Origin of the sequence: Uliginosibacterium flavum (genome assembly GCF_040566545.1) — a bacterium.
GTDB classification, from domain to species: domain Bacteria; phylum Pseudomonadota; class Gammaproteobacteria; order Burkholderiales; family Rhodocyclaceae; genus Uliginosibacterium; species Uliginosibacterium flavum.
In genome coordinates this window covers 1-46,957 of sequence record NZ_JBEWZI010000027.1, presented here as the reverse complement: position 1 = coordinate 46,957, position 46,957 = coordinate 1, and the positions used below count along the sequence as shown (strand labels likewise).

Genomic DNA, 46,957 nt, shown 5'->3' with positions numbered 1-46,957 from the left:
TATGGCTGCAATCGACTCCGTGAGTCGTCATCAATGAAAAGATTGGCTTTGCAAACGGGGGCGTCCATGTATGCGCATCGCGCACGCGGATGCCACGTTCGTATCCGCTGGCCTTATTCAATCGGCCCCGTCGTGGGATGGGGTGTTGGGAATGGTGCGCAATGCGCACCCTACATATTGCATGCCTGAAGAGCCGCCCTCCGCTTGTCTGTGCGCGATGCCTGCCTGAAGAGATCCGCTGCATGCGGCTTTCAGCGGCTCCCGTTCGCAAGCTTGATGCCCGGAGGGTGCTGCGTGATACTCGGCCTTCAAGCCTTGAACGGATTTTCTGCATGAAAACCTATCGTCTGTGCGCGCTGCTGCTGGGCTTGCTCATTCCGGCTGCGCAGGCCGCTCCGCTGGATGAAATTGCCCTGCGGCAGCAAGCTCGTCTGGGTGGGCGCATCGGTCTTGCCGTACTGGATACCGCGAGCGGCGAGGTGCTGGCGGTGAATGGGGCGCAGCAGTTTCTGATGATGAGCACCTTCAAGACGCTGGCCTGCGCGACGCTGCTGGCGGAGGCCGATGCGGGCCGGCTGCGGCTGGACGCGCCGGTGGTGATTCGTCAGGCTGAGCTGGTGACGTATTCGCCGGTGACGGAGAAGTTTGTCGGCAAGCCTTTCACGCTGCAGCAGGCGTGCGAGGCAACGATGCTGACGAGCGACAATTCGGCGGCCAATCTGGTGTTGCAGGGTATCGGCGGGCCGGCGGCTGTGACGCGGTTTGTGCGGGGTCTGGGTGATGAGGTGACGCGGCTGGATCGCCTCGAACCGGATCTCAATTCGGCGTTGATGGATGATCCGCGTGACACGAGTAGTCCGGTGGCGATGGTGCGCACGCTGCAGACACTGATCTTTGGCGATGCGCTCAAGCCGGATTCGCGTGCGCAGCTGAAGCAGTGGATGCAGGCTAACCAGGTGGCGGGCAGCCTGTTCCGCTCGGTGTTGCCAGCGGGGTGGTCCATTGCGGATCGCACGGGAGCCGGGGGCAATGGCTCGCGGGGGATCACTGCGATCCTGTGGCCGAAAGACCGTGCGCCGCTGGTGGTGAGTGTCTACCTCACGCAGACCGGGGCGGATCTGAACGCGCTGAATCGGAGCATCGCGGAGATCGGTCGAGAGATTTTTGCGCTGTACCCGTAGCTGGGGCTTCACAAGGCGCTTCTGCCAAAGTTTTGATCATCTCCGGTGGCCCCGTGATCCACTGAAAACCCGCATCTGGCGGACTTCTTTAGCCTCGCAACGGGCACATCGCGCACGCGCAAGCCACGCTCATATCTGCCGGCCTCGTTCAATCAGCCCCGGCCGTGGGATGGGTGTGTTGGGAATGGTGCGCAATGCGCACCCTACATATGCCTGCCTGAAGACGCGCGTCCTGCCTTGTTCTGCGGCATGCCTGCCTGAAGATGTCCGCTGCGAGCGGCTCTTGAGGCGGCTCATCTTTCGGCCACAAAATTCATTTCGCGCGGCTCAAGCCCAGAAGCGCTTGAAGCTCCCGACCACCACGCCCCAGATCGTCAGCTCGCTGCCGTCTTCGAGTTGAAGTTCGGCGATGTCGGGATGCTCGGCAAACAGGGAGGTCTTGCGGCCGCGATGATGGAGGCGGCGGATCAGGCGTTCGCCGTTGACGAGGGCTAGCACGATGTGGCCGTGGGCGGGCTGGATGCGCTTGTCGACGATCAGCATGTCGCCTTCGAGGATGCCGGCGCCGCTCATGCTGTCGTCGCGCGCCTGGAAGCAGAAGCTGTGTTCGTCGTGGCGCACGAGGTAGTCATGCACGTCGAGGCGGCTGCTTTCGTCGTCGGTGATCGCAGGCGGCACTTCTGCCGAGCGGCCTGCCACCAGCAGTGGCCGGCTGCGCGTGGATTGGCGCCGGGTGCGTCGGATCTCCGGGAAAGACTCCGGCGGCGCGGAGGGCGAGGCGCCGACGATGCTGACGAAGGGAAGCGGGATCTGGTCGGACATGGCGCGCTTGTGCTGTAAATATATACAGTATCTGGGCGCTGATCTTTGCTGTCAAGCGTACTGCGGCAAGGAGCGATGTGCACTTGAGTGGCGCTTGTCTGGCACGGGGTTCTGAGGCCTGAGGAAGGGCATGTTGTGGCAACACGCAGAGTCTTTTTGACGAGTCTGATAATAAAAACGCCCGGTCTCCTCGCGGAGCCGGGCGTTTTTTTACAGACGAATCAATCAGGCGCTGAGCAACAGTTTCATCTTCTGCATGGCCTTGGCTTCGATCTGACGGATGCGTTCGGCGGAGACGCCGTATTCGGCAGCCAGTTCGTGCAGGGTGGCGGCATTGTCTTCGACCAGCCAGCGGCGCTGGACGATGGCGCGGCTGCGCTCATCCAGACTGGCCAGGGCGCCTTTGAGGCCTTCGTCGGCGAGACGCTCGTTCTGCGCGGTGGCCAGCACTTCGACCGGTTCGGCGGACTCATCTGCCAACCAGTCAATCGGCGACATGCGTTCGTCGTCGTCATCCGAGCCGCGGTCAATCGCCACATCGCCGCCGGAGAAGCGGGTTTCCATTTCGATGACTTCTTCAGGCTTCACATTGAGCTTGGCGGCGATGCCACGCACGTCTTCGGGCGACAACGTGGCGGTGCTCGGGCGCAGGCTGCGCAGGTTGAAGAAGAGCTTGCGTTGGGCCTTGGTGGTGGCGATCTTCACCAGACGCCAGTTCTTGAGGATGTATTCGTGGATCTCGGCCTTGATCCAGTGCATGGCAAAAGACACCAGACGCACGCCACGATCCGGGTCGAAACGTTTCACCGCCTTCATCAGGCCGATGTTGCCTTCCTGGATCAGGTCGGCATGCGGCAGGCCGTAGCCGAGGTAGTTGCGGGCAATTGACACGACCAGACGCAGGTGCGAGAGCACCAGCTGGCGGGCGGCATCCAGATCGTTTTCGTCGCTCAGCCGGTGGGCGAGCGCCTGCTCCTGCTCCTCGGTGAGAAGCGGATAACGATTGACGGCCTGCACGTACTGGTCGATGTTGCCCAGTGCGTTGGGGACGGGGAAAGCCAAGGCTTGTGTCATTGATTGAACTCCATGCAAGGGCGGAAATCTCTCCGCTCGCCCCGATTTTAGCACTCGTTGTGCGAGAGTGCTAACAGCCAGAAAATAGCGAAATTTTTGGTATTTGTTCCAGACAATTAAAGTCGAAAACGCGTCATTAAAGTCGAAAACTCAAGTCAGCCCCGCAAAGGCCCCTCAAAGGATTGCGGGGCCTTACTTTTTGGAGATCCGAAGAGAGGGTTTGTATTTGCACCAGACTGGCGCATTAAAGTCGAAAACCAAGCTTGAAAGCCTTGTGCAGAGCCGAATTAAGGGCAACCGCGTCTTGTTGAAATGTGCGTCACTTCGGCTAGTAATCGGCCTAAGCGGACGGTGATGACCTCGGTCTAGAACAGCCGTTCCCAGTCAGTAGCCGACAATCGGGACCGTCGGCTCTTCGGAATGAGTACCGTAGCTGCGGGTCACTACTTGATTGGCTGCGCAGCAGAGCCTGGGACTAGAAGTTGGGGGGGCACGGTGACGACGTCGCCAGGTAGTCACGCAACTGAAAGGCCAAGGACGATCCGGCATCTACGAGCCCGTCCAGCACGTCAAGGGTGGCTTGCCTGAGGGTTACGTCGCGAAGAAGCGCCCGGCGATGCTCGTGCACCGCCGCTTGGCATACAGTCTCAGCATCCCAAAGGCTGCTTCCGTCATTGAACAAGTCAGCCGGCGCCTTGGCTATCGCTTCCCTCAGTTGCCCCATCGCGGAAGGCACCGCCGTTGCCCTGCCAACCCCAGCCATCAGGGCTAAAAGATGTTCAAGGGCATGCCAGCCGCCTCCTACTGCAACCAGGCAGTCGGCCACGAAGCGTGGGCGGCTTCGTAGTAGTGGCAAGTCGTGGCAGGTCTCCGGTTGCGCCTTCGCTTCGATGAGGAGCCTTTCCTCCAGCGACATGAGTGCACAGTTCAACAAGTAGCAGGATGCGGAGTGACCGCGATAGGCTGTCCAAAGCCACCTGTCGTGAATGTGGGCCCTACCGTTCGGGCTTTGCTCCGGAGGAAGTAATGTGACCTCCTCCGGATGCGACTTCGCAAAGCACGTAGCTGCATGGTTGCATAGCTCGACGACGTAGCGCACGCTCTTTGCGAAGGAATAGAGCAAGAGCAATCGGAAGGGCCCTTGCAACACAGACGGAGGGAAGAACGCATGCGTCACCCTCTGGCTGAGGCCCATGGCTGCCTCCCAGCCATCCATGCCGAAGTGATGTTCTGTTTGGGGCCCGGGTTCGGTATAAAGGGCCCAGAACGCCGCGCGCACCAAATCTGCGTTGAAGTAGACGGGCTCTCTGCAATGCTTGACGTTGGTGAGGAACTCCAAGCGCTCTTCTGCGTAGACGTCGCGGTCTTCTCGGTCCTCGGAGACCCGCTTCACAAGTGCGTCGATGAACACCTTGAACTTGGTGGGGTCAGCTCCGGAGCAGCGGCACAGGAGTTCGTAGAATCGCTTGCCAACTGACTTCTCTCGGTACCACGTGTCGTTGTCTCGCCAGCAATAGTGCTCAGCCATGCTGAAGACGTCAGCAACGCGCGGGCTGGGCTTATACCAGGCGTCATCGTGCGCAACAGCATCCTCAGCGAGCTGGACAACCCATGAATGAGCTTGCGGCGACAGGAATGGGAATGCCCTCGCGACCAGTCCGATCATCACGTCCCATGCCTTGCCTACCGGTGCGGCCATCCCGAATCGGGCTACAAGTTCCTTCTTGGCCGGGTCGGCTGCCAGGTGCGAATAGTCGATGGAAGTCGGACCCTTGCAAGCAACCCTCAGCAGGTGGCTCAGGCGCTGAAGCAAAGCGACGCTGCTGAAGGCGCCATTGCTCCCAAGTCTTGTGACCAGCTCCTCGACACGCTCTGAGCGCAGCAGACCGATGGCTATCTCGTCGCGCCACAGCTGCGCGATCGTCGAGTCGGGCCGCAGAGCTGCCTCCAAGAGCGCGTAGGCGTCATCGTCGCCTTCGGCCGACCTCTGTGCTGTCCATGAGCGCAGTGCTCGTCGCATGCCCGCATGCGAACCTAGCTTTGTGAACAACGCTGGCCAGTTGCGCTCCGCGGAGCGCACCTCGCGCTCCACTCTGAAGAAGAGTGACCAATCTTCCAGCACGTCATGTGCCGGGGACACTCGGGCGGCATCGTCTGAGGCGAGCACTCCGTCCTGTAAAAGCGCCGCAACCGCTTCAGCGTCTACAGGTGCCTCAACGAACTGGGCGAAGCGCTCGGTGCGCAGGTAGCAGACTTCATCGAAGGCGGTTTGCCTCCTTGTACGCAAGGCGGCCGAGAGGCACTTGTTGGGTGCAACGCGCTCTGTCCACAGCGCGCGCCTGAGGTCGTTGCCTGAAGCGCTGGGGAGCGCTACTCCCCCAGAGGCGTACTTAAAAGCAAGCTGCAGGTAGTACGGTGTTCGAAGAACCTCTTTGACCCCAGCGTCTTTGGCAACAATTTCCTCGAGTGCGCTGCCGGCGACGGCGGCGGCGATCTCCGCATCCGTCAGGACGGGTACGTCAACGACCTGACTGGAGAAGCTGTAGAGGAAGTTTGTGCACAGGCCGTTGAGCGCATAGGACCGAGTCGTGATGCAGAGCCTCGAGGACTTGTTTTTGAAGACAAGTGCGAGCAACTCTTCAATCGCACCCGGGTTCTGCGCTTCGAGAGCCTTCTCCAGCGAGTCGATGACGACGGTGGGTGCTCCTGTGCGCAGCAGGGTGTCAATGCCCAGCACCGGGTCTTGGAGCCCGTTGAGGGACTGAACTGCTGCCAGACTCGGCACGTCGAGTTCATCACCCCGAAAAAAGAACAGCGGGCCTGACTCCCGCAGCAAAAGGGCAAGCTCCGAGACAACAGCGGACTTGCCTGCGCCAGGGCCGCCAGTGATGATGACAAGCTGGCGTTCGTCGAGAGCTGCCAATACACGGTCGACATATTCCCCTCGGGGGATATGGGCGCCGTTGGGCAGAGCTGTCGCGAAAAGGGATAGCTGAAGCAAGGCACGCTGAGTCAAGCGTTCGGCGATGCTGCCCAGCCCGCGCGATGCCGTCAATCGACTGACGGCCTCTTGCAATCCCTTCTTGGCTGTCTGTGCCCACGTTGAGTGAGTCACGGTAGCTACGGCAATGCCTTGCTCCTGAACATAGGAGAACAGACCGTCCCATACCAGCTGTCCAGAGTCGCCTGGCTGGCCTGAAGACAGGAGTGCTTGGACGAGACTGAGCTCCTGCGAGGAGTCGGTGCCTAGGTCGTGAATGTCGACACGAAGACGCTGGAGCAGTTGGAAGACGAGCTCCTCCGTGTACTTTTCGGCCAAGGTGTCCTTCGAGATCGTCTTGAATGCTTCCCAGGTGGCCTTGTGCTTCTTGTCGAAGAGCCTGGAGTCAACCTTCTGCAGGTAGTCCGCAAGGTCTACCGACGCACGAGCAAGCTCACACAGCCGCTTTGCAGCTTGATTGGTAGCCGACGTGGACGCGATGGTTGCAAGCACCAGCACGTCGCAAGCGCGGTCAAAGGGGCTGTTCCCGATTCCGAGGAAGTCACGCCAAGCGCCCTGCAGACCGTCGATGAAGTCCGCGTCTCCCGCTGTGGCGTTCAGACCTCGCTTGCACTGGATGAGCTGCAACCACGTGCCCTCCGCGTCCGTGAGTCGACAGTAAATATCGTCGGCGTGGGCGTTCTTGTAGCGCGCCTCAAAGCGCAGCTCCTCGACTCGAGCGCCGTGCAAGCAAAAGGCCGTCGGCAACCCAGTTAGCATATTGGACAGATAGAGAGTCCCAACTCGAGCCTGAAAGATGCCGCCACCGCCGCCCGTGGCAACAGTGCTCATCACTTGGGTGCCCTGGAGCGGGTCGCGTGAAGTGGCTTCAGTCTCGTTCATCTGCTTAGGATCTCACCGCTGACTGGCGGCAGTTAAAGAAAGCATAAAGGATTAGCAGGCAGCTTCGCGGAGTCTGGACCGATGCAGGCCGCGCCGCGACGACGATACCGGTCCAGTCTATCTGGTGAAGGCGATCAAGGGTGCTTAGCCGCACAAAACTTGCTCTGCATCCCCCCCTCTTCGGGAGTCATTTCGGATGGTGGTCGTGTGCCCCCTGATCCGCGATGCCGTATTTGCTTGTATGTATATATGTAAAAAACTATACTTTATACATGCAATCAGCCTCCCTGCATTCCCGCGCCCAACGCGCCGCATCGATTTTTCAGACGCTGGGCATCACCCAGACCGAGATCGCAACCAGCCTTGGCGCAAGCCAGGGACAGGTCAGCCGCATTTTGCGCGGCCACAACCTGCGGGCCTCGAGGCTGTTCGAGGAAGTATGTTTGCTTGCCGAACGCCATAGTCAGGGCGTGACCGCCGAAGCTGTCTGTCAGAACAGTGAATTGATCGAAGCCTTGCGCGAGACCTGGGATGGCACCTCCATCCATGCGCGAGCGCTGGCTACTGTTATCCGCTCTTTGTCATCGTTGTCATCGCCCGTGCCGTCCACTCTGGATCGAAAGGAATAAGCTCATGCTCAGTCGCCTTGCTGTGTTGCCTGACGAGATGGATCGTGGGTTTCTGGGGAGGGTGATGCGTTTCAATGGACTACCGGACAAGCAAGGAACGCTGCAAGCGTTGCGGGTCTGGGCTGGTTTGCCTGCGGATGGAGGCGAGGGGCTGAGAACGGGCACTGTGGCCTTGCTGAGCCAGCTGACTGAAATGCCGCTAGATGAGTTCGTTGCCCAGCACACCACGCTGCCTTGGCGTCGCGCAATCACTCCGCACAAAACGCATATCGATCATGGCGGCGACCAAAGCGAATCGATCGTGTCGATCAGTGGACTTCGGCTGGCGCGCGATGCGGCGTATTTCTGCTTGGACTGTGTGGCCGAGGATCAAGCCAAGCATGGCTTTAGCTACTGGCGCCGATCACATCAACTGCCTGGTTGCCAAGTGTGTGCCCAACATCACACGGCCCTTGTCAGGGTGGAGGATCCGTGGGGCTTTCTGAAGTCGCCCGCGTCGTTCATCCGTGCGGAGAGTGCTGAATCAGAGGCCACGGAGAATTGGGGGTCGCACTTACTGGTTCTGCGCTTCAATGCCATTGCGCAGGCTTTGATGGCTAGAGCTCTGCCCGTCAGCACCTCTGTCTTGCGCCAGCTTCTGCACCAGAAGGGGCAGGAAAAGAACCTGCAGGTTTGCGGGGGTGAAGTGAAGCGTCCTTTGCTGAGCGATCTTGTCCTTCGCTCATTTCCGCACGAATGGCTGAAAGAGGTTTTCCCGGTTGTGCTCGCCAAGCGCAAGGGTGAATTGCTGAGTAAGCTGGATGGGGTGTTTTATTTTGCAAATGGCGCGTCGACGGTTGAGGCGTCATTTCTGGCGATGGCCGTGCTCTTCGACTCGGCAGACGAGGCGCTGCAAGCCCTTGAGCGCTACAAGGCACGCCCTGTAATACGAAGCTCACGCAGTGCCAGCGAAGCGCCGGCAGCAGAAGAGCTTATCTCCGCCTATATCGAAACGTCAGGCCGATACTCGGCAGTAGCGACTCGATGCGGAACAAGCATATTTATGGTCTCGAAACGGTTGGCAGCATTGGGCTTGCCCAATTTTTCTAGAGGCAGGCAAGCGTCAGGGCTGCTCGCGGCGGCCAATGCATTTTATGTAAATCAGCGCGGCCTCATAGAATCCGCTGCAATCGGGGCCGTCGGTGTGGTTGAGTTGGAAGCGTTGGTGCGAAGTGCCGGTCCGGCATTTGTCCACGCACTGCGGGCAATCGCGGCAAAGGAAGAAAACGCTTCGCTGGCTGCGTGAGGACAGCCAGCGAATCTGTAAGGCAGTGGTCAGGCCGGCTGAGCGACCGCTTCCCATACGTCGAAATTGTCAGGCCAAAGGTCTTCAAATCGTTCTATCAGGCGAGGATCTCCTGAATTTAGCGCTGCGATCGCTGGCATGGCGGGTGCCAGAAAAGAGGACGCTGCCTGATCAAAATCCTGAAGGCGCAACGTGTCATCGTTCCGTTCAAAAGCAGTGCGATGAGCTGCGATCCAAAGTGCAATGAGCATCCGGGGTATTCCGGCGGTAAGGCGCATCAGCGTTCGCACGAGTTCGTCATTCGCCTCGATTGGATTTGCGACGTACTGGAAGCGGATGAGGTGCGGGAAAAAGACCTCAGTGAACTCCTTGTCCGTCGCCGAAAAACACTTGAAGGCGTGGTGCCCGATCGTCGAGATACGTTGCCCCGTCGAACTGCGACTTTGTAGTGCCCGGATGCCGTCGGGTGTGCCCGAGAGACAAAGCGCCATCCCCCACTCATTGGCCACGGACAGAATCCACTTCAGCGCATGGTCTTCGACGATGGGCAATCCCGCCCACGGATTCGATACACCACGTTTTCCGGAGGTGGAAGTCTGCCGCTTTCGGCGCTGCTCAAGGGTTAGCAGTTTGAACAAATTCTGGATCTCATCCAGGTGCAGAAGACCCAAAAAGTGGCTGCATGCAACTTGCCTCCATTCATCCAGCATTTTGTGGCCTGATTGACGCTCTCGAGCCAGCGTCGCATCAAAGCGATTTTCCAATCCGCCCCCTGCTGCGCGCACGGCATTCTGCCAGCCTTCCATCAGCGCTCGTGCGAGATCTATTGTTCGCCCACTGGGCGGAACACAGATCGAGAGCCATGCGACCTGCCAGTGCTCAGTCTTCATCTTGGGGAAGGTTTCATGCCGGATAAGTTGCTGAGGGTAACTTCTAAGAATCCGTGTAACCGCTTCGGTTTTGCCCGTGCCGGAATTACCGACCAAGGACACCGCGCCTGCAGGTAGGCTAAAGGCCGGCTGAACCAAAGGCTCGCGGCAGAGTTTTGACCATGTGCCGGGCTCAGTTGGATTGCGCTGGTGATAGCTTTGCCGAATTGCGACATCCAGGCTTTCTGCCACCCGTAATTCTTCCCTGCGAGGCAGGTGTAAATGGCGCAGCATCATGAGCCAGTGAAGGCGCACGGAGTAGGGAACGCTAGCGATGTTGGGCGGACAAGAAGGCAGATGGCATAGCCGCCTTCCCATGTCTTGCCGATTTGGGATGGGACCCAAGCCATCGATGAGCAGGTTGTCGCCATAAGGGCTGAGATCACTCATTCCAATGCTCCTTGTTCATTTCTGCCGAGAGCTGTGCCATGAAGGCAAGGTGATCATCCAGACCGTTATCGGGCAGATTTTCTTTGGGCGGGATTTCGACAGAGGAAAGCGCAACCCCTTGGGACGGGAAAAGCTCCACGTCACGCGCGACCGTAATCGAAGGGCGAGAGCCTCGCGCGGCGGCGTCGGCTTCACGCGTTAGGTCGATGGCATTGTCGCGCAGCTGTTTGCGCTGATTTTCAGACTGGACTCTGAGCAAATTCCTGAGGTGTTCGTTCTCACCCCGGCGCTGATCCTGGTAGCGAAGCACGTCCAGATGATCGAAAAGCGTTGCATCCCGTGGCGCGATGGCAGTGTCCTGAAGACTCAGCTCCAGCATTCCGACTGGCGTGGCGTTCGGCGTCCAAATTTTAGACACCCCAGAGGGGTGGTAGTTGGTCTGAATATTCCAGCCGCCCGACGGCGAGCGCGCGATTGTGCTCCATTGCTCTTCAAGCCCGCTTGGCCATCCATAATCGAGGCCGGCGCGGTAGATACCATTGCGTGTAACGCGGGCCCTGTCGTGAGGGAGTAAGTCTGCTGTGAGCGATGCCTGGGTGAATGCCCGTTGTGTTCCGATTCCCATGGAATGGCCAAAGCGCCAGAGACCGGCTGGACTACCAAATACGCCACAAGCCTTCATGGTGGCGTCAAGCCGATGCTCTCTGTTTGCGGTCAGGTTGTAATTAGAAAACACGACATAGAGATACTCGACAAATTCGGGCAAGGTCATGACAGACCGACCGGGTCGGTACTGACGCAACTCTAGCTCCTTGCGCCGTTTGTCGATCGCGCCGGGAATGGCCTGAATGTTGTCCTTGCCGATGCGGTGCAGAACCTCCACGACACCGTGCCAGTCAGGACGGTATGGTGGTGTAAAGGATTCATCCGGCACATGCATACCGAAGACTCGTCCGGCCTTGGATCGGTATTCCCCGTTATCCATCCACAGGGAGGCCGGCAAGGTTGGAAGGGGATCGAGCGCCAGCGATACCGTGAACCCGAAGAGATCTCCCAAAAGCGCCGGAGGCGCGACGCAGTTGAAGAGCGCAACCTTTGCGACATTCCATGAAGGATTCTGAAGACAGACATGAAAACCAACCACCGCTGTCGACCACGCATCTACAACTGCGTAAACAACAGGCCTGCCGACAATCCACGAGCGTTCGATGGTTGAACGTAGATAGATGTCTCCGACAGTGCTGTCGATACACCAAGTGTGGCCAGGGCCTGGGATTTGCTTCCACATTTTCCCGCGCAAGCCCCGCAGATTGCGGTTGAAGTGTCCCTTGGTTGTTTTCTGCTGAAGCTCGGTCAACCGAGGGATTTCATTTTTAATTACGCGCTGGATTTGCCGGCGATTGGGGTAGCTTCCCATCGGCATTTCGATTGCAGCGGGCTTTCCATCGACAAATTTGAACTGCGTCACAAATGACGACGCGAGGATTCTGTCGACTCGCTCAGGCATTTTCATTTTGAGCTTGGATAGCTTCGCATCAGCCGCCATGATCTTGTTGCGCCAATCCTCTGTCATGCCAGGCTGTTCGCAGGGCGGATCTTCTCCGTGTTGTCTAGCCATGCGTTCCAACGCCGTTTTTCTGCCTGACTTTTTGCGGATGCCAGGAACACACGGCCGCTTTACGCCGCGCGCTCCGCAATTGAAGCGACGGTCACGAAGGCTGCGCTCGGAAAATCCAAAGCGGCACAGTAAAGAAGGAATCTTGTAGGCAAGCGCCTTGCTGCACCCCGCTGCTATTGCGCCAGTAATCAGGGAAGCAAAGCTTCCACTCACCAAAAGTTCTTCCCTAAGGGTGCCGTAGCTTAGGAACGGGGCCGCTATTTGGCATCGCCGTTCGTATTCAGTTTTTCGTTTTGGGGTGAAAGGCAGCACGAAATATCCAGCTTCGAGTTCAGCATCGACCCTCAGCAGTAGATGCTGCGCATCGAGCTTCTCCAGTTCGGCTCGATCGAACCAAGTCGGCGTCGTCATGGTGGGAAGTGGTGATTTTTTACGGCGTAGCTGATTGCCTTGGTTATGCACCTTGCGCCGGCGCCCACCCCGAGGTGAAGGCGACGGGGAGTCTTCTGTTCGGTCGATGATTTCGATCAGAACGGTTTTTCCTTTGGCAGGCTCATCAAGGAGAACGCGGTAGAGAGTGTCGCGCGGCTCACCAATGATTTTGATGAGCGCGTTATGGGCTAGTTGGTCCATGCGCACCTCCCTGCGACGACTGGGTTCTGGAGCCAGAAATCTCGTGGCCCCATCAGCCTCAAACGATCGCTCGGCCGCCAGCCCGTGAGGAGTTGCATCGGAAGTCTGCCAGTCCATACCGCGCGCCAGAACGCGTCCTGAGCCAGGCCAAGACTGCCTAGCTTGTCGGCCAGCCGATGCAGGGTGGTGTGAATTGGGTGCCCTTCAAGTGCGCGCCCCTGCTCCATTGCGTAGTGAAGGTGCTGTTGCGTCGGTGATGAGATGAGCCCCCAGTGCCAGGTTCGGACTAGGTTGTCGATGACGTATGGGTTTGCGAGTGTTTCGGTGATGAGCAGCCATTGAACGCCCCGTGCCATCCAGTAAGCACGCTCGATTGCCAAGAGTTGCCGCTTTCGTTTCGACAAAATGTCATTGTTGTATTTGCAACACAGAGCAATAGCTATGAGGCGGCCATCAGTTGCTCGGATCGCCAGGAGCTGATCCGTGCTCATGATCCAAGGCGTCTTTCTGCCATCACCCGTGATGGAGGGATGGCGGATCGACAGATCCTTTGCGATTTGCAGCGTGCCCGGATAGATTTTCCAGTGCGAAGCCGCGCCATAGGCGGCAAGTTCATGCACAGAGGGCTCGAGCGACAACGGAAACTGTTCACGTAAATCGACAAGCCGGAGGTTCATCCACGCGAAGAGCGCAGTATTGCGCTCAAGATCGCTCAGGAAGTCATGGGGGCGGCCGCATACAGTCATGATGTGGGAGCGGCCATCGCTGGTCGGATCTCCGCGCGTGATTTTGTGCCAGCCCGAGTAGTCCTCGAAAATTCCCAGCCCGCGCCCTTCTCGGGAAAAGCGTTCCAGTACCGCCGGCGTGAACCGTTTCGTGGTGCGCATAGCGTCAATCTCCTTTTTGCCAGGGTGAGCGAAGTCCTCGCTCGCCACGTGGCGTTCGAAAAAGCGAAAAAAGGGGATTGACGGGCTGCGAATGCAGCCCTAGACTGAACCTGTGTAGTAGTTCAAGTCCGGGTCAATCCCCGGCAAAATGAAGAGCGCACGGTCTGCCAACCGTGCGTTTTTTTTCGTCAAAATTTTGGCTGTGTATTGGCTCCTTGTGAGAATTTGTTCTTGGTGGTGATTCTGTGCACTGCAGACGCCGCGTCGAGCAATGTGCGAGCAACAACTTTCGCGCGAAGTGGCTAAGCAGTCGTAGGCGGCGGAACGTCAGCTTCAGCTTTCGGTCGTCTGGCTCGCGGCCTAAATTCATAGCGACCAGGCCAAAGCGTTTGCACTGACTCCTTAAGGATTTGGGCGATCTCTACCGCAACGCCGTAACAGGTCACTCGGTTATGAATGACGTTGTTCACAACGCCTTGGCTGACGCCTAATTCTCGTGCCAGAGCCGCCTGGGTCTTGCCTGCGCGGCGAAGCCGGTAGTTGATTTCTACTGCGTCCATTCAAGCCTTCTTTCAACACATGTTGCAATCTGCAATGCAGTGAATATACTCATCACTAAGCGATATGCGCTCTCTTTTGAGATGCAATGTATCCTATAGCGACTTTAATGGTAGCCCCATGAAAACTTCTGAACAAGATTTCTCTGTCAATTCCAATGAGGTGCCCCACGAAACTGAAGCATCCGCACTGGATGCGTTGGGGGAGCGTCTTGGACTCATGCTGATGGGCCTGCAGGTATCTCAAGCCGAGATTGCTCATCGACTTGGGATGTCATCGGGATTTGTGAGCGATGTGGTGCGGGGACAAAAGAAGCCTGGCAGTGAATTTCTTTTTGGTTTGCGCACTCATTTCGGTGTGTCGATCGATTGGTTACTGACCGGCGAGGGGGCAATGCTGGGAAGCAGCGGCATTGATCTCGACTTGCTCCGGACGATTGAGCTGTATCTCGCACTAGCGCGCACAGCTATCGTGGGTCGGGATGTAACTGCCAAGGCTTTGCTGATCCTTATCCGAGACGACAGGTTTGAAAGCGCAAAAGCGGACGCTGACATCGTCGCGTTCCTGGAAGGCTTATCCCCTTCGGTGGATGACATGCGAACAGCTACTGTGCTCTATAACAGCCAAACCGAAACCAATGCGCCTCATGCTGCCCGAAGTAACCTGATTGCAGCTGCTATCGCCCATTACGAATCGCAAAAGCAGGTTGACGCCATGTCGGTATTTTCGAATAAGCGCACAACCCACGTCCAAATCAATATCGGACAGACCATTCATGCCCCGATGAATGTGCGCAAACAAGCGAAAAAATTACTCAGGAAATTTTGACTTTAAAAAAGGAGAACTGCGATGCAGAAAAATGATGATCAGCGCGTTAAACAAAAGAACCGTGCCAAGAAAGTACTCGCTCCAATGGGGAATTTGAAGTACGTGGAGTCTTCACCACGTTCAGTAGACTTGTTACTACTGAATATGGAAGACGACGAGCTCAATGACGAGGCCGTCCGAAAGGAGCGATTATTTGCCGCGAGGTTCTGGCCTGGTGCAACGTTGCCTGTCAGGCAGCAGGTGATTGAGCTGATAGCCAAGACAGAAGGAAAACTTACTGACCATGGCATACGAATTCTACGTAAATCAAGCTGTCTGATAGATCGCGACAATGTAGTAAAAATCACGCTTGGCAAAAAGACATTGTTTGCAACACAGGCACTGATGTGTGTAGTTACTTTAATTTGTGCGATGATGATGTTTGCGTTCGCAATTTTTTCGCCGAACCTAATCAAACAAGGGGCCGGACAAGTTGCGATGCTTGTTCTTTGGCTCGGAGTAGCAATACCTGCTTATTTATATGTGCATCGCCCTTGGCGAATTTTGAAGGATGCAGGTTTGGTTTAACCAAGTCTTTCTGCACGGAATACAAGCAACCGGATTCATCTCTGAAAAGCATTGCAGGCTCAGGTTGGCGGCCAATTGGCAAGGAGGCGTATGCATAGACAGGCTCATATTCTTCACCCGGATGGGCGTTCGATGCCTTTTTCAGAAAATCTTGTGACATATCTTGTGAATCGCACAAATCCTGCAAGACAGTTTTGTACCGGCGAATGGATTGCGACTTTAGATAACGATGCCCTTACCCGACTGTCGGTGCTCACTGACGAGTTTACCTTGCAGAGCGCAGCTCCACATCACGACGACATCATTTTATGTGCAATCCAAGCGCACATAGCCGAGAGTGGATCCACATTCCCTGTGGATGATGCAGAGATGGCTTTTGAGCTTGTCGCTAAACTTGCCATTCTGATTGCTCTCGAGTCCTTGGTCCGCCATAAGTGGATTGAGCTCGACGGACGAACAAGTTTAGAGGGGATGAACAAATTGTGCGTAAGAATCACTGAACTGGGAAAGGCGCATGAGCGCGACTTGAAATTTCCGCTTCATTGACTCTTAAATCATGCGTAGCCCTCATGTTTCTTCAAAAAGTAGAGCCTTGTTGAGCATAAAACTATATGCGCCCAAGATAGTCCCGGGCGGCCTATTATTGCGTCACGGAGGTCATTGAGCTCATGTGGCGCCAATGTCAGCAATGGTCGACGATGATTCGGTCAAAGTAGTAGAGCCTGTCGTTCCCTCTACCTGTTCGAACCTTAGCGCCCGGAAAGCGGCCTTTGCTGACGTTCGACGGACGTCTCGGCGCCATCCGCTCTAGGGAGAAAGCGGCCCTTGGATGCGTCCACGAAAGCCGGGGCGATTCAGCCTGATCAATAATTGTCAGCGACTCAACCGATGGTAGCTCGACGGTCGGACAAGGGCGGGTGAGTGAGTTCACCAGATGAGGATATGGTCGTTAGACCGAGATACAGCTAAGCTGCGCATGCAAGCTGAGGCATCAAGAGGAGATTAGAATGACCGATCACATGCCTGACGATCTGTCTGCCGCTGGCAGAGACATTAGGGCTTTCACCGAAGAATTGCGCCCCCTGCACGGCGTGGTGCGTAACGACCATGGCGAATGGGTACTACTGCGGCACGAACTGGTCGTGCAGGCAGCGCTAAGCGATGATCGGTTTTCGAGCGCGGTGTCGAGTCATCTCCAGATTCCAAACGGCATGGACTCGACCGAGCACACGGCTTACCGAGCAGCCCTGGATTGCTTCCTCACCCCGGAGGCGCTCGCCCCCTTCCGTGAGAGATTTCGTCAGGTGGCTGCCGATTTGATCGCGTCGCTGCCGAGGGGCGTTGCCGTCGATGCGGTGTCCCAATTGGGAACAAGGTTTGCCGTCCGAGCGCAAAGCGCGTGGCTGGGCTGGCCGACTGATCTCGAAGATCGCCTCGTGGACTGGGTTGCCGAGAACCATGCCGCAACGCGCTCGGGCGACAGCGCCTGGACGCGGCGAGTGGCTGAGTTATTCGATGACCTAATCCTGTCCGTGCTTAATCCACGACGCGAGAAGCGCGAAGATGACGCTGACGATGTCACCGCTCAGCTCATGCGGACCAAAGTGAACGGCCGGCTCCTGACCGAGGCGGAGATCGTTTCGGTCCTGCGGAATTGGACGGGCGGAGACCTCGGCTCGGTCGCGCAATGTGTCGGCGTGCTGGTTCATTACTTGGCGAAGCATTCCACAGTGCAAGATCACCTGCGTTCCGGCGTACCTGACGCCGAGCTCGATGCCATCATTAACGAGATCCTTCGCATCGACGACCCGTTCGTATCCAATCGCCGCGTAACGACCTGCCCTGTCACGATCGGAGGCGTGGCACTGCCCGCAGGGGCACGCGTGAAACTGAACTGGACGTCCGCAAACCGAGACGAAGCAGTCTTCTGTGAACCAGACGCCATGGATCCGGAGCGCAACGCCGATCAAAACCTAGTGTACGGCATCGGAAGGCACGCGTGCCCCGGACGGACGCTGGCGACGCTAGAAATGCGGATCGTGGTACAAGAACTCCTCGCCGCAACTTCGTCAGTTGCTCTTGATCCACAGCAACCGGCGGAACGGGCCACGTCTCCAATCGGAGGATGGGCCAAGGTGGCCGTCTTGGTATCCTAACCCCACTTTTTTCGGCGAGGGCGCCCGCACAAACGTAAGTGCAGAAAGACCGAACAGCACAATTGCTATTCGGTCTTTTTCATCCTTGAACTTTTGTTGATATACGAATGGCAAAAACACGTTGCTGTTGAACCAAACATTCATTGGAAGTCCCCCGGCAAAGCCGGGGGGGGGTATTTAAAATTCTATTGGCATAAACTGCCGAGCATTCCTCGCCTGTTCATCCCCTTGGCACGTAGGACGTGAAGGATCCTTGATCCACTCAGACCACGATCCAGCATAGAGGGCCGCTTCGACTCCCAAAGAATGCAGTGCCGCTACATTGTAAGCAGCACCACCTCCGGAGCCACAATAGGTCGCAATCGGACGATTCAAATTAATACCCAATTCATCGAGTTGATGTCGCAACGATTCTGCCGATTTAAGCCTCCCCTCAGGCGTTTGCAAACTTGCGACCGGAAGACTGGAAGCCCCTGGAATGTGTCCAGTTGTCGTCTGTCCAGCCTGTCCCGTATAAGCCTCATACGTGCGTGCATCTAAAAGTTGTCCCGCTTGAGGCCATGTCACCACCTGAGTAGCATCAATCTCGACAAGCCCTCCAGCAATCAGTCTCACACTTCCACGTTTAGATAGCCCTGCTTCCCGGGTAGTTGGTAGCCCGGCAGCGCGCCATGCTTTGTAACCTCCGTCAAGAATGTGGACGCAACGTACGCCAGCCCAGCGTAAGACCCACCACAGACGTGCAGCTTGAGCCCCGTGGCCTTCATCATAGACAACGACAACACTGTCGGTATTGATGCCCCAGCGACTCACGTCGATTTGCAATTGCTTGATGCTTGGAAGCGGAAGACGGCCCGTTTTGGGGCCTGCCTTGCTGGCAGCCTCTAGATTAATGTCTACATGCACCGCACCGGGTAATCGATCAGCCAACTTCAACGCATTTGCGTCCCCATTTGTAGTATCAAAACGCGTGTCGAGCACAACGATAGAGCGTGACGCCAGAAGCCAAGCGTCCAAAGTAAATGCATCAATGAAAGGGTTGTAAAATTTTTCTTGGTAAGATTCCAACACTTTAAGACTCCATTTTAATTTATCAACGAGATAAAGTCTCTGCACGATAAATCAATAATTAAACTATACAGACGACTACTTTTAAACCTGGAGGCATAAGTTTGTCATTCCGATAAATCAGAAAAAAGAGCCGTACTCAGATAACGCTCCCCAGACGATGGGATAATTACGACAATCAATTTATCGGCATTTTCGGGGCGTTTGGCCACTTCTATAGCAGACCACATCGCTGCGCCAGATGAAATTCCAACCAATATACCCTCCTCACGAGCCATACGGCGAGCAAAGGCAAAAGCATCTTGGTCTTTTACGCGAATGACTTCATCGTAAATTTTTGTATTGAGAACCTCTGGAACAAACCCGGTACCAATACCTTGAATCTGATGCGGCCCCTTGATGCCGCCAGATAATACTGGGGATGCGTCTGGTTCGACTGCAATGACCTGAAATGACGGTCGGCGTGCCTTAATTACCTCGCCGATGCCAGTAATTGTGCCGCCGGTGCCGACGCCAGAGATTAGAATGTCAATTTTTCCGTCAGTGTCGTGCCAAATTTCTTGGGCCGTTGTTTGGCGGTGTATTTCAGGGTTGGCAGGATTGCTGAATTGTTGAAGCAGCAGATAGCGAGAGTCCGAAGCAGCAATCTCCTCTGCTTTTTTGATTGAGCCACTGATGCCATCCGGGCCAGGAGTAAGAATTAGATCTGCACCAAATGCGCGCAGCAATATGCGACGTTCTTTACTCATCGTATCCGGCATGACCAACACGATTTTGTGGCCCCGAACAGCAGCAGCCATTGCCAGCGCAATTCCCGTATTGCCACTGGTTGGCTCAATAAATATGGTTTCAGAATTAACCAGACCAGCCTTTTCTGCAGCCGCAATCATCGACTCGCCGATCCGATCCTTCACACTGTGCGCAGGGTTAAAGAACTCAAGCTTTGCTACAACCGTGGCACTTAATCCTAAGGTCAGTCTATTGATACGGACCAGCGGAGTGTGACCTATCAGTTCAATAACACTATTGGCAATTTTCATTATGAATTTCCTATCGAGTCGGCAAGGAACAACGGCGTTCTAACTATTGGTTGATATCTATCATCTGCGCATGCTCTCGCAATTTTTAGGCGCTGAAGGATCCCAGTTCTCAGCATAATTTAATGCAAACCCCTCTGAATGCATAGAAATCAGATATTCGCCAAGGCCTGATTCAGATCCGCAATCAGGTCTTCGGGGTCTTCGAGTCCAACGGAAAGACGAAGCATGGAATCCGAAATACCTCGTCGCGAACGTTCTTTTTTTGTTAAATCATGATGGGATGTTGTGGAGGGCTGAGTAACAAGGCTCTCCACCCCCCCCAAACTCGGCGCCAACGTAAAAATATTCAAATTGTCGGCAACGATACTGGCAGCATTGCCATCTCCCTTTATTTCGATAGTTAGCATTCCGCCAAAACCATGCATTTGGCTTCTGGCAAGTTCAAACGAAGGGAAGGTGAGAAGCCCAGGATAAAAAACGCGTGAAACACGCGGATGTCGTTCCATTGCTTCAGCGATAAGTTGTGCTGTGGCGTTATGCTGCCGCATTCGCACAACCAGAGTGCGCAAACTTCTAGACAGTAAAGTTGCGGTTTCTGGATCAATCGTCGAACCCAAGTTTTTGCGCCAATTCCAAACTGGCTCCAATAAATCTTTTGCCCCTAGAAGTACGCCCGCAGTAAGATCGCTATGTCCTCCCAAGTACTTGGTCGCACTATGCACAACAAAATCCGCTCCAAGCTCCAAAGGTCGTTGATTAACAGGCGAAGAAAAAGTGCTGTCGACAGCAACCATCGCACCGTAAGAATGTGCCTTTGCAACAATAGCTCTGATATCAAAAATATCTAACGTTGGGTTTGTCGGAGTTTCAAAGAACACAAGCTTTACGCCGCCGTTTAGGATTTCATCAAGCTTGTCGATTTCTGTACCTAAAATAAGATTTGTCTGAATCCCCAGCAGAGGTAGTTGGGATGACAAGAGCTCTAGCGTTCCACCATACGCGTCGCCAAGACAGACGATTCCATTACGTCCATGGCTAAGAAACAACGCGGCTTCCGCCGCCATACCTGAACAGAACGCAAAAGCGGTTTCAGCACTTTCTAAACTGGCTAATTTCTCTTCTAAAGATGTGATGCTGGGGTTGGAACCATAGCGCGTATAGAGACTCCCAACTTTCTTGCCATCAACAACCTCGAGCAAATTTGCCGTTGAATCAAACGCAAAGGTGGTGGTGTTATATATGGGAACATGAGGGCTACCATGTGCATCTCTGCATGCTGGCGTGTGAATAGCACGCGTAGCGAAGGCTTTAGAAAAATCATCGTTAAATTTTGACATGCTCACCCCCTTAGCCTGTAATGGTCATGAATCCACTTTCAAATGGCTGTACGGAAACAAATTGGGGTGATTCATATTTTATAATCAATGCGGCGCACTGCCGACGGATCTCTGGCAAAAGGCGTGTTAAATCCTCTGGCCTGAATTCCTGACCAACCCCTTTGGATACACTCATCTCTGCGAGAAAAATTTTGGCGTCTGGTCCCACGCCAGCCTCCCGCAAACTTTGCTCAGTACAGCGCATTGCACAACCATCAACTGCAATTATTTTTCGGCCAGAACGAGCCAACGCAAGCAATGCGGGCACTTTTCCACCTACTCCGCTAATACAACTCATTTGCGCGTTTTCTTCGCGATCCATTTGGACTGCTAGCGCATTTGCTAACTGACCCGCAGCAGAGCAGCCGGAACACGCGTAAATCAACGGCAAAGCCTTCTTCATGTTTATCTCCTCGCATCGTCACTCCAGCGTGATCCTGGTGTTGATCGCAGTCAACCGTCCGAACTATCTAGTCGGACTAGTACTTATTACCTACAAGTGCAGATAGCAGACTATCGGAATGCATCTGTATCACCGCAAGAAGACCGACAACACGAACGGAATGACCATAGAGCTTAGCGACGAATGCCTAAAACCTTACTCGCGTGTAAGCCGTGGTGAATGCTCAGTGGAGGTGGAACTTCTCAAAATATACCTATATTTTGGGTTGAAGCACGTGATGCAGAGGAAATTCTGTGTCTATAACGCAATCAGACTCAAATAAAGCGTCGTTAGTTTCCGCAGTAGAGAAAATTCGCGTGCTTCCTAGATATTTAAACAGCCGACCAATCAAGAGATCGTTCTATGGAACTAGTCCGGTCTGCCAATTGGCAATACAAGAACTGTTTGATATATGTAAACATTGAGACAATAAAAGAAAGGAGCCGTTGGTGTTCAAAACTGCGGGAGTATCAAGCTTCAGAACAGAACACTTGGATGCGTTACAACTACTCTCCCTGACCGAGGGAGTAAAAAACGAAAGCCTTCAGAATCTGGCGATTTATAGTCAGTTTCAGCGATTTCGTGCTGGCGTTTTTGTGTTCGATTGTGGGCAAACACCTGACGGGGTATATCTTGTTATGGAAGGCATGGTTTCGCTATTGGCCCCAGATTTAGAGGGGAAAATGCATGTCGCTGAGGTGTTTGGGCCTGGTAACTTGCTAGGGGATTTAGGCTTGATCTGGGGAAGCGCGTATGGTGTTTGCGCAAAAACAATTCGGCCTAGCTTGCTGATGAAAATTCCATCTGCAGCTATGTTGAAAGCAATACAGAATGACGGTGAATTCGGTATGCGCATCATGGGTGAGCACTCCCGCCGAATTCGAAGCTTGCTGCAACGAGTCGGCTACTACGCGACAGACTCATCTATAGCCCGGGTCGCAAGCTATCTTCTAAATTTGCCGATCAAAGAGGTTGACGGCAATGAGTGCGTGAAATTGCCTATCCCAAAACACCTAGCTGCATCCCTACTAAACTTAAGTAGCGAGGCATTTTCAAGATCATTGCGTAGCCTAAAAGATAAAGATTTGATCTCTGTTTCAAAAGAAGATATTGTTTTTATATCGCGACAAAAACTAGAAGATCTCTTATCTAATGCAAGTACATTATGAGAAGAAATTCTATTCGGCGCCCAGCCCATGGCCAATGGCATAAATAGCAATTTGTACCCGGCTGTTCAAGCCTAGCTTTCTTAGAATATTCTGCATGTGAATTTTTATGGTGCTTTCTGATAAGTCAAGATGCCGAGCAATCATTTTATTGCTCTCTCCTCGCGCAACAAACTGCACAACTTCTTTTTCACGTAGAGTCAGCCCCCCGAAATCACGAGAAGTCCCAGCAACATTTCCACCCTCTCGCAATTGTTCTACTAGTTTTCGTGTGAGTTCTGGTGAGACGACGGACTCCCCGAGCATAACCTTTCGTATGGCGGCAACAAGAAAGCTTGCTTCTGCATTCTTTAATACATAGCCATCAGCGCCTGAACGTAGTGCTGCAGCAAGCTGTGTGGCATCCTCAGAAACCGTCAGCATCAAGACCGAACATTCAGGAAAATCCTCTTTAATAATTCGTAGCGCCTCCAGTCCAGACAAATTTGGAAGGTTCAGATCGAGCAAAACCATATCCGGCTTCATCTGATGCGCGCATTTTACGGCTTCTAAACCATCTGACGCCTCGCCAACAATGCAAAAATCGTCCTCTCCTTGGAGAAGTAGGCGAATACCAGAGCGAAATAAGGAGTGGTCGTCCACTAAAAGAATATTAATTTTTTCGTTCATTTATATTCCTCTCTAACAAATTAGGCTGCTTGACGTGACGAAGATCTGAGTAACAAAGCTACTCTCGTGCCTTCGCCATACGTTGAAGCGATAGTTAACTGTGCGGATATCTGATTTGCCCGCTCCTGCATGATGTGCAACCCGATTCGCCTAACTGCTTCACCCGACGCTGGCGTTGGGTTGATATCAAATCCGCGCCCACAGTCCATGATTTCCATATAGAAATCGTCATCATTACGTACCATTACATGTGCGCTGTCAGTTTTTGCGTGTTTACGTACATTCGACAAAGCTTCTTGTAAAATAAATAATATTTGAAGTTTTTGATCTTCTGGCAAAGCCGGGCCATTTCCTGTGTATTCAAAACTTATTTGAATCCCCGTTTGCTCGTGAAGGCGCTTAACGGCATTTTTAAGGACCTGCCTGATATCCAAGTTTTCGAAACGCGTGCGAAAATTTGCCAATAGTTCTCGCACATCGTTGTAACTTTCCTGCACTCCTGCCCGCAATAAAGGAATTATTTTTTCCACCTCGTCATGTGGCGTACGAACAAGTGTCTTTTCGAGCATTTGAATCTGTAAGTTCAGAAAATTAAGGCTTTGCGCCAAGCTGTCGTGTAATCCTTGCGCAACCAGATTACGTTCCTCAGAAACCGCTAGCAGACGTTCGTGTGTCATCAGTCGCGTATTCTCGAGTGCAGTGCCCAATTGCTGGCCAAGGGTTTCAAGCAACTTCATTTCGGCAGCAGCGCAGATATGTTCGTCTCTAAAATGCAATGCGAACGACCCTAGCGCGGCTTGCGGCGAGGAGATTTTAAACGATGCAATACACATAAATCCAGCTTCGTTGCAAGGCAGAAGTTTGTGACGTGGCGTATTACGCAAATCACGCAAAACAGCAATTCCCGTCACAGTAGTTTCACCGCACAGACAGTCATGTGCTTGACGACATTGCGCGCTCTGCAAAACGCTTTGAGGAAGACCTTCTGAAACGACTAAATGCAACTGCTGATTCTCTGGATTAAGTACCCGCAAGCTCCCACCGTCGGCGTTGAAACGCACCATGATCCGTTGGAGGAATCCCTTGCATTGAGCCTCTACGGAGTTCGGCAGAGATAGAAACCCCGCCATTTCATATAGCACTGATAGCTCACTATTTTGCACGGCCAACTGTTTCGTTTTGTCGAGTACGCGCTGTTCCAGGTCGCGGTACACGGTCTGTAACTCTTCCGCCATTGTGTTGAAGCCATGCGCCAATGCGCCAAATTCATCTGCTGTTTCAACAGGAAGGCGTACATCAAAGCGTTGCGAAGCCAGATCTACAATACCGGCCTGCAAACTCAATACGGGTCGAATAATCCATAAATACAGCAAATAAATCATAGCCACTGTGCCCACAATGGCTATCGCAATCAGCACTCCTTGCGACAACCTAAGCCAGTCCGTTTTGCGGGCGTTGTCATGCTCGATCGCGGACACCAAGGTACTAATTTCGCTTACGTATTGATCAACGCGCCCCCGAAACGCGACTCCTGAAATGCTATTGCCTTTTGCCGCCGAGGTCGCCAATTCCCGTAGAGACTCACTCCACTGGTTGCTCACTAAGGCGTACTGTTTCCGGATATTCAGTTCGCTCGGGAGTACGAGTGGTCGCGCAGGATCTCCCTTTTGCAAAGAGGTTAGCGTTTTTTCAAGCAACTGAATTTCGTGGAAAGCACTTATTTGATCCACGGGCTGTGTTTGTAATATTAGTGCAAGACGGTAGGCACGCATGCGTAAGCTACCCGCATCATTGATCGCTGCCGCGCCACCTTCCAATTGCCAAGAGAGCCACAAAGTCCCGCCAATCATCATCAGCGCGATCAGCAACGCTAGTAAGGAGACGGTGACGATGCGGACAGATATGCTGTGGCGACGAGGCGTGTCCACAAGAGAGGGTCTCATGGCAAAGTTTATGTTGATTGGTGAAAAGATATTATGCGCGCTCAGCCGCCGGTCTGCGCCATGAAGCGCACGATCTTCGCGGGCTGTTCTCCAAAGTGATGGCGCTCGGGTTTTGCGGAAATCCCCGTGCGAATGCTGCGTTTAATTTCGTCATCGTCAGCTCCCGCGCGCAGCAAACTCCGTAAATCAACACGGTCTTCTTGGCCGAGACAGAGCAGCAATACGCCCTCTGCGGTTAGACGAACGCGATTGCAGTCTGCACAAAAGTGCTGTGACATTGGCGTAATGACGCCAATACTGCTACCACTCTTTGTGCAATGCCAATACCGAGCCGGACCACCATGCACACTCACCTGTGGCACAAGCGCCTGCCGGCTCGAAAACTGCCTGACCCATTGATGAAGATCGACGACAGACATGCTTTGTGCAGTAAAACCAACGGGCATTCCCTCAATGACGCGCAACACAAAACCATTTTCACGAGCAAAAAGCCACATCGCTTCAATCTCGGAAACGCTTTCTGCATTCAACACCACCATATTTAGCTTGATTGGAGAAAACCCCGCCCTGCGAGCCTCTGCGAGTCCAGCAAGTACGCATTCCAGACGATCAGATCCGGTGATATGCCTGAAGCGGTCACGGTCGAGCGAATCCAGGCTGACGTTCAAGCGACTCACTCCAGCATCACGCAAAGAAAACGCAAAATGCGCTAGTTGAGTTGCATTCGTCGAGAGTGAAAGATCCTGAATGCCTGGTTTCGCAGAAATCAGCCTGGCAATTTCGACAATGTCAGCGCGCACCAGCGGCTCGCCCCCGGTTAAACGCACACGTGAAACGCCCATGCTGGAAAAAATGCCAACCAGACGCGCTATTTCATCAGGGGATAAAATGCTCGAGCGTGTCGCAAAGTCTCGAAACCCTTCTGGCAAGCAATAATTGCAGCGCAAATCGCAGCGATCTGTCACGGAAACCCGCAAATAGTCGATACGTCGTCCAAAAGAATCCACTAAAGACTCGGCAGCGTTCGTGCTAGCAACAACGGTAGGCGACTTCTGGACATTCATCAGGACGCTTCCATCAGATAATCCAGCACGCTGCGCATTACACGATTGGCTGATTCGTAGAAATGATCTGGAGATGCCTTGATGAGTTTTGCACTTTGGACGTGACGCTCATCCGTCTCCAATTCGCTGCTACAGTGCTTCAACATTTCTGCAACGGAAGCGCGGGTAGCTTCCAAGTGAAACTGCATTCCGATCACTCGCCGTCCAAACTGAAAAATCTGGTTCTCGCACACCAGACTGCGTGCGAGGCATTTGCTTCCAATTGGCAAGTCGAACGTTTCTCCATGCCATTGAAATACATCCAATCTTGCAGGAAACTTAAAATCTGGTGTCGTCTTGACTGCACACACAGGCAGCCAACCTATCTCACGTTCAACAGCCGCGTAAACATCTGCGCCAAGTGAATTGGCAATCAACTGAGCACCAAGGCAGATGCCTAGAACTGCTCGACCCTCATTGCACAAAGCGCTCAGGTAGGCTTTTTCTTCGCGTAACCAAGGATGATTCTCTTCATCATTGGCACTCATCGGGCCGCCCAGCACGATCACCAGATCATAGCGCCCCTCTGCAACAAGATGATCCCCCGCAAAAAAACGGATGAACTCGATTTTTGCGTTGCGGGCCTCCAGCCAATCGCTAATGCATCCCAAGGTTTCAAATGGCACATGCTGCAGCACCAGTACCCGCAAACGTCCTTCTTCTGGTGAGATAGTCATCAGCCCACCGGATCGATCTCAAAAACAGGCCGGATCTCGAAGACCTCATGATCATCTCCGTAATCAAGCAATAAGCTTCGAACTCTCGCCTGCCAAAGCTCGCGAAATCTTTGTCGCTCGTGCTCGTCAGCGACGTCTGCAAGACAACGCTGCAATAGCAGTGAGCACTCAGACGAAATCGACACGACATCCATTCTCGCTTGGGCATAGACGGCGTCGCCGGTATCGAGGCGCTCGAAACGAAATGGCGCAGGAATTTTGGCGTCAAACATCAGCAAATTGGCTCGCTGATGTTTTCCACCGATCCCGCGAAATCCAGTAACGGGCGCGGCACCGGTAATCAAGCTGATTACACTCGCCTGAACACCCGACACCCCCTCATACGCAGGCCCACGCACCATTACGCGAATACCCCCTCGCTGCGGCATCTCGGTCTGATAGAGGGCGCGTAAGGCACATACTGTCAGCCAGTACGCGGCGGCAACCGTCGGGCACGAGTGCCCGGTCATCGCAACAGCATCCGCATAGCCGTATTCGATAACGCCACCTTTTACCGAGCCCAGTAGATCAGCGAGCGGGTCGCGCAATTGGATGCGCGGGACCTGCGTAAAAAAGTCCGGCCATTCGTTGGTTTTTGTCACAACCATCCGTTGCTCAACGCGGACGCACAAGTTGCCAGGCACGCGTCAGATACGCAAGGCTGCCAAAACCACTCCACACGTGCACCAAGCGGCTAAACGGAAAGATAACGAAAAGCGTCATACCCATGAACATGTGCACCTTGTAAATCCATGGCACGTAAGTAATGATCTCGGCCGCACCACTACGGAAGGTAACGATATGCTGCGCCCAACTTCCCAGTAGCATCATGACGTGCCCATCAAGGTGATCAACCGACACAAAAATGCTGCCTAGGCCTAGCGACAAGGTCAGCAGCAACCACAGCAGTAAGACCTTGTCGCCAAAGCTGGTCACGGCGCGGATGCGTGGCTCCGTAAAGCGCCGATGCAGCAAAATGAGCAAGCCGACCAAGCACAACACTCCCAGCGCGGCACCACCGACGATAGCCATCATTTGTTTGACTTCTGCGGTGAGGCCAAAGGCGTGGTAAACCGCCACCGGAGTGAGCAAGCCGACCAAATGCGTGGCAAATAGGCTGAGGATGCCGATGTGGAAACAGATACTGCCCATGCGAAGATTGCCGCGTTTGAGCATTTGTGAGGAATCGCTTTTCCACGTGTATTGCTCGCGGTCAAAACGGATCAAGCTGCCTAGCAAAAAGATGGACAGGGCGATATAGGGATAGAGAGTGAAGATGAAATGATCGAGGTAACTCATGCAATATCTCCTTCATTCATACGCGCGCAGCAAGTGGCGGACGCTGTGTGTGGAACTGAATGGTGTGAGTGTCCTGAGGCTTGAGCAGCGGCTCGACACCATCGGCGCCGGGACCAAAAGTCTCCATCGCTTCGTCCATGTCCCGAACCGGCGGCTCTTTCAGATCTTGCGGCTCGACACTGGCAAAGCTCACTAGGACATCAAATACACCTGCATATGGACTGAGGTTCTTCGCCAGGCGCTTACCGACGGCCGCCAGCACATGCACGGCGTCGTTGAGCAAGGGCTCAGCCTGCTCGTGATCCAGCACGCTGAGAAACTCGATGAACACAGGGACGTAGTCTGGCAGCTCACTTTCACAAGGTTCAAAGCCTGCGCTGCGATATTCTTGCAGCAGGTCGACCATGGCCTGGCCGCGATCACGTGACTCACCGTGAATGTGCTCAAACAGATGCAGCGAGTGCGAGGGATTGCGGTCGAAGGTCTCTACGTAGCGCTCCTGAGTACGAACCAGGGGCTCCGCCTCCAGTTGCGCAAACAGCGGTGACAAATCCTGCCACTGGCTCGGACTGAGCATGGGTTTAAGTTCCTCGAGCGCATCCAGCAATTCTTGCTCTGGGTAGGACAGCAATGCGGCAAAGATGCGGTAGATATTGGCGTGATCCATGATTTTTAATCCACCTTGTTCTTGCGACGCGATTTGGGCATGTCTACAAAAATATTGCTGCCTCGTTTGCGATTACCGAACAAAGAAGGCTCGGACGTGCCATCCGAGCAGCCATTGCCGAAAGTAAACCCACAACTACCCTTCTCGTTAAAACTATCCTCCACCAGTTCTTTGTGCGAACTGGGGATGACGAAACGATCTTCGTAGTTGGCAATCGCCAGTACTTGATACATTTCTTCAACCTGTGCCGCGCTCAAGCCGACTTGCTCGAGCACGGCGGCATTGGGCTTCTTGTCGACCACTTCGCTGCGCTTGTAGGCACGCATGGCCAACATGCGATCTAGCGCCGACAGGATTGGCTCCTCCTTACCGGCGGTGAGCAGATTGGCAAGGTACTTGACCGGTATACGCAAATCCTTTGTCTCTGGAATGATGCCGTTCATACCCAATTGACCCGCTTCGGCTCGCGACTGAATTGGCGAGAGCGGTGGGATGTACCAAACCATGGGTAGGGTGCGATATTCAGGGTGCAGCGGGAAGGCAATTTTCCACTCCATCGCCATTTTCCATACCGGCGATTTTTTGGCGGACTCCAGCCAGTTATCAGGGATGCCCTGACGGCGAGCTTCCTCGATGATCTTCGGATCATTCGGATCCAGGAAAACCTTGAGCTGAGCCTCGTACAAATCTTTTTCGTCCTCAACCGAAGCGGCCTCACTGATCTTATCTGCGTCATACAGAATGACGCCAAGATAGCGAATACGCCCAACACAGGTTTCGGAACACACGGTCGGCTGGCCGGCCTCCAGGCGCGGATAGCAAAAGGTGCACTTCTCCGCCTTTCCAGATTTCCAGTTGTAGTAAATCTTTTTATATGGGCAGCCAGAGACGCACATGCGCCAGCCACGGCACTTGTCCTGATCGACCAAAACGATGCCATCGTCCTCGCGTTTGTACACAGAGCCCGAGGGGCAACTCGCCACGCAACTGGGGTTCAGGCAGTGTTCGCACAGACGCGGCAGATACATCAAGAACGTGTTCTCGAAAGTCGAGTACATCTCTTTCTGGATATCCTTGAATAACTGGTCGCGCGAACGCGAGGCGAACTCACCGCCCAGATCATCCTCCCAGTTGGGACCCCACTCGATCTTCTCCATTTTCTTGCCAGTGATGGCAGAGATCGGTCGCGCAGTCGGCGGCGTTTGCGACAGTGGCGCGTTTTGCAAATGCTCGTAATCGAAGGTGAAAGGCTCGTAGTAATCGTCGATTTCAGGCATGTTCGGGTTGGCGAAAATGTTGGCAAGAATCTTTTTCTTGCCACCCTGACGCGGCTCCAGCTTGCCATTGTCGCGGCGAACCCATCCGCCCTTCCATTTCTCCTGGTTTTCCCACTCCTTGGGAAAGCCGATACCGGGCTTGCTTTCAACATTATTGAACCAGGCGTATTCGACGCCGTCGCGGCTGGTCCACACGTTTTTGCATGTAACGGAACAAGTGTGGCAACCGATGCACTTATCGAGGTTCAGCACCATGGCTACCTGGGCGCGGATCTTCATGCCTGTTCTCCTTCTTGCGTTTCTTTGAGCGGACCTTCCAGCCAATCCACCTTATTCATTTTGCGCACGATCACGTACTCATCGCGGTTGCTGCCAACGGTGCCGTAGTAATTGAAGCCATAAGCCAACTGGGCATACCCCCCGATCATGTGGGTCGGCTTGGTCACCGTACGCGTCACCGAGTTGTGCATGCCGCCACGCATGCCGGACACTTCCGCCCCCGGCACATTCACGATTTTTTCCTGGGCGTGATACATCAAACACATCCCCACCGGTACGCGTTGGCTCACCACCACGCGTGCAGTTAGCGTGCCATTAACGTTAAAGACCTCGACCCAATCGTTGTCGACCAGCCCGGCCTGCTTGGCTTCAATCTCCGACACCCAGACGTGCGGCCCGCCACGCGACAGCGTGAGCATGCGCAGGTTGTCGGTGTAGGTTGAGTGGATGCCCCATTTTTGATGCGGAGTGATCCAGTTCAGCACCAGCTCTGTATTGCCATTGCTGTGCTTGCCCAGCATCGGTTCGATGGTGCGAGTATTGATGGCCGGCTTGTAGATACACAGGCCTTCGCCGAAATCGAGCATCCAGCGGTGATCCTGATAGAACTGCTGACGCCCAGTGAGCGTGCGCCATGGGATCAGCTCATGCACATTGGTATAGCCGGCGCTGTAGCTCACTTCTTCAGACTCCAAACCCGACCAGGTCGGCGAAGAGATGATCTTGCGTGGCTGAGCCTGCACGTCGCGAAAGCGAATTTTGTCGTGGTCGCGCCCCGCGGCCAGATGCTTATGATCAATGCCGGTAATCGCGCCTAAGGCTTCCCAAGCCTTTACCGCCACATGTCCATTGGTTTCTGGCGCCAGCATCAAAATCATTTCAGCGGCATCGATGGCGGTATCCAGCTTTGGCCGCCCTTGACTGACACCAGGTTCAGTCACCAGCTTGTTCAACTCACCCAGCTCGTGCATCTCTTTCTCAGTGTTCCAACCAATTCCCTTGCCGCCATTGCCTGATGTTTCAAGCAGTGGGCCAATGGACGTGAATTTTTTGTAAACGTCGCCAAAGTTGCGCTCCACCACGGTCATCTGCGGCATTGTCTTGCCCGGAATGGGCTCGCACTCACCGTGCTTCCAGTCCTTCGGCTCGAATGGCTGGCCCAACTCTCCCGGGGTGTCGTGCATTAGCGGCGTGAGCACCAGATCCTTACGCGTCCCAAGGTAGTCTTTCGCGATTTCAGAGAATTTCTCGGCGATAGTCTTGTAGATCTCCCAATCACTCTTCGATTGCCACAGCGGTTGCACGGCCTCAGACAGTGGGTGAATGAAGGGGTGCATGTCTGAGGTATTGAGGTCATCTTTCTCGTACCACGTGGCCGATGGCAGCACGATGTCGCCATACAGACAGGTGGTAGACATGCGAAAGTCCAACACGACGAGTAGATCCAGCTTGCCTTCGGCAGCTTCCCCCACCTTCACTTCGCTCGGTTTGATAGTCGTTCCATCGTCGCTAAACACGGCGTTCTGAGTGCCCAGTAAGTATTTAAGAAAGTACTCGTGGCCCTTGCCTGAGCTGCCCAAAATGTTGGAGCGCCACACGAACAGATTGCGTGGGAAATTTTTCGGGTTTTCCGGGTCATCGCAGGAAAAGTTTAGGCGCCCAGCCTTCAGCTCTGCCACCGTATGCTTGATCGGATCAAGGCCCTTGGCTTCAGCCTGGTCGACCAGATCCATGGGATTGATTTCCAATTGCGGAGCGGAGGGCAGCCAGCCCATGCGCTCGGCCTTGGCATTCATATCCAGTAGCGCAAGATGGCTGTATTTCCCTGCGTCTGCCGTGGGCGACAGGATGTCGTCCAGTGCCAATTTTTCATGACGCCACTGGCTAGTATGGTTATAGAAAAAGGAGGTGCCATTCATCTGCCGGGGTGGGCGTACCCAGTCACCAGCAAACGCCAGTGGAGTCCAACCGGTTTGTGGGCGCAGCTTTTCCTGACCCACGTAATGTGCCCATCCGCCACCACTCTGGCCGATACAGCCGCACATCATCAGCATATTTATAATGCCGCGATAGATCATGTCATTGTGGTACCAGTGATTCAGCGCGGCCCCCACAATCACCATGCTCTTGCCCTGCGTGTCGTGCGCGTTCTGAGCGAACTCGCGAGCCACCTGAATGACCAGATGCGGCTTCACCCCAGTGTGCCTCTCTTGCCAAGCGGGGGTATAGGGCACATCCTGATCGTAACTGGACGCTACGTTTTTACCACCCAAACCGCGATCCACGCCGTAGTTGGCCATGGTCAGGTCAAACACAGTGGTCACCAATGCATCAGAGCCATCTGCCAGACGAATGCGTTTAACCGGCACCTTTCGCACCAAGACGTCATCAGCATCAGTACCGCCGTAGTAGCTGAAGCCGACATCGACCAGATCATCGCGGCTATCAATCAAGGACAGCCGTGGGTTGATCTCGGCCTTGCTGCCGCCATTTTTCTGCTGCAGGTTCCAACGACCAATCATGTCGCCTTGCTCCCCCCAGCGAAAGCCGATACTGCCATTTGGCACAACGAGCTCGCCCGACGCATCGTCGATCAAGAGCGTCTTCCATTCGGCATTATTAGCTTGCTCGGTCAGAGACAGATGCGAGGCGCGCAGGAAGTAGTCCGGCACCTGATGCTCGCCGTTGGGTTTAAGCATCACCAGCATCGGCAAATCTGTGTATTGCTTGGCGTAACCAGTGAAATAATCCGACTGATTTGCTGTATGGAATTCCGTCAGAATCACATGGCCCATGGCCATGGCCAGTGCTGCATCGGTACCCTGCTTGGGCGCCAACCAGATGTCGCCAAATTTGACCATCTCGCCATAGTCACTCGACACCGCTACGGTCTTGGTGCCCTTGTAGCGTACCTCGGTGTAGAAGTGGGCATCCGGCGTGCGCGTTTGCGGCACATTGGAACCCCACACCATCAAGTAGGTGGAGTTGTACCAGTCTGCCGACTCTGGCACGTCGGTCTGTTCGCCCCATACCTGTGGACTTGAGGGCGGCAGATCGCAATACCAGTCATAAAAAGACAGGCAGGCGCCTCCAATCAGCGACAGGTAGCGTGCCCCGGCCGCATAAGAAACCATAGACATGGCCGGGATTGGAGAGAAACCGAGCACTCGATCAGGGCCGAATTTTTTGATAGTGAAAGCATTGGCTGCAGCAATGACTTCACTGACTTCATCCCATGTCGCGCGCACGAAACCACCTTGGCCACGCACGCTCTTGTAACGTTTTGCCTTGACTGGATCCTGACTGATCGACTCCCAAGCTTCGGTCGGGCTCTGGGTTTTGCGCGCCTCCCGCCACATCTCCATCAGCCGGCCGCGAATCAAGGGGTATTTCACACGCTGTGCTGAATAGACATACCAGCTGTAGGAAGCGCCACGCGGGCAACCGCGCGGTTCATGATTTGGCAGGTCTGGGCGGGTGCGTGGATAGTCAGTCTGCTGGGTTTCCCACGTAATTAGCCCGTTTTTGACATAAACCTTCCACGAACACGAGCCCGTGCAGTTAACGCCATGCGTGGAGCGCACCACCTTGTCATGCTGCCAACGGCTACGATAGGTGTTCTCCCACGTACGATCCTCATCCACCACCGCGCCATGGCCGTCGGAAAAAGTCTCCTTGGTGCGTGAGAGGAACTTCAGTCGATCAAGAAAGTGACTCATGTTTTGTCTCCGTTGAAATCAGCAAGGCATAGCGGCGTTACGGCGGCTGTAACACCACCACGTAATCACCACACAGCTCAGGTAAAAAGCGATAAAGCACCACAACGCAGCATCGACCGAACCAGTCGTCGCAATCGAAGTGCCGAAACTTTTGGGAATGAAGAAGCCGCCATAGGCCCCGATTGCGGCGGCAAACCCCAGTGCAGCAGCACTTTCCTTGGCTGCTTCACGAGCCGCCAGGGCATGTCCAGCAGGTCCACGCTGAGCAACAAGGGCTTGCGTGCGCTCGGTAAGAAAAATCACCGGAATCATGCGAAAGGTTGACCCGTTGCCAATCCCCGAAAGCGCGAACAACACAACAAACATCGCAAGGAAGCCAGAAAATTCACCGCCCACACCTGCGTGCGGCAGAAACTGGATAACGCCCCACACCGCAGCGGCCATCAGGATGAAGATCCAAAAGGTCACGCGCGCGCCACCAACCTTGTCAGCAAACCAACCGCCCGCCGGCCGTGTTAGCGCCCCCACTAGCGGCCCCAAAAAGGCCAATGCCGTCGGATCTACCGCAGGAAACTCCGTCTTGGTCAGCATCGCGAATGCTGCCGAGAAGCCAATAAAAGAACCAAAAGTGCCTGTGTAAAGCCAACACATGATCCAGTTGTGTGGGCGCTTGAAAATCACCGCTTGCTCAGCAAACGAGGCCTTGGCGTCCGCTATGTCGTTCATGCCAAACCAAGAAAAAACAGCCGAGACCACAATAAATGGCACCCAAACAAAAGCTGCATTCTGCAACCACACCGTCTTCGTAATATCGCCCTTGATCCAAGTCTGCGCCTCACCGCCCAGAGCGCCAAAGAGCCCGAAACCAATCACCACGGGCACCACGAATTGCATGATGGAAACCCCCAGATTGCCCAGTCCGGCATTCAGTCCCAGCGCAGTTCCCTTCTCGGATTTTGGGTAGAAAAAACTGATGTTTGCCATGCTTGAACTAAAGTTACCTCCGCCAAAACCACAGAGAAGGGCCAGCATCAACATCACCGGATAGCTGGTATTGATATCCTGTACTGCAATGCCAATCCCCAGAGCCGGAATGAGCAGTGAGACGGTTGAAATCGTCGTCCAGCGCCGACCACCGACGATAGGGACAAGAAAGGAATAGAAAATACGCAAGGTCGCGCCCGACAAGGCGGGAAGCGCCGCCAACCAAAACAATTGATCTGTCGTGAATTTAAAGCCCACGTTCGGCAGATTCACGACCACCATGCTCCACACCATCCAAACTGAAAATGCCAGCGTGAGTGCGGGAATCGAAAGCCACAGATTGCGCCGAGCAACCTGCTTGCCGCTGGCGTGCCAGAATTCCTGACTCTCCGGCTCCCAACGAGTCAATACGTGTGTGGACATGCGCCTCTCCTTATTGAACAGAATGTGTTCTATGTTTTCGCTGTCGTGGACGCAGTTGCCGAGACCTTCGACCTGAATCCGTAATGCATGCAAACGAGTGATACGCAGACGGTGCCGTAGAGCAACATGAAGGCGCTGGAACGAATACCGGTCAGATCGACCGCCGCGCCAAACATGATGGGTAGGATGAATCCACCCATGCCGCCAGCCAACCCCACCACGCCAGAGACGGCGCCAATGTTGTCGGGAAACTCATCTGCGATGAACTTGAAGACCGAGGCCTTTCCGACCGCCATTGCCACGCCAACCACTAACAAAATTAAGGTAAACAAGACTGGAGTGAGGCCAATAAAGAAGCTGCGTGGCCCACTCACCGTATGCACGGTAAATTCGGTCTGCGGGTAGGAGAGCAAGAAGAACGCAACCCAGCAAATCCACATCACCCACCAAGTCACCTTGTATGCCCCGAGACGATCAGACACCCAGCCGCCGAGTGCGCGCAGCACTCCGCCCGGCAAAGAAAAACACGCCGCCAGTAAAGCCGCGCTCTGGATACTGAAGCCGTATTCCTGCGTGTAGTACTTGGTCATCCACAAGGCCAAAGCCACATAGCCGCCAAAGACAACCGAGTAATACTGGCAATAGCGCAGCACTCTGGGGTCGGCAAGCAGGCGCAACTGATCCCGTAAAGTTGTTCGATGCGAACTGACGTGAGTCGGATCGCTGGCGGAAAAAACCAGAACAGCGCGGCCGTCAACAACATCACCGTCGCATACACTTTTGGCAACGCCTGCCAGCCCCAAGCGGCAATAATTCCTGGCGCTACAAATTTTGTTAGCGCAGAGCCGGAGTTTCCCGCCCCGAAAATTCCCATCGCCAGCCCCTGCCGATCGCGTGAAAACCACCGTGCGACATAGGGGGTACCCACCGAAAAAGCCCCTCCAGCCAAGCCCACAAACAACCCCAGCACAAGAAAGTGCCAGTAATGCGTGGCGTAGGCTATTAACCAAATCGGCAATACCGTTGCAAGCATCAGACAAAACAGTACGACGCGGCCACCGAATCGATCCGTCCACACGCCCAGCAAAATTCTCACCAAAGATCCCGTCAGTACCGGCGTCGCCGCCAGCAGCCCGAACTCGGTTTCGTTCAGCCCAAGCTGTGCCGCTAGTGGGATGCCCAGTACCGCAAACATCATCCACACCGCGAAACAGACCGTAAAGGCTACGGTGCTTGAAGCGAGAACCCTCAGAGCGTTGCGTTTGGGCATGGCAGCAATTGTTAAATATCCAATTTAGCAAGGATATTCGTTACTGGCCTTTCTAGATATTCGCCACAAGTAGGGGAGAGGTAGCTCGAAAGATCTAGGCACACAAAAGATCGACAGCAATTGAATCTTTAATAAGATTCATATAAAGTAGATCTTATGGCGTAGTGCCAGATAAACCCTCTTGGAGGAGAAAAGATGAAATCGTCACGCAGACTTTGGCAGTGGCTGGCAGCGATTTTCTTGCTGTCATTTGCCGCATTAGGCTGGATGGGCCGTGAAATTTACCTGTCTGCGCCCCCCATTCCGGCGCACGTCGTCAGCACGGATGGCTCCCCCGTGTTTTCAGAAGGCCAGGTACAGCAAGGACAGGAAGCCTGGCTGTCGGCTGGCGGGCAACAACTGGGTTCGGTATGGGGACACGGCAGTTACGTAGCGCCAGACTGGTCGGCAGACTGGTTGCACCGCGAGGCCATCGCCTTGCGCGAGACCATCGCACAGAAACAATACAAGGCCGCTTTCCCGGATCTGAACAGCGACGAGCAGGCTGTCGTCAATGCGCGTGTCAAGAAAGAGCTGCGCACCAATACTTACGACGCCGCGACCCACACCATCACGATCAGCGCCGAACGTGCCCTCGCGGTGCGTCAGCTGGTGCAGCACTACACAGGCCTGTTCGGCACCGACCCCGCGCTGGATACGCTGCGCGAGCAGTACGCCATGGTTAAGGCTTCGCTCAAAAATCCGCAAGATTTGCAGGCGCTGCCCGCATTTTTCTTCTGGTCCGCGTGGGCTGCTGCGACGGATCGTCCGGGCGAAACGCATTTGTCCTACACCAGCAACTGGCCGCACGAGCCCTTGGTCGATAACGTTCCAACCACCGGCAATGGCGTGTGGTCCATCATCAGCGTGGTACTGCTGATTGCGGGCGTGGCGGTCATGGTTGCCTATCACTCTTCACACAAGGAAGAGGGTGATCCGGAGCCACCGCATAACGATCCGTTATTCGAACTTAAACCGACGCCCTCAATGCGCGCGACGATCAAATATTTCTACGTCGTCATCGCACTCCTGCTGGTTCAGGTGGGCATGGGCGCCATTACGGCCCACTATGCAGTGGAGGGCCAGAGCTTCTTCGGTATTCCACTGGCTGAATTCCTGCCCTACACCGTGAGCCGAACCATCCACACGCAATTGGGTGTGCTATGGATTGCCACGGCTTGGCTGGCAACCGGTCTGTATATCTCACCGGCCTTGTCGGGCCATGAGCCGAAGTACCAGAAGCTTGGGGTGGACGTCCTCTTCTATGCCTTGATACTGGTCGTCGTCGGCTCGATCGCCTGCGGTTGGGTTGGCACCCTGCAACGCCTGGGCACCAACTTCAGTTTCTGGCTTGGCAATCAGGGGCTGGAATACACCAGCATGGGACGCATCTGGCAGTACGGCTTGTTCGCTGGCCTGATGATCTGGCTGACCCTGATGGGACGTGGTCTGTGGCCTGCCTTGAAACGTCCGAGCGAAAGCCGGGGCCTAATCGCCATGGTATTCCTGTCGGCCATGTGTATCGGCGGCTTCTACGCCAGTTCCCTGATGTGGGGTCAGCACAGCCATTACTCGATGATCGAATACTGGCGCTGGTGGCTGGTGCACCTGTGGGTTGAGGGCTTCTTTGAAGTGTTCGCCACTGCCGTTATTGCACTGATCTTTACCCGCCTCGGTTTGATCCGTGCAGCCACGGCCAATACGGCTATCGTGATGGAAACCATCGTTTTCCTGTTCGGAGGCATCTTGGGCACCCTGCATCATCTGTACTTCACCGGCACACCGACTTCAGTTATCGCTGTCGGTTCCATGTTCTCCGCACTGGAGGTCGTACCGCTGGCGCTGGTGGGTATAGAGGGCTATCGCAACTACGTGCGCATGCGGTCTGCGCCTTGGGTCGCTAACTACCGCTGGATCATCCTGTACTTCATCGCCGTTGGTTTCTGGAATACGGTTGGCGCTGGTCTGCTGGGTTTCTCAATCAACCCGCCAATCTCGCTGTACTACGTACAGGGCCTGAACCTGACGGCAGCGCACGGTCACGCGGCCTTGTTCGGCGTGTATGGCATGCTGGGCATTGGTTTGATGCTGTTCTGTTTGCGCGGACTGATGCCACGTGCAGCCTGGCAAGACAAGTTGCTTGCCCCTGGCTTCTGGATGCTCAATATTGGTCTGGCCATGATGGTTTTCATCTCCCTCGTGCCAGCGGGTATTTATCAGGCTTGGGCCAGCGTGAGCGAGGGTCTGTGGTATGCACGTTCGCCGGAAATCATCCATTCCAAGGTGATGACCACGCTGGTCTGGCTGCGCGTACCGGGTGACATTGTGTTCGCGCTGGGCGTCGTGTTTCTGGGGGTGTTTGCTCTGTGTCTGTTACTCCGCAAGCACCAGCCAGACGTGATCGCGGCCAAGTTGCAGGCAAAAAAAGACTGAACCTCAATGGTTGTGCCATGCGCGGCGCGCATGGCACAACAAACCATGAGCGGAAATCGCCCGCGCCGATCAGCGCGGGCACTATTCAGGTTTGCCGATGACTTACTGGACCATCAAATACCTGCACGTCAGCTGCGTCATGCTAAGTATCAGCCTGTTCGTACTGCGTGGCTGCCTGCAACTGGCGGGAGTGGACTGGCGACGCTGGAAACTCCTGCGCATTGCGCCGCATGTGGTCGATACGGCATTGCTGGGTGCTGCCATCTGGCTCACCCTCCTGTTGCACCAATATCCGTTCGCGAATAGCTGGCTCACAGCCAAGCTGCTGGCGCTAGTCGCCTATATCTTGTTGGGCACGATAGCATTGAAAGCCACTCAGCCCCCTGCACGTGCCGCTGCGGCCGGCGTGGCAGCCCTGTTCTGTGTGAGCTACATCGTCAGTGTGGCCACGACTCATTCAGCCACCCTCGGTTTTTTCTGATCACTCGCCTCCGGGAAAGCACGCGTCATGGCCAAGAAATTTCCGATCCACCCCGCCCACCCGGAACGAATTTGCTGGGGCTGCGACAAATACTGTTCGGCCGACTCGATGAATTGCGGCAACGGTTCCGAGCGCACGCTTCACCCTGCTGAAATGCTCGGGAACGACTGGTACAAGGATGGCAGTTGGGGCATCGAGTTTTCTGAGCCCACAGACGAGCTGAACAAATAGAACTCCTGATTCGGCCTTAATCTCTGCTTTTTTGCATGCTTGTACTGATCACTACTGTCCGGTTAAACGAGAGGCCGCATTGCTGAAAGCCACGACTAATGCGGCTTTCCGAGCGACGAGAGGTGGTGTCGATTTGAACGGCGACGAACAATTCGGGCAGGCTTCCGGGTTTTTTCCCGGAGACCGCGATGAATACACTTCTCAGTACGGCACTTCGTGTAATCAGTTGAATTTATTCGCCGTTTAACCAGACTGCAGTGATAACAACTTGCGCGTAAAGAAAAGATGCACCGTGCGCAGGGTTAGGTAACCGATAAACAGATTCGCGCCAACAAACACCGGGATTGCGAGAACCTGCGCAACAGGAACACCGGCGAGCGCCAATTTGAGGCCGCTGACCGTGGCGGCCGCAATGCCGAAGGTGTAGGCACAGTAGGACGGCGCAAACGTTTGTTCTCCCAGCCAAGCGCCCAGGCGGATACCCGCCGCATTGGGAAACACGACATCCTCTTCTCGCTTGCGCATCGCCATTGTCTTCTCCAGAATTGCCAATGAGTGGCAGCGCCATGGGAGTCGTCGAATTGGACTCAATCTCATGAACGGGATGCGGCTCATGCCGCTCACCACTGTCGCTGGCGATTCCCGGACCATGCTCTCAGGTGGGCTCGCACCCAGCGTCCAGAAACGCTGCGCACTCGCACCAATGCTGTGTCGGTCATATCGGCGCTGCCACTCACCTTATAGCGCAAGCTTGTTTCTCCGCGAACGCCGGGCGCCGCCAGGGGGCTGGGATGCTCTCAAGAAACTAAAGCGTAAGTTGTTGTTTTTATTAATAATACATATTCCACGGTTTTGGTGGGATTGGGAAGCTGAAGAGACACGCTGTACTCATCGAGCTTGCTTGTTTGCTAACTTGCGCTAAGTTAGTAATTACTTACTTACTTACTCATTGGCGAGCGCAAATCAAGTGGATCCCCGTGCAAAACAACTCCCTGCAGACGAGCGCCGCACCGTAACGGTGGCGGCGGTGATCGAGCTGGCGGGCTCGCAGAACCCTAGCGAAATCACGACGGCCGCCATTGCCCAGCATATGCATCTGACGCAAGGGGCGCTGTTTCGCCACTTCGCGAGCAAGGAGGCGATCTGGCAGGCGGTGATGGAATGGGTGGCGGATCGTTTGCTGGCGCGGATTGATCGTGCGGCAGAGGGCCTGACCTCGCCGATGGCGGCGCTGCAGGCGATGTATTTGAGCCATATCGAATTCATCGTTGCGCATCCGGGGGTGCCGCGCATGATGTTTGGCGAATTGCAGCGCGCCGAATCGACACCGGCCAAACGCGTGGCACAGACGCTGATCGAGCGCTATGCCGAACGTCTGGGGCAGCGAATCGAGCAAGGCAAGGCGCTTGGCGAGATGGCGCCGGATCTGGACACCCAGGCCGCCGCAGTGCTCTTCATCGGCACGATTCAGGGCCTGGTGATGCATTCCATGCTCTCGGGCGACATTCAGCAAATCCGCACGCGGGCACCGGGCGTTTTTGCCCTGTACCAGCGCAGCTTGCGAGGTGCAGCATGAAAAATTTTCTGCGCACACAGGGCCGGCGTCTGGCAATGGTGGCGGTGTTGCTGCCACTGCTGGCGCTGTTTGCCTACGCGGCCTTGCGAGCCGGGCCGCTCGCGCCAGTGCCGGTGACGGTGGCCAGTGTGGCGCGAGCGTCGATCACGCCGGCCTTGTTCGGCATCGGCAGTGTCGAGGCACGCCGCACGCACAAGATCGGGCCGACCTTTGTGGCCCGCCTCAAGCGCGTCGAGGTGCAGACGGGCGATCGGGTCAAGGCCGGGCAATTGCTGGGCGAAATGGAGCCGATTGATCTGGACGACAAACTGGGGGCGCAGGATGCGGCTGTGAAGCGCGCGGAAGCCAGCGTGCTGACCGTTGAAGCGCAGATCCAGGAAGTCGGTGCGCGCAAGACCTTTACCGAAAATCAGGCCCGCCGCTACGAGCAACTGTTTGCCGCGCGGAACGTCAGCGAAGAGGGCGTCGAAGCCAAGCGTCAGGATGCGCGCGCTGCGCAAGGGGCGCTGGCGGCGACACAGGCCAATCTGGCCGCTGCGCGTCAGGAACTGGCTCGCCTGCGGGCGGAGCGCGAGGGGCTGGGCCGGCAGCGTGCCAGCCTGCGACTGATCTCGCCGATTGATGGCCTGGTGACGCGGCGCGATGCCGACCCCGGCAGCACGGTCGTTGCGGGTCAGGCGGTAATCGAGATCGTCGAGCCCGGCAGTCTCTGGATCAAGGCGCGCTTCGACCAATTGCGCGCAAAGGGCTTGCAGGCGGGCTTGCCGGCACAGATCGCCCTGCGCGCGCAGGCGGGTCAGCTCTTGGCAGGGCGCGTGCTGTACATCGAACCCTACGCCGACCCGGTCACCGAAGAGCTGTTGGCCAAGCTCGCCTTCACCCCGATGCCTGCCGCAGTGCCCGCGATTGGCGAGCTGGCCGAGGTGACGGTGATGCTGGCCGCATTGCCACCCTTGCCGGTGGTATCTAACGCCAGCGTGCAGCGCGTGGGCGGGCAATTGGGCGTCTGGCTGCTGACGGGCGAAGGCTTGCGCTTTACGCCGGTCACGCTGGGCGTGGCGGATCTTGAGGGGCGCGTGCAAGTGACTGAGGGTCTGCAAGGCGGCGAGCGTGTCGTCGTGTATAGCCAGAAGGCCTTGAGCGCGCAGAGCCGGATCAAGATCGTTGAACGCCTTGTGGGTGTCGCGCCATGATCAGCCTGGCCGGGCGCGACATCCTGCATACCTGGGGGAAATTCGTGTTCACGGGCATCGGCCTGGGGCTGCTGATCGGTGCCACCCTGACCATGGCTGGCGTGTATCGCGGCATGGTCGATGATGCCAAGGTCTTGCTCGACAACAGCGGTGCCGATTTGTGGGTGGTGCAGCAGGACACGCTCGGCCCCTATGCCGAGGCATCCAGCCTGTATGACGACACCTGGCGCAGCCTGCTGGGCATGCAAGGCGTGGTGCGTGCCGCCAACGTGACCTATCTGAACATGCAGGTGCGCCAGCTCGCCGGGGCGAGTACGCGTGAGGTGCGCGCGATGATCGTCGGCGTCTCGCCGGACGGGCCGGGGCATCCGGGCCAGCCCGGCTATCTGCTGGCCGGGCGGCATATCACACGCAGCCATTACGAAGCCGTTGCGGATATTGCCAGCGGATTCGCGCAGGGGGATCGCATCCAGATCCGGCGCAATGAATACACCGTGGTCGGGCTCACGCGGCGCATGGTGTCCTCGGGCGGCGATCCGATGGTCTTCATCCCGCTCAAGGATGCGCAAAGCGCACAGTTCCTCAAGGACAACGATGCCATCGTGCGCCAGCGCGCCCGCACTGCGCAGAATCCGGCTTTCAATTCGCCTGGTGTGCTGAACGCCGTGATCTCCTCGCAAAGCAGCAATCCCTTCGTCAACGCGGTGCTGCTGCAGGTCGACGCGGGTGTCGATCCGGAAAGCGTGGCCGAACCGATCCGGCGTTGGAAGCGGCTGAGCGTCTACACCCGCGCCCAGATGGAAAACATCCTGATCGACAAGCTGATTGCCACCGCCGCCAAGCAGATCGGCATGTTTCTGGCTATTCTGGCGCTCGTCAGTGCGGCCATCGTGGCTTTTATCATCTACACGCTCACCCTCGGCAAGATTCGCGAAATCGCCGTACTCAAACTCATCGGCACGCGTAACCGCACGATTGCCGCCATGATCCTGCAGCAGGCACTGGCGCTGGGCGTGATCGGTTTTGTGGTGGGCAAGATTGCGGCGACTTTATGGGCCCCCGCATTTCCCAAATACGTGTTGCTGGAAACTGGCGATGCCCTGCGCGGCTTTGCGGCAGTGATGCTGATCTGCGCACTGGCCAGCGTGCTGGCGATTCGCGCGGCACTCAAGATTGATCCGGCGGAGGCGATCGGTGGATAAGGGCGAAATCATCACCGGCCAACGCGGCATTCACATCGAAGGCCTGCGCAAGCGCTATGGCAAGGGCGATACGGCCGTCGACGCGCTCCGGGGCGTTACGATGCAGGTCGCACCCGGCGAAGTCGTCGGGCTGATCGGGCCCTCCGGATCGGGTAAAAGCACGCTGCTCAAATGTCTTGGCGCCGTGATCGAACCGAGCGCTGGGCGCATGAGCCTGGGGCCGCAAGTGATCTTTGATAATGGCTGGAAGATCCCGGATCTGCGCGCCCTGCGCCGCGACAAAATCGGTTTCGTCTTTCAGGCGCCTTACCTGATTCCGTTTCTGGACGTGACCGACAACGTCGCCCTGCTGCCGATGTTGGCAGGCTGCTCCAACGGCGAAGCCCGTGCCCGCGCCGTCGAACTGCTCGCCGCGCTGGACGTCGCGCATCGTGCCAAAGCCATGCCCGCACAGCTCTCCGGCGGCGAGCAACAGCGTGTTGCGATAGCCCGTGCCCTGATCAACCGCCCGCCCGTCATCCTGGCCGACGAGCCGACAGCACCCCTCGACAGCGAACGTGCGCTGGCCGTCATTCAGATCCTCAACCAGATGGCGCGACAGTTCGACACCGCAATCATCGTGGTGACGCACGACGAAAAAATCATTCCCACCTTCAAACGGATTTACTTCATCCGCGATGGAGAAACCCACGAAGCGGCGGGCGAAGGCCGCTTGCCCGGAGAGAAATCATGAAAATCAATACCCTCAAATCATTGAGCATCGCCGCCATTCTTTTCGGCACACTCACCGTCTTCAGTGGCGGCCGCGCCCTGTTTGGCGACGCTGAGGCGCAAGCCGCCGTCGGCAATGCCGTGGGCTTCGTGCTGTGGTTCAACTTTCTAGCCGGCTTTGCCTATGTGCTGGTGGGCGCGGCGTTATGGCAGGGGCGACGCTGGGCAGTATGGGGCGCTGGCGCGCTGGCGCTGGCCACCGCACTGGTCGCCGCAGGATTTGGATTGCATATTATGAGCGGCGGTGCGTTCGAGATGCGCACCGTCGGGGCCATGACCATCCGACTGACATTCTGGTTGACGGTGTTTGCCGTGGCGCCGCGGATACGTTGATGGCTGCCGATCAGGCGTCGGGCTTCGAGCAGTATCGCAAGCCGACGCGGCGCGACGAATTTTTGCGGACGATGGAGGTGCCGGTGCCTTGGGCGGCGCTGTGCGAAGAGATCGCGTCGAATTACCCGGTCGCGGGGCGCCCTCCCATTGGGTTGGAGCGGATGCTGCGCATTCACTTCATTCAGCACTGGTTCACCCGGAGCGAATCTGCTGAGGTTGCGACAAGTACTGTTCTGCCGACTCGATGAACTGCGGCAACGGTTCAGAGCGCACGCCGCACCCTGCCGAAATGCTCGGGGACGACTGGCACAAGGATGGTAACTGGGGCATCGAATTTTCTGAGTCCACAAACGATCCGAATAAAAAAATTCCTGACTCTGCCTCAATACCTGCTTTTTTTGCATGCTTGCACAGAACTGTTGAATGAAGAGCGGGTTAGACACCCGGGTAATTTTCAACGCGCACTACTCAAGCCAATCGAGCCCTATTGTTCGCGCACCAACAGTGCTAATCCCAATACGGTTCAGCACCGAACCGCGCCAGCAGATATTCGATGAACGCCCGGGTTTTCAAAGGAAGATGCCGATTGAGCAAATGAACGGCGTACAGAAAACGCTCAACCGGAACATAGCCGGGCAAAACCTCTACCAACCTTCCTGCCTGCAATTCTTTGCCTACGATAAATGTGGGTAACAGCGCAAGGCCGACGCCGCCTAGCACGGCTTGCGAAAGCGCTTCGTCGTCATTCATGCGCAATGTGCCGGAAACCGGCACCGCGATATCGCCATCTGGGCCGCACAGACGCCAGTGCCCACCGGTACTCATATAGGAGTAGTCCAGGCAGTTGTGGCGCTCCAGATCGCCCGGCGCTTGTGGCGTTCCGCGGCTGGCAAGGTAGGACGGGCTGGCGCAAATCTTCCGGCGGATCGGGGCGAGTTTGCGGGCCACCAGGTTCAGCCCTGGCTCAGCGGTGATGCGTAAGGCCAGGTCATAGCCTTCCTCAACCAGATCGACGAAGCGGTCACTGATGGTCAGATCTACCGAAAGATCAGGGTATTGCGCCATGAAACCGGGCAATGCAGGCGCTACATGCAGTGTGCCGAAGGCTACCGATGAACTGATTTTAAGCGTGCCGCGCGGTTCCAGATGCAGGCGATTGATGGTGTCTTCCGCCAGGCTGAGCTCATCCAGAATGCGATCGCAATGTTCGAAGTAGGCTTCGCCTACCTCGGTCAGACTGAGCCTGCGGGTGCTGCGTTGCAGTAAGCGCACGCCCAGCATGCTTTCCAGCCGGGATACTGATTTGCTGATCCGGGATTTGGAAACATTCAGCTTGGTGGCCGCGCCAGTGAAGCTTTTTTCCTTGACTACCTGGGCAAAGATCAACATGTCATTGATGTCGTGCATACAGGTCTCATTGTTTCCGTATTGGAAACATTGTTGTGCAATTTGCCTGGCTTATCAAGCTAAACTGTGTGGCCTTATGATGTTCGTGAATTTAAAAAAGCGCGTTTTCAGGCCGAAAGTGCCATTTGTCGAGGAAAGTCAGTCCAGTCTTTCGATAATCTATTTGTCGGCGCCAGTCGCAGCATCTCCTGTGAACGATTGTTGGTTTCTGCTTTGTTTCCAAGGTGGCGCCAAATCTGTCACCCCACTGATCATCAAATACACCTGCGAATTCAGGTTCGCCAAGGGAGTTGCACGTCCATGCATTACGCCTCACATGAAGAATTCGTCGCCCGCGTGGCCAAGCAAAATCCGGGTCAGCCGGAGTATCTGCAGGCTGTGACGGAGGTGATGGAAAGTCTGTGGCCCTT

The 46,957-nt window shown here is 55.5% G+C and carries 42 protein-coding genes and 1 pseudogene; 18 read left to right on the top strand and 25 right to left on the bottom strand.

Annotated elements, in window-relative coordinates:
- Window positions 1–332 precede the first annotated feature (332 nt).
- The gene (gene bla, locus ABXR19_RS18040) at window positions 333–1,181 is read left to right on the top strand and encodes a class A beta-lactamase (protein WP_354602547.1); all 849 of its coding nucleotides are present in this window, start codon (window positions 333–335) and stop codon (window positions 1,179–1,181) included.
- A 327-nt stretch (window positions 1,182–1,508) separates the two neighbouring features.
- Here the strand turns inward: bla and ABXR19_RS18035 are convergent, their stop codons facing one another.
- From ABXR19_RS18035 to ABXR19_RS18025, 3 genes are all read right to left on the bottom strand, one after another.
- The gene (locus ABXR19_RS18035; RefSeq protein WP_354602546.1) at window positions 1,509–2,003 is read right to left on the bottom strand and encodes a LexA family protein; all 495 of its coding nucleotides are present in this window, start codon (window positions 2,001–2,003) and stop codon (window positions 1,509–1,511) included.
- A 225-nt stretch (window positions 2,004–2,228) separates the two neighbouring features.
- Window positions 2,229–3,077, bottom strand: a complete 849-nt coding sequence (gene rpoH / locus ABXR19_RS18030; RefSeq protein WP_354602545.1) for an RNA polymerase sigma factor RpoH — start codon at window positions 3,075–3,077, stop codon at window positions 2,229–2,231.
- 475 nt (window positions 3,078–3,552) lie between these two features.
- The gene (locus tag ABXR19_RS18025; protein WP_354602544.1) at window positions 3,553–6,960 is read right to left on the bottom strand and encodes an NACHT domain-containing protein; all 3,408 of its coding nucleotides are present in this window, start codon (window positions 6,958–6,960) and stop codon (window positions 3,553–3,555) included.
- Between the two features lie 224 nt (window positions 6,961–7,184).
- On the opposite strand from ABXR19_RS18025, the gene ABXR19_RS18020 reads away from it, so the two are divergent.
- The gene (locus ABXR19_RS18020; protein WP_354602543.1) at window positions 7,185–7,589 is read left to right on the top strand and encodes a hypothetical protein; all 405 of its coding nucleotides are present in this window, start codon (window positions 7,185–7,187) and stop codon (window positions 7,587–7,589) included.
- Window positions 7,590–7,593: 4 nt separating this feature from the next.
- Window positions 7,594–8,874, top strand: a complete 1,281-nt coding sequence (locus tag ABXR19_RS18015; RefSeq protein ID WP_354602542.1) for a TniQ family protein — start codon at window positions 7,594–7,596, stop codon at window positions 8,872–8,874.
- A 29-nt stretch (window positions 8,875–8,903) separates the two neighbouring features.
- Here ABXR19_RS18015 and ABXR19_RS18010 read toward each other — a convergent pair whose 3' ends face one another.
- The 4 genes from ABXR19_RS18010 to ABXR19_RS17995 all read right to left on the bottom strand — a co-directional run bounded on the left by ABXR19_RS18010 (window position 8,904) and on the right by ABXR19_RS17995 (window position 13,891).
- A complete protein-coding gene (locus ABXR19_RS18010) occupies window positions 8,904–10,193 on the bottom strand; it encodes an AAA family ATPase (protein ID WP_354602541.1) in 1,290 nt (429 codons plus the stop codon).
- Window positions 10,186–12,444 (bottom strand): TnsB C-terminal domain-containing protein, encoded by a 2,259-nt coding sequence (locus ABXR19_RS18005; protein WP_354602540.1) that lies wholly within the window; start codon window positions 12,442–12,444, stop codon window positions 10,186–10,188. Before ABXR19_RS18005 ends, ABXR19_RS18010 begins: the two co-directional genes overlap by 8 nt.
- Window positions 12,432–13,331 (bottom strand): TnsA endonuclease N-terminal domain-containing protein, encoded by a 900-nt coding sequence (locus ABXR19_RS18000; RefSeq protein WP_354602539.1) that lies wholly within the window; start codon window positions 13,329–13,331, stop codon window positions 12,432–12,434. The genes ABXR19_RS18005 and ABXR19_RS18000 overlap by 13 nt, the downstream gene beginning before the upstream one ends.
- A 302-nt stretch (window positions 13,332–13,633) precedes the next feature.
- Window positions 13,634–13,891, bottom strand: coding sequence for a helix-turn-helix domain-containing protein (locus ABXR19_RS17995; RefSeq protein WP_354602538.1), 258 nt, complete (start codon window positions 13,889–13,891; stop codon window positions 13,634–13,636).
- A gap of 118 nt (window positions 13,892–14,009) precedes the next feature.
- On the opposite strand from ABXR19_RS17995, the gene ABXR19_RS17990 reads away from it, so the two are divergent.
- From ABXR19_RS17990 to ABXR19_RS17975, 4 genes are all read left to right on the top strand, one after another.
- Window positions 14,010–14,717 (top strand): helix-turn-helix domain-containing protein, encoded by a 708-nt coding sequence (locus ABXR19_RS17990; RefSeq protein WP_354602537.1) that lies wholly within the window; start codon window positions 14,010–14,012, stop codon window positions 14,715–14,717.
- 21 nt (window positions 14,718–14,738) lie between these two features.
- Window positions 14,739–15,284 (top strand): hypothetical protein, encoded by a 546-nt coding sequence (locus ABXR19_RS17985; RefSeq protein WP_354602536.1) that lies wholly within the window; start codon window positions 14,739–14,741, stop codon window positions 15,282–15,284.
- A gap of 90 nt (window positions 15,285–15,374) precedes the next feature.
- Window positions 15,375–15,830, top strand: a complete 456-nt coding sequence (locus ABXR19_RS17980) for a hypothetical protein (protein WP_354602535.1) — start codon at window positions 15,375–15,377, stop codon at window positions 15,828–15,830.
- Window positions 15,831–16,291: 461 nt separating this feature from the next.
- Complete coding sequence (locus ABXR19_RS17975) at window positions 16,292–17,440, top strand: cytochrome P450 (RefSeq protein WP_354602534.1); 1,149 nt, start codon at window positions 16,292–16,294, stop codon at window positions 17,438–17,440.
- A gap of 177 nt (window positions 17,441–17,617) precedes the next feature.
- On the opposite strand, the gene ABXR19_RS17970 is transcribed toward ABXR19_RS17975, so the two are convergent.
- From ABXR19_RS17970 to ABXR19_RS17955, 4 genes are all read right to left on the bottom strand, one after another.
- The gene (locus ABXR19_RS17970; protein ID WP_354602533.1) at window positions 17,618–18,556 is read right to left on the bottom strand and encodes a sulfurtransferase; all 939 of its coding nucleotides are present in this window, start codon (window positions 18,554–18,556) and stop codon (window positions 17,618–17,620) included.
- 59 nt (window positions 18,557–18,615) lie between these two features.
- A complete protein-coding gene (gene cysK, locus ABXR19_RS17965) occupies window positions 18,616–19,548 on the bottom strand; it encodes a cysteine synthase A (protein WP_354602532.1) in 933 nt (310 codons plus the stop codon).
- A gap of 149 nt (window positions 19,549–19,697) precedes the next feature.
- On the bottom strand, window positions 19,698–20,885 hold the full coding sequence (locus ABXR19_RS17960) for a trans-sulfuration enzyme family protein (RefSeq protein WP_354602531.1): 1,188 nt from the start codon (window positions 20,883–20,885) through the stop codon (window positions 19,698–19,700).
- Between the two features lie 10 nt (window positions 20,886–20,895).
- Entirely contained in the window at window positions 20,896–21,327 is a 432-nt protein-coding gene (locus ABXR19_RS17955) for a putative zinc-binding protein (protein ID WP_354602530.1), read from the bottom strand.
- A gap of 488 nt (window positions 21,328–21,815) precedes the next feature.
- On the opposite strand from ABXR19_RS17955, the gene ABXR19_RS17950 reads away from it, so the two are divergent.
- Complete coding sequence (locus ABXR19_RS17950) at window positions 21,816–22,535, top strand: Crp/Fnr family transcriptional regulator (RefSeq protein ID WP_354602529.1); 720 nt, start codon at window positions 21,816–21,818, stop codon at window positions 22,533–22,535.
- 9 nt (window positions 22,536–22,544) lie between these two features.
- On the opposite strand, the gene ABXR19_RS17945 is transcribed toward ABXR19_RS17950, so the two are convergent.
- From ABXR19_RS17945 to ABXR19_RS17890, 12 genes are read right to left on the bottom strand one after another with little or no spacing between them, the layout of a single operon-like run.
- Window positions 22,545–23,201, bottom strand: coding sequence for a response regulator (locus ABXR19_RS17945; RefSeq protein ID WP_354602528.1), 657 nt, complete (start codon window positions 23,199–23,201; stop codon window positions 22,545–22,547).
- A gap of 20 nt (window positions 23,202–23,221) precedes the next feature.
- Complete coding sequence (locus tag ABXR19_RS17940; protein ID WP_354602527.1) at window positions 23,222–25,144, bottom strand: type IV pili methyl-accepting chemotaxis transducer N-terminal domain-containing protein; 1,923 nt, start codon at window positions 25,142–25,144, stop codon at window positions 23,222–23,224.
- A gap of 41 nt (window positions 25,145–25,185) precedes the next feature.
- Window positions 25,186–26,208 carry a GTP 3',8-cyclase MoaA gene (moaA, locus tag ABXR19_RS17935; protein ID WP_354602526.1) on the bottom strand — a complete coding sequence of 341 codons (1,023 nt, stop codon included), beginning with the start codon at window positions 26,206–26,208 and terminating at the stop codon, window positions 25,186–25,188.
- Window positions 26,208–26,924, bottom strand: a complete 717-nt coding sequence (locus tag ABXR19_RS17930; protein WP_354602525.1) for a type 1 glutamine amidotransferase — start codon at window positions 26,922–26,924, stop codon at window positions 26,208–26,210. Before ABXR19_RS17930 ends, moaA begins: the two co-directional genes overlap by 1 nt.
- Window positions 26,924–27,565 (bottom strand): hypothetical protein, encoded by a 642-nt coding sequence (locus ABXR19_RS17925; RefSeq protein WP_354602524.1) that lies wholly within the window; start codon window positions 27,563–27,565, stop codon window positions 26,924–26,926. Before ABXR19_RS17925 ends, ABXR19_RS17930 begins: the two co-directional genes overlap by 1 nt.
- A gap of 13 nt (window positions 27,566–27,578) precedes the next feature.
- A complete protein-coding gene (narI, locus tag ABXR19_RS17920) occupies window positions 27,579–28,262 on the bottom strand; it encodes a respiratory nitrate reductase subunit gamma (RefSeq protein WP_354602523.1) in 684 nt (227 codons plus the stop codon).
- 16 nt (window positions 28,263–28,278) lie between these two features.
- Complete coding sequence (gene narJ, locus ABXR19_RS17915) at window positions 28,279–28,929, bottom strand: nitrate reductase molybdenum cofactor assembly chaperone (RefSeq protein WP_354602522.1); 651 nt, start codon at window positions 28,927–28,929, stop codon at window positions 28,279–28,281.
- Between the two features lie 5 nt (window positions 28,930–28,934).
- A complete protein-coding gene (narH, locus tag ABXR19_RS17910) occupies window positions 28,935–30,485 on the bottom strand; it encodes a nitrate reductase subunit beta (protein WP_354602521.1) in 1,551 nt (516 codons plus the stop codon).
- Window positions 30,482–34,204 (bottom strand): nitrate reductase subunit alpha, encoded by a 3,723-nt coding sequence (locus ABXR19_RS17905; RefSeq protein ID WP_354602520.1) that lies wholly within the window; start codon window positions 34,202–34,204, stop codon window positions 30,482–30,484. Before ABXR19_RS17905 ends, narH begins: the two co-directional genes overlap by 4 nt.
- Window positions 34,205–34,222: 18 nt before the next feature.
- The gene (locus ABXR19_RS17900; protein ID WP_354602519.1) at window positions 34,223–35,611 is read right to left on the bottom strand and encodes a NarK family nitrate/nitrite MFS transporter; all 1,389 of its coding nucleotides are present in this window, start codon (window positions 35,609–35,611) and stop codon (window positions 34,223–34,225) included.
- A gap of 29 nt (window positions 35,612–35,640) precedes the next feature.
- On the bottom strand, window positions 35,641–36,201 hold the full coding sequence (locus ABXR19_RS17895; protein WP_354602518.1) for an MFS transporter: 561 nt from the start codon (window positions 36,199–36,201) through the stop codon (window positions 35,641–35,643).
- Window positions 36,198–36,881: an MFS transporter gene (locus tag ABXR19_RS17890; RefSeq protein WP_354602517.1), complete on the bottom strand. Its 684-nt coding sequence runs from the start codon at window positions 36,879–36,881 to the stop codon at window positions 36,198–36,200. The genes ABXR19_RS17895 and ABXR19_RS17890 overlap by 4 nt, the downstream gene beginning before the upstream one ends.
- A gap of 195 nt (window positions 36,882–37,076) precedes the next feature.
- Between ABXR19_RS17890 and ABXR19_RS17885 the strand changes: the two genes are divergently transcribed.
- The 3 genes from ABXR19_RS17885 (at window position 37,077) to ABXR19_RS17875 (ending at window position 40,065) form a co-directional block, all read left to right on the top strand.
- Window positions 37,077–39,353: a nitric-oxide reductase large subunit gene (locus ABXR19_RS17885; RefSeq protein ID WP_354602516.1), complete on the top strand. Its 2,277-nt coding sequence runs from the start codon at window positions 37,077–37,079 to the stop codon at window positions 39,351–39,353.
- Window positions 39,354–39,450: 97 nt separating this feature from the next.
- Complete coding sequence (locus tag ABXR19_RS17880; RefSeq protein WP_354602515.1) at window positions 39,451–39,834, top strand: SirB2 family protein; 384 nt, start codon at window positions 39,451–39,453, stop codon at window positions 39,832–39,834.
- Window positions 39,835–39,861: 27 nt separating this feature from the next.
- Entirely contained in the window at window positions 39,862–40,065 is a 204-nt protein-coding gene (locus ABXR19_RS17875) for a DUF3079 domain-containing protein (protein ID WP_354602514.1), read from the top strand.
- Between the two features lie 243 nt (window positions 40,066–40,308).
- On the opposite strand, the gene ABXR19_RS17870 is transcribed toward ABXR19_RS17875, so the two are convergent.
- Window positions 40,309–40,596 carry a TDT family transporter gene (locus ABXR19_RS17870; protein WP_354602513.1) on the bottom strand — a complete coding sequence of 96 codons (288 nt, stop codon included), beginning with the start codon at window positions 40,594–40,596 and terminating at the stop codon, window positions 40,309–40,311.
- Between the two features lie 436 nt (window positions 40,597–41,032).
- On the opposite strand from ABXR19_RS17870, the gene ABXR19_RS17865 reads away from it, so the two are divergent.
- The 7 genes and pseudogenes from ABXR19_RS17865 to ABXR19_RS17835 all read left to right on the top strand — a co-directional run bounded on the left by ABXR19_RS17865 (window position 41,033) and on the right by ABXR19_RS17835 (window position 45,567).
- Window positions 41,033–41,641 (top strand): TetR/AcrR family transcriptional regulator, encoded by a 609-nt coding sequence (locus ABXR19_RS17865; protein WP_354602512.1) that lies wholly within the window; start codon window positions 41,033–41,035, stop codon window positions 41,639–41,641.
- Window positions 41,638–42,834: an efflux RND transporter periplasmic adaptor subunit gene (locus ABXR19_RS17860; RefSeq protein ID WP_354602511.1), complete on the top strand. Its 1,197-nt coding sequence runs from the start codon at window positions 41,638–41,640 to the stop codon at window positions 42,832–42,834. Before ABXR19_RS17865 ends, ABXR19_RS17860 begins: the two co-directional genes overlap by 4 nt.
- Window positions 42,831–44,036, top strand: coding sequence for an ABC transporter permease (locus ABXR19_RS17855; RefSeq protein WP_354602510.1), 1,206 nt, complete (start codon window positions 42,831–42,833; stop codon window positions 44,034–44,036). The genes ABXR19_RS17860 and ABXR19_RS17855 overlap by 4 nt, the downstream gene beginning before the upstream one ends.
- The gene (locus tag ABXR19_RS17850) at window positions 44,029–44,769 is read left to right on the top strand and encodes an ABC transporter ATP-binding protein (protein ID WP_354602509.1); all 741 of its coding nucleotides are present in this window, start codon (window positions 44,029–44,031) and stop codon (window positions 44,767–44,769) included. Before ABXR19_RS17855 ends, ABXR19_RS17850 begins: the two co-directional genes overlap by 8 nt.
- On the top strand, window positions 44,766–45,140 hold the full coding sequence (locus tag ABXR19_RS17845) for a hypothetical protein (RefSeq protein ID WP_354602508.1): 375 nt from the start codon (window positions 44,766–44,768) through the stop codon (window positions 45,138–45,140). Before ABXR19_RS17850 ends, ABXR19_RS17845 begins: the two co-directional genes overlap by 4 nt.
- Window positions 45,140–45,352: pseudogene (locus ABXR19_RS17840) on the top strand (transposase); the annotation flags it as partial. The gene ABXR19_RS17845 and the pseudogene ABXR19_RS17840, both read left to right, overlap by 1 nt.
- A gap of 32 nt (window positions 45,353–45,384) precedes the next feature.
- The gene (locus ABXR19_RS17835; protein WP_354602507.1) at window positions 45,385–45,567 is read left to right on the top strand and encodes a DUF3079 domain-containing protein; all 183 of its coding nucleotides are present in this window, start codon (window positions 45,385–45,387) and stop codon (window positions 45,565–45,567) included.
- 80 nt (window positions 45,568–45,647) lie between these two features.
- Here the strand turns inward: ABXR19_RS17835 and ABXR19_RS17830 are convergent, their stop codons facing one another.
- Window positions 45,648–46,547, bottom strand: coding sequence for a LysR family transcriptional regulator (locus tag ABXR19_RS17830; protein ID WP_354602506.1), 900 nt, complete (start codon window positions 46,545–46,547; stop codon window positions 45,648–45,650).
- Window positions 46,548–46,957: the final 410 nt, after the last annotated feature.

Coding starts and splice junctions, on each gene's coding strand:
- ABXR19_RS17980 (WP_354602535.1), top strand. CDS start 15,375: ATGCATAGACAGGCTCATATTCTTCACCCGGATGGGCGTTCGATGCCT.
- narI (WP_354602523.1), bottom strand. CDS start 28,262: ATGAGTTACCTCGATCATTTCATCTTCACTCTCTATCCCTATATCGCC.
- bla (WP_354602547.1), top strand. CDS start 333: ATGAAAACCTATCGTCTGTGCGCGCTGCTGCTGGGCTTGCTCATTCCG.
- ABXR19_RS17930 (WP_354602525.1), bottom strand. CDS start 26,924: ATGACTATCTCACCAGAAGAAGGACGTTTGCGGGTACTGGTGCTGCAG.
- rpoH (WP_354602545.1), bottom strand. CDS start 3,077: ATGACACAAGCCTTGGCTTTCCCCGTCCCCAACGCACTGGGCAACATC.
- ABXR19_RS18000 (WP_354602539.1), bottom strand. CDS start 13,331: ATGCGCACCACGAAACGGTTCACGCCGGCGGTACTGGAACGCTTTTCC.
- ABXR19_RS18020 (WP_354602543.1), top strand. CDS start 7,185: ATGCCGTATTTGCTTGTATGTATATATGTAAAAAACTATACTTTATAC.
- ABXR19_RS17905 (WP_354602520.1), bottom strand. CDS start 34,204: ATGAGTCACTTTCTTGATCGACTGAAGTTCCTCTCACGCACCAAGGAG.
- ABXR19_RS17880 (WP_354602515.1), top strand. CDS start 39,451: ATGACTTACTGGACCATCAAATACCTGCACGTCAGCTGCGTCATGCTA.
- ABXR19_RS17875 (WP_354602514.1), top strand. CDS start 39,862: ATGGCCAAGAAATTTCCGATCCACCCCGCCCACCCGGAACGAATTTGC.
- ABXR19_RS17860 (WP_354602511.1), top strand. CDS start 41,638: ATGAAAAATTTTCTGCGCACACAGGGCCGGCGTCTGGCAATGGTGGCG.
- ABXR19_RS17940 (WP_354602527.1), bottom strand. CDS start 25,144: ATGAGACCCTCTCTTGTGGACACGCCTCGTCGCCACAGCATATCTGTC.
- ABXR19_RS17955 (WP_354602530.1), bottom strand. CDS start 21,327: ATGAAGAAGGCTTTGCCGTTGATTTACGCGTGTTCCGGCTGCTCTGCT.
- moaA (WP_354602526.1), bottom strand. CDS start 26,208: ATGAATGTCCAGAAGTCGCCTACCGTTGTTGCTAGCACGAACGCTGCC.
- ABXR19_RS18010 (WP_354602541.1), bottom strand. CDS start 10,193: ATGAGTGATCTCAGCCCTTATGGCGACAACCTGCTCATCGATGGCTTG.
- ABXR19_RS17845 (WP_354602508.1), top strand. CDS start 44,766: ATGAAAATCAATACCCTCAAATCATTGAGCATCGCCGCCATTCTTTTC.
- ABXR19_RS17900 (WP_354602519.1), bottom strand. CDS start 35,611: ATGTCCACACACGTATTGACTCGTTGGGAGCCGGAGAGTCAGGAATTC.
- ABXR19_RS18025 (WP_354602544.1), bottom strand. CDS start 6,960: ATGAACGAGACTGAAGCCACTTCACGCGACCCGCTCCAGGGCACCCAA.
- ABXR19_RS17855 (WP_354602510.1), top strand. CDS start 42,831: ATGATCAGCCTGGCCGGGCGCGACATCCTGCATACCTGGGGGAAATTC.
- ABXR19_RS17995 (WP_354602538.1), bottom strand. CDS start 13,891: ATGGACGCAGTAGAAATCAACTACCGGCTTCGCCGCGCAGGCAAGACC.
- ABXR19_RS18005 (WP_354602540.1), bottom strand. CDS start 12,444: ATGGACCAACTAGCCCATAACGCGCTCATCAAAATCATTGGTGAGCCG.
- ABXR19_RS17985 (WP_354602536.1), top strand. CDS start 14,739: ATGCAGAAAAATGATGATCAGCGCGTTAAACAAAAGAACCGTGCCAAG.
- ABXR19_RS17890 (WP_354602517.1), bottom strand. CDS start 36,881: ATGCCCAAACGCAACGCTCTGAGGGTTCTCGCTTCAAGCACCGTAGCC.
- ABXR19_RS17960 (WP_354602531.1), bottom strand. CDS start 20,885: ATGTCAAAATTTAACGATGATTTTTCTAAAGCCTTCGCTACGCGTGCT.
- narH (WP_354602521.1), bottom strand. CDS start 30,485: ATGAAGATCCGCGCCCAGGTAGCCATGGTGCTGAACCTCGATAAGTGC.
- ABXR19_RS17895 (WP_354602518.1), bottom strand. CDS start 36,201: ATGACCAAGTACTACACGCAGGAATACGGCTTCAGTATCCAGAGCGCG.
- ABXR19_RS17870 (WP_354602513.1), bottom strand. CDS start 40,596: ATGGCGATGCGCAAGCGAGAAGAGGATGTCGTGTTTCCCAATGCGGCG.
- ABXR19_RS17885 (WP_354602516.1), top strand. CDS start 37,077: ATGAAATCGTCACGCAGACTTTGGCAGTGGCTGGCAGCGATTTTCTTG.
- ABXR19_RS17945 (WP_354602528.1), bottom strand. CDS start 23,201: ATGAACGAAAAAATTAATATTCTTTTAGTGGACGACCACTCCTTATTT.
- cysK (WP_354602532.1), bottom strand. CDS start 19,548: ATGAAAATTGCCAATAGTGTTATTGAACTGATAGGTCACACTCCGCTG.
- ABXR19_RS18015 (WP_354602542.1), top strand. CDS start 7,594: ATGCTCAGTCGCCTTGCTGTGTTGCCTGACGAGATGGATCGTGGGTTT.
- narJ (WP_354602522.1), bottom strand. CDS start 28,929: ATGGATCACGCCAATATCTACCGCATCTTTGCCGCATTGCTGTCCTAC.
- ABXR19_RS18035 (WP_354602546.1), bottom strand. CDS start 2,003: ATGTCCGACCAGATCCCGCTTCCCTTCGTCAGCATCGTCGGCGCCTCG.
- ABXR19_RS17975 (WP_354602534.1), top strand. CDS start 16,292: ATGACCGATCACATGCCTGACGATCTGTCTGCCGCTGGCAGAGACATT.
- ABXR19_RS17835 (WP_354602507.1), top strand. CDS start 45,385: ATGAACTGCGGCAACGGTTCAGAGCGCACGCCGCACCCTGCCGAAATG.
- ABXR19_RS17830 (WP_354602506.1), bottom strand. CDS start 46,547: ATGCACGACATCAATGACATGTTGATCTTTGCCCAGGTAGTCAAGGAA.
- ABXR19_RS17990 (WP_354602537.1), top strand. CDS start 14,010: ATGAAAACTTCTGAACAAGATTTCTCTGTCAATTCCAATGAGGTGCCC.